The organism is Pseudomonas sp. NPDC089396 (assembly GCF_044749545.1).
Taxonomy (GTDB): domain Bacteria; phylum Pseudomonadota; class Gammaproteobacteria; order Pseudomonadales; family Pseudomonadaceae; genus Aquipseudomonas.
In genome coordinates this window covers 57,672-112,731 of record NZ_JBIVIC010000003.1, presented here as the reverse complement: position 1 = coordinate 112,731, position 55,060 = coordinate 57,672, and the positions used below count along the sequence as shown (strand labels likewise).

Here is a 55,060-nt window from a genome sequence, read left to right as displayed (position 1 = left end):
GGAATGGCTGAAGCCGGCGAGCCGCTGCTCAGGCAAGCGCTTGACGCTATCCGAGCTCAGAACGACGCTCTCGCTCATGGGCTGCCAGCAGAAGAAATCGAACGCCTCCGACTGGAGGCTCATCATCTCTACCAGACAGTTATCGACTACCAATTGCACAGCGCCGGCACACTGGGTGAGTCAGTTCATTGATTGAGGCGAAAAGTGTGACAATTCGCCAAATCCGTGACGACATCCAGTTGGTTCCCCGGCTCCCCACTGAGCAAGCGTGACGGTATGCAAGGGGTTGAGCGAGGCCGATCTTTTAGTCCGCGAATGCTAGTTCCGCCTGCCTAGACTCCCTCATGCCTAAGTGAGTCGTCTTAGGAGCGTTCATGCGAGGGCGGCGAGCAGCGTCGAGTCCTTCCACTTTGATACGAAGGCCTGGAAGCCCACCATCGCGCTGCAGCTCTGAAAGCTCTTCCGTTAGCTTTGACATCAGGTCTACTGGCGTTCGACCTGTGTCTTCACTGAGTGTCAGGGTAAGGAGCGTCAACGGGCTGAGTTCTAGCCGGTTACTGATCTGTCCGAGCTTATCCAGGGTGATGCTGGATTTGCCTAGCTCGAGTTTCGAAAGGTACGTACGGCTTGTTGTGTCGGCGAAGTCACGCTGACTGATGTTGCGCTTGTTGCGGAGCGCGCGGAGTACGCTGGCGAAGGAGGTCTTTAGAGTCATGACGCTTGCTCATCGGCTCGGGCGTAAATGTGCATTTCCTTTTGCTCCGTTCAATGAAGAGGCGGCCACCTGGAAGGCGCTTTCGATAGCAGGCTATCTATGGTTTCAGAGCCTACCATGATTGGTAACTAGGACAAACGACGCGTAGACCTAGATCTGGGACGCCACAATGGTGCCTACGCTTCCTCCACTCAAGGAGCGTATTTTGAACGTTGGTGCGCTGATAGTAGCGCTGCCAAAATACGACCCGGCGCTATCAGTGCTGAACACAGTTCACCGGAGTGATCACGAGGAAGAAGGATCTCAGTAAGGTTTTGCTACCCGACCATCCGATGTACACCGATGCAGTGGATGCTTTGAAACGCTACCACCAGGCTCAAGCCGACGGTGTTACGGGGACTGAGCTTGAGCGCCTTCGTCTCATGGCGGAGCACCAGTTTCAAGCAGTCACCGACTACCAACTGCACGCGCTCGGTGGGCCAGCAGAGCTGAGCACTAGAAGCTCCTGCTACACGCCGTACCGCTTGTTCCCTCCAGAGGTGATGCAGTAGCGACCCCCTCTTGGGCCTATACAGATTCGACCAGAGGAGCAGGGACACGATGAGCCAATTTCGGGCGTGTTGATGCGCGCTGGTTGGGGAGCCGGGCGGTCACTTTTAGGCCGCGGGGTGGCAAAGCAGTTGGAACCGCTGCAGAGGTTTCTGGAAGAAATCCATCGTTGCGGTTGGCCATCGAGACTGATGCGCGCCCATTCCTCTTTCTGCTCATAGACCTGCACCTTTTCCCCACGCTTCAGGCTGGATATCACTTTACCTCCTGGTTGAGCGCGCAGATTCAGCTTATCCGCGTTGACGAAATGCTCAGGTGCTGACGCTTGTGTCGGTTGTGGTGCTGGTGATGAGGTTGATGCCAAAGTGCTTACCGGTGCCTGGCTGACTGACGGCTCAGTTTTGGGCGTGTCCTTCTTGCCAACAGCCCAGCCCACCACGAAGAGAACCAGCAGCATCAGAAACCATGACTGACCATTTTTGCGCATATCCTTTGCACCCTCGAAGTGAGATCTGTCCTTTACAAGCAGTAGTCGGCGGGATCGCCGCACCACCGAACGGCTCAGTTCGGCAATGTACGCCTGCAGAGCGATTTTCCATCCGCCATCGCTGAAGATATTCAGCTTAGCCGAGCGGCACGGATGGGAAGGGCAAGCCGTCTAGGCGGTCTCGATCAGTCTCGTAGATATCACCAGATGAGAGACAACAAGCGGAGCGCGCCGGCGTGACGGATGGACGCCCGAAGCGACGAGACGTCGCGTACGACGATCGCTCGGTTCACGACAGCCGGCTCCGAAAGGACACGCCCACGCCCTCGCGGCTACCTGTCGTAGTAGAATCCTCCGAGCTGACGTTCGGATCGTCTTTGTCGCCGGCACATGAAGCATTTTAAGGAGCAACACCTGTGTTCAGGACGTTCATGGATTTGATCTTCGTGGTGAGCGTGGCTTTGACTGTACTCGCGCTCATCCTTATACCGTGTGTGATCCTGTGCCTCGGAGTGCTGCTCGTGCTCGGCATCGATGACAGGTTTGTGAGCCCCATTGTGGCTTACATTGCGTTTCCACAGGCCGTCATCATCAGCGGGTATTTGCTGCTTCACTACTGGAGGCAAATCACCGAAATTATCAAGTCGATGACACCATGGTGATGTAGGAATGCGTGGGGGAAGCGAGTGATTTGGTTTCTGGGTGACGTACACGGACGCTTTGATCATGTCATCAGGTTGGTGAAGCGTGATCGTCCTGAGGCAGTGGTATTCCTGGGTGACCTCGAATGCAGTTTGCCCTTGGACATGATCCTGCGCCCGATCTTGGAGCTGACAGAAATCTGGTTCATTCACGGCAACCATGACACGGATCGTCCGGCCTACTGGCATAACCTCCATGGCTGCGGCCTCTCTGATCGCAGCCTGCATCGCCGGGTAGTGGAGATTGCTGGCCATCGTATAGCAGGCCTGGGTGGCACCTTCGAGTCGCAAATTTGGTTACCAGGTAGCCCCGATACCGGCATCCAAAATTACGGGGACTTCCTTCAGCACCTAGCGCTCAGGCCACAGCAGGCAGACATACTCGCGACGAAAAGGCAGCACGCGCTGTCAGCAATTTACCCGGATGATTACTTCTCGCTCGCAATGGAGAAGGCGGATATCTTGGTCTGTCATGAGGCCCCTAGCTGTCATCCATACGGACACTCGGAGATCAATGAGCTTGCCCACGCCATGGGGGTTAAAATGGTCGTTCATGGCCATCATCACGACTGTCTGGATTACAGGTTGGATTGGCCGAATCTGGGGTTTGAGGCTTACGGCGTTGCGTTCAGGTCGGTCATGGCTGTAAACGGCCAGGTCATCCTCTGACCGATATCAATAAGCTGTGGGCGCAAGCGGAGCGCGCCGGCGTGACGGATGGAAGCCCGAAGGGTCGAGACGTCGTCGACGACGGCTTGATTCACGACAGCCGGCCCTGGCAGGGCACGCCCTCATCGCTCTACAGGTCTTTCAACATCCGCTCCAATGTCTGATGCTCCCAAGTCGACAGCAAAGCAACCGGATCTGTTCGATCACCTGGGTCGAATTCCCAGCGCTGCCCATCGGGACTCACACATCTCTCGCAGTAGTCCAGCTCATCACAGTCGTTGTAGATCGTGATTCGCCATCCCTCTACATCGACCTCGAAATGGCAGGCGTATAGCTGTTCCCAGGACTCGTTACCGACCTTGGCCATTGTCCGGCGTCCAAGCACGACCTCTCGCAGCACCTGGCAGACTTCCCGAGCAGTCAGCGTGCCTAATGGCGTGTCGTTGTAGTTTTCTGTATGGTGTTTTTGCGTCGGCTTCTGCTCATAAAAGGTCAGCGTTGATGAAGCACGCAGGTTCGCGTGCTTGCTCTGAACTGCAGAACAGATCAGGTTAACACGAGAAGCCTCAGATCCCCCATCGAGCGGCTGCCCGGGCGGTGCATGGCCGTGAGGAGTACAAATGTACTCGCCATCTAGCTGCAGTCTTCGAAGCGTTTTGAATGTCGGTCATGTAACCACACACGAGATCTGCCCCTATGCATCCAACAACGCCGGACGGTCGCTACCTCGTAGTCAATGGTCAGCTCTGGCGCTGCAGCAACCCCGCGTTGCCTGATGAGGAGCGTCAGCACCTGGTGCACGACTTGATGGAAGCCCGGCGAGCCGTGAAGGAAGCCAAAGCACTGGGTGATGGCGACAAGCTACATGCCGCTCGAGCAGCGGTGGACTTGGCGAAAGTGGCACTAGGGGAGAGGGGCCCGGTGTGGTGGGATGACGGTAGCCCGGACTACAACCGCCACAAGGCGATCAACACGCCCTACGCTGAATGGTACCGCTCACTGTCCGAGCCATAGCGATCATATGCTCGGAGTTGATTTATGGCGTCATGGCACACAGACACTAAGATGGCACCTGACGAAGCGCCATCTACCTTTCTTCATCGAGTTCAAGGCGCCCGTCAGCGGAGAAGATTGCGTCTGCGCAGCCGTGGACGCAATTCCTTAGTGACGATCTCCCCCGACAGCGAAACGGAATCTGCTGTCCAGAGAGATTATTGCTAGGAGATAATTATTGCTTAACCATAATTTCAAATAATTATTCGCCCCCTAATCGGCCCGACCACTGCGCTCGCACCACGATCACCAACCAATCTCGCTAGCTCTTCGACCGCGGCACGCAGTGCGTCCTGGTTGTGGCTTAAGCGCTCAAGGACTTCAGCGGATGTCCATAGCTCTTTCATGAATAACGTGTCTTGGTGAGATTGGCGGTAGACCTTTAATCACGGCTTCCCTCTCATCTGAGGCGAGGGTTGGTATAGTCATCGACACTTCGGGCTCGAAGAGGCCGGCTGAATCGTTGCGAGGTTTTCTTAATGAGTTTGTATAACGAGCCTTACGAATGTGGCTTGGAGGTGGGTAGGAAATCACGGACGATTCAGTCAAAGATTGACTAGCTAGATTTGCGTGCTAAACCTCAAACTACTAGCAAAAAATAATAGCAGAGGCTATGCATGTCCAATGATAACCGACCCAAGCTAAGGCTCATCAAGACAGGCTCCAAGTTAAGCATGCCTTTGTTTCGCAATCCGGCGAAGGTCGAACTTGCGCCTATGGCATTGTGCGAGCCAGCGGATGCTTGCCAGTCCACATCTGCTAGTCCTTGGCCGCACAAAATTTCATTCGACCTGCAGTCCATTGATGCCGGCTCACTGCGCGGAATCATAGACGTCGCCCATGAGCCATCAATGCTTCATCCGGAGGCTGAGATGATCGTAGAATGGGCTTTCCGCTCGGGCTGTCTCGACCAAAGCATCAGTAAGCGGGCCGTGTGGGAAAACGTAAGGGCTAAGTGCCGGGAGGCGGGCATTAAGTCTCCGCCCTACCAGGCTGTGGCCAAGCGCATTGATTGCTTGTTTTCGCTTGAGGTGTTGCGTTTCCACCCGCTGACCCGCGAGAAATACGCGCGAAACTCTGGCGATGAATCTGTGGATTAACCCGAACCTGTCTTTGCCGTCTCCACATTGCGAATGGCTGATTTCATGTCGCTCCACCCCACGTACTCCATGAGCGTTTTGATGCCCCAGCCTGAGCTTGAGGCCCACGTGGCAAATCACTCCTGGATACTTGAGCAGACTGAAGGGAGACAGCGCTGTCGTCCGCAGTAAACGAGCTTTTGACTGGGATCGCTTTCATTCCAAGAGCTGCCAGGCGGCGATCTTCCTGTTCCTTAGCTTCACGATCCTTGACCATCTTTTGCAAGAGGACACTCCCGGTCGCGGCTTCGGGTGAGCCTGGGTAGCGGGAGGTTAACGCTTCCAAAGCGGCTTTTGCTGCTGTTTCGTTCCCGGTATCGACCGCTTTTCTCACCTGCGCCAAGGACACTGGCGGTGTCTCTTTGAGAACCTTATTTTCCTGTTCAAGCTGGCTGATCCTACTGTTCGCAGCTGCGATCTGTGTCTGAAGAGATTTGACGTCTCCACGAAGACTCTCCGCCTGCTTTTTATAGGCTTCGCCCCCATCCCCACATCCGGTAAGAGAGAGTACCAAGCAGGCCACCACCAGATCATTTCTCACATCGAACTCCTTGAGCTACCAGCTTCCACGTAGATGGCAATTTACCATCATGCCGCTATTGTCGGAATGGGATTCGCAGTCGAATCAGGGGATCAGCCCGTTTCTTGGCGCGGCTTGCGCCTCCGGTGCGAAGCTGTGCTAGGAGTGCTCGTAGCATACAGTGCAACCATATTGGAACTCCTCTTGCCGAGCTGAGATCTTGGACTACATTAACAAGAGGCTGCCTCGCCTAAGCTCTGGTCGACTTGAAGAGGTTATCCGCCAAACACATCCTCCCAGCATCTTATGACTCACCTGTCTTGCGACAGATAAAACGACCAGCAGCAAAACAGGGCTTGAGGATCATGAGATGGCCAACATTCTCACCCACGCTGCTCGTCATGCTAAAGCGGCACTCCTTGCTGCAGGCATTGAACTGGGGCATGCGAAAATTCAGGAAGTCCTGGCTGCGCTCCTTGGCTACCACACCTACAGTGCACTGAAACAGGAAGAGGATGATCAAGAGCTCGAGCATCATCTGTCCGATGCAGAGTTCGTCATTCTCCATCAAGAGTTAGGCGTATGCCGTGCTGCTGACGTCTCCGAGCTTCCGGGTGAGGTGGTACCCAGGTGCATCGCGGCGCTGGAGGAATGCCTGGCAGTTCGGGTTCTCCCAAACACGGACGCTTACCTTGAGCGTCATGGAACGGCGGCAGCAGTCGCAGCTTTGACAAACCTCTCGACGCAGGGATTGCACCTTGGGGCAGATTGGAGCTCGAGCGTTAAGCCGAGTACTGGCCTACGTTTCTCAGTTCAGCAGCCTGTCTGGGAATCGCGTCATTTATGGCACGTGCATGCCCATGTCTCATTGCAGAGCATCGCTCCTGTAGCGGAGCCTCTGAAAATCGATGTAGTACTGCTATATGCGAAAGCGGGCCGCTCTGGCTTGATCTTGAAGGGGGTTAAGCCAGTAGTGGATACCACCGCGACGATTGGGTTCATGCGAGTGGATCTGTCGGTTCAAAGGGATGACGCTTCACTTGTTCGACCTTGGGTCGCTATCGTCCTCGATACCTACTCCGATACTGTCTTGGGAAGCGCTGTTTCATTGACCGATGATCTAGCTCTGCTAGGGGTCAACGATTTGACCAACGCAATTAATTCGACTGCGCCTGGTGATAATGAAGAAGGAAATGGAAGCAAAGTTTACCGCATTACCAAGCTCGAGATCGATCACTCCTATGCTTCTGCGAGGGTGAAAGAAACGGCCCAGTTAGCTGGGATTGAAATCATTGACCGCAATAATCGCATTCAGTGGAGGGGACGAGCAGAAGCCATCATGCGCAGTATTTATATGCCCACAGCGAAGAACCCGCCGAGCCTACTTAGAGTGAGTTCTCTTTCCGATATTGAAACGGTGACGGAAGAGCAATTTGTGCAGCTTTTCCAAATAAGCTGCAAGCACACGCCACGTCGGCCGGTGTAGGCGGGTTACACCTGTACAGCGTTCTAAGTGCAACGCGGTCATACGCAGCTACCTGTGTGGGAGCCATGTTGCAAGTCAGCAGCTTAGCCGGTCATGAGGGAAGGGCGCCGAGATCTCGAATCTATCGGAAATTCGGGCTCGAAGAGACCGGCTCATAGCGAAGGGCACTGAGAAGAAGTGGTCGCATAGGTCTGGAGCACCAAGCCGGGCGCCCATCCTGGTTGCGATCAAAACCTCGGCCTTAAGTGATTTCGCTTCCACACACAGACTGTGAGCCTGCCTCTTGTGCTTTCACCACCTCACCAATAGGCCACCGGCCTGTGCGAGCCACGCAGACGCGGGCAAACGCCGTAATCTCGAAGAAGAGATTAAACATAAATTGCCAGCGTCAGGATAAGCATGGCGAAGGCCAGTGCTATGGATGCATCAATCTAGGGCGCCGCGCTCTTGCTGAGGATGACTTCGTATCAACAAACGCTATTAATTGACGCGTGTGCCGCAAAAAAAAAATCCTAGGGATATTTTCTGTCAACAAATAGCTAGTGATGCCAGAAACTCGATTCTTATCGATTAGGATGCAGCTCATCAATAAGCCTAAAATGTCACCTTCCCGCCGGAACGGCGGCTCGATGCCCGTCAATAAACGATTTTATGCGGACTGTTACCGATTCTGAGATGATGACAGCCGACTCAATGCCAGGTGATTTCCTTGCCTACCCACATGATTAATCTTACCTATCGTGACGGCGCCAGATCAGACAGGCGGCACGGGTTGCCCGCTCTGTACGCTACAATTCGAGAAGGAGACCGTGGAGCCAAGCCCCTTATGAACGCCCCAAACCGCCACGAGGCCATACGCCTCGCTCAACAGCGCATATGTGAGCTGGAGCAGGAGATTAGCGTCCTTCAGGAAGGGGAGGAGACGCCAGATGCCGATTTCTCACAGAAGCTCAGCAAGCTGATGAGGAAATACCGGCTCAGCGCAGATGAGGTGATAGCGCTCTTGCTTGTCAGAGGTGATGTGGATCAAAAATCCGTGAGCCTTGAGACCGTGTTGAAGCTTCGGTACATCCTGGGGCTCAAAGACGTCCAAGCATCACACAGTTCTGAAAAACCTTTTCGGGTGAGAGGCTGGGTCAATGTCGATGTCGAGTAAGCGCAACAGAGCACTGGATGGGCTTGTCAAAGAGGGCTTTTTCGATGTCGAGAGTGTCGCGCGCCTCTTCGAAATTAACAGTGTCATCGGTCAAAAATACGCAGAGGCATGCGCAGAACTAGAGGTACCCAGGGTAGCAAGCATGGTGCGCTTCTTGGCTGAGTTAGATAGCCTAGCGAAACAGCATTCTGTCTCACCTCAACAGGTCATAGCTTTGCTAGATCCTGATCATTTTCAGCGGAAGGGTAAACATCCGAAGGGCGCCGAGCATCAAGAATGTTGAAATAACTCGACTAAATATTCATTTAGTTGAGTTGGAATCGAGCACGCATAAAAAAGAAGGGGAGTCTGGCGTTTATTGCTTATGAATGCAACGAATCTAGGAAGTATTCCTAAGCTTTAGAGCTCCGGCCTCTGTTCTCGATGGTTCACAGCGTGGGCTAACTAGCAGCCTGGCGGTTGAAGTGGCTAGACATCCTATCAGCAATCTGGCGTGGACGCCTCAGCGTCAACTGGCGTTGATTACCTGCATTTGCATAGTGAGCCACAGGCCTCGTTGCTAGCTGCCTGTCATACACAGGTGCCGTAGCGCCTAAATTTCTTCTTGAGGCATTAAGGTAAAAATTGCTTCTTATCAAAGATCTCGGCCATTGGTCAGAAAAAGTGCAGCTCTCAACGGTGCTGTGATTTCATCGATAATTGATCGTGGTTTACCAACGCAAGTCGACTGGTGCGGCTGAGGCTCTGCTAAGCACGATTGAGGTTGCATGTGCGCAGTGGAAACGTACAAAACCTTCTAGATGCGAGGAAGATGTAGCCGAGAAGCAAGATTGCACCCATGGCATCACTGGACAGAACTTAGAAACCGGTCTACCAGGTGCGCACCCAATCTGATCAGCAAATGGGATCAGAATGTGGTTGAAAATGGGCTTAGGCCGATTTACTTCCGCGATTGGGGTCAGAAAGGCTTCCGTGTACTACGTCCTTGAATTGAAAATGGCCATGCTGGAAGGATTGCGTGTGGTGAAATGTACCCTGGGTGTGGCTCACGTGGAATATACGAAGGTTCGCATAATGCATATTATGTTAAATCAAATACTACGATACACAACTCCAACTCTTTCCTTCGTTGCTTCGCCCGGGCGCCGCAGATGTGAGGATCGAGGGAAAGATGGAAAGCGCTTTGAATCGCCCCTGGTTTCCTAGACACTCTCCAAGCTCAGAAAATAGCGTTTCTCATACTCTACTGGCGACAGCTGCATAGCACTGCTGTGTCGGCGTTTAGGGTTATAGAACATCTCGATGTAATCGAAAATATCACTTCGGGCTTCGTCACGCGTTCCGTAGATCTTTCGCCGGATTCGTTCCCGCTTCAAAAGCTGGAAAAAGCTCTCGGCCACGGCGTTGTCATGGCAGTTTCCTCGGCGACTCATGCTGCTATCGTGATATCGCCCTGCTCACAATCGGTTTCTGGAGGGGTTTCCGCGGAGACGAACTAGCTAGGCTCACGATCGAGAACACGCATGCGGAGCGATACGTCGGGATTAGGTTCTACCTAGGATCGAGCAAAGGAGACCGGCAGAACATCGGGCGGGAGTACAAGACACCTTCGTTGAGCAAACTCTGCCCCGTGGAGGCGTATCTCAACTGGATCGAAGCTGCCGGCCTAACCCGCGGCGGTGTGTTCAGGGGCATAGACCGATGGGGCAACATCAGTGATCGCCCGCTTGCGGCCCATAGCTTGATCCCCCTCCTTCGCGACATCTTGGATCGATGTGGCTTGCCGTCCGAGATCTACAGCGCTCACTCGATCCGACGCGGGTTTGCTACCCGGGCTGCTAGCTCAGGTTGGGACATTAAAACGCTTATGGAATACGTAGGCTGGAACGACATGAAATCAGCTCTTCGCTATGTCGAGCCGGCGCAGCAGTTTGGTGGCCTAATCAGGAAGCTGGAGGGATGAGCCAGGGCAGCACCTTTCAGGGACGGTAAGTGACCGTTAGCAAGCGGAAGATGTTTGAAAATCTTCCCCTCTCTTCTCAGGCCGAGCAGTACCACTCAATCCACTTCTTGCATAGACCTTGCCCGCCTAGCAGCGGGCATTCTGTTGCCCGCAATTTCTTTATCGACCAAACCCTCAGTGCAGCACTGGACGTGCAGAGATCAAGTGTGAAATGCACCAAATACGCGAATATGTGGCGTCGCGCACCTGTGCGTGGCCTCAACTCAAAGCATATGCCCTGCCCAAATGCCTTGCTTTACCAGCTCAGATGCAAGCTCAACGAACGTCTCGCCAACATAGCGCGTCGCGGGTGTGACATGGCGGTCGGCAGGCGACACCATCACCAGTTTGCGCATGGGTATCGGGTCCACTAAAGGTGCGGCGCACAACGTGCCGTTTTGCAGGTGACCATAGATGGATGCCAATGGCAGTGCTGTCAGTCCAAAGCCGTGGCGAACCAGGTCAATCATTGCGCCAAAAGAATCAGCCTCCACGTTGGCATTGAGCTTTATGCCGACTTCTGCAGCGCACTGGTTCATGATCTTGCGTAAGCCGTGACGGCCACTCGGCAGAATCATCTGTTGTTCGGCGAGGCTTGCGAAACGCACTGACTCGTCAAGCTTGAGTCCGGCAGCCGGTGGCCCGACGAGCACGAGGTTTTCCATCATCACGGGGGCTATGTGCAACGTGTGAAGCGGCTCCAGGTCATACGATATGGCCAGCTCCAGTTCGCCACGCTGTAGCCAGTCAAGCAGATAGCCACTAAAAGCCGAAGAGAATCGTATCGAGAGGTCCGGGTGCGCCTCACGAATGCGCTTGACCAGGCGAACGGTGACAATTTCAGCAATCGTCGGCGTGGTACCAATCGCCACTGCCCCACGGAATGTACCCTGCACCCCGGCGACAGCGGTGCGGATGGCTTCCAGCTCATTCATGATTCTGGTGGCGTGCTCCAGCACATCACTGCCAGCTTCGGTGATCACCATGCCACGGCCATGCCGCTCGAACAGGTAGACGCCCAACTCCTTTTCCAATTGACGAATCTGTCTGCTGAGTGCCGGCTGAGCGATGTGCAAGCGATCCGAGGCTTTGCTGAGGCTCCCCAGCTCGGCAACATGGATGAGGGTTTTTAGCTGAACGACGTCCATTCACAGACCAACTTTAGATAATTCAGGTGAATCAAAGTCTAAACAGCCCGCCCCTGCACAGCTATAGAATTTCGGCATAACAGTTAGTTGTCCCAGCCCCTTATTGAAGGGCGAGAACTGGCGTAGCTTGAAGTGAAAGTCGGTGCTTGCCACGCCCGACTCACTACAAGAATAAAACCAGAGGGCTAAACCATGTCATCTATCGCCTCTCCTCCCCTGGCAAGACTGAGTCGCGCCGCGACCTTCTCTTACCGGACCCAGCGTCACCGCTGAGATACCCACCTCGTTCATGTCACCTCGCCCGGAGCCCGTTTCTGTGCTCCGTGGGGACTTGCGCCTTGCCAGAGGGTTTCGCCATGCCTGCAACATCTTCAGTCACCAGCACCGGTGCTCCATCCACCTCTCAACCACCAAATCGGGTGCGCGCCATCCTCGGGGCCTGTTCGGGCAACCTGGTCGAGTGGTATGACTTTTTCATCTATGCCTACACCGCAATCTATTTCGCCGCTTCGTTCTTCCCCAAAGGCGACACGACGACCCAACTGTTAGCCACTGCCGGTGTTTTCGCCGTTGGCTTCTTCATGCGCCCACTGGGGGGCTGGATCTTCGGTTGGCTGGCGGACACCCGCGGCCGTAAGGTATCCATGATCATCTCGGTGTTCATGATGTGCGGCGGCTCGTTGCTGATCGCCGTGATGCCGACCTATGAAACCGTCGGCATCGCGGCGCCGATCATGCTGCTGGTAGCCCGGCTGATCCAAGGGCTTTCGGTAGGTGCCGAATACGGGACCGGCGCCACTTACATCAGTGAAATTGCCACTCCGGGACGCCGCTGCTTCTACGGGTCATTTCAGTACTTCACGATTATTGCCGGGCAATTGCTGGCACTGTTCACCGTGGTTGTGCTGCAGCAGACGCTGACCGATGAGCAATTGCGCGAATGGGGCTGGCGCATTCCGTTCTTCATCGGTGCGGTCAGCGCGGTAGTGGTCGTGTACCTCCGTCGCTCGATGCACGAAACCGCCTCGAAGAAGGAGATGCATAAAGAAGGTGCAGGTTCGCTGCGCGGGATGTTCAAGCACAAGCGCGCCGTTGGCCTGGTCGTTGCCTTCACGATTGGTGGTTCACTGTATTTCTATACCTTCACCACTTACATGCAGAAGTTTCTGGTGATCTCGGCCGGCTTTGACGCCGAGACCGTCAGCTTCATCATGACCTCGGCGCTGATCGGCTTCATGTTGTGCCAGCCCCTGTTCGGCTTGTTGGCCGATCGGGTCGGGATCAAGACGCATATGCTGCTGTTCTCTGGGCTGGGCATCCTGATGGTCATCCCGCTGCTGTTCGCGATTCAGAGCACCAATAACCCAATCGTTGCATTTGCGCTGGTGTTTGGCGGCCTGGTCATCGCTTCGCTGTACACACCCATTGCAGGCATCGTGAAGGCAGAGCTGTTCCCGCCGGCAGTTCGGGCGCTTGGGGTCGGTTTCCCCTATGCAATCGGCAATGCTGCGTTTGGCGGCACCGCCGAATACGTCGCGCTGTCGTTCCGTGCAGAGGGCGTGGAGAACTACTTCTTCTTCTACGTCGCAGCAGTGCTTTGCGTCACCTTTATTGCTTCGGTGCTGATGCCTAACCTGACACGGCATGGCTACATCAGTGGTGACGGTAAAGTTGAAGAAAATACCGGCATGCCGGTGAACAAGCCGCAAGTGTCGGAAGCCATTCAGGGGTGAAGCTTGCCCACCGGTGCCTGTCCGATTCGGGCAGACACCGGTGGTTGGCTGGCTAACTGGCCATCGATTTGGCCGCAGGAGCACCCTCGTCAGCTATCTCTGCCTGCGTCTGCGGTTCGGTTGTCAACTCCCCTTCCCACTTCGCCACTACGGCAGTGGCTATCGAGTTGCCAACCGCATTGGTGGCTGATCGTCCCATATCGAGGAAGGTATCGATGCCCAGGATCAACAGCAGGCCTGCCTCGGGAATGTCGAACTGCACCAGCGTCGCGGCAATGACGACCAGCGACGCACGGGGCACCCCCGCCAGTCCTTTGGAGGTCAGCATCAGGGTCAGCAGCATCAGAATCTGCGTGCCGATGGACATCTCAATGCCATACGCCTGGGCAATGAATAACACGGCGAACGTGCAGTACATCATCGAACCGTCCAGGTTGAATGAGTAACCCATCGGCATGACAAAGCTGGATATCTTGCGCTTGACGCCAAAGTGGTCCAGTGCAGCCAGCAGCTTCGGGTAGGCCGATTCAGAGCTGGCCGTCGCGAATGCCAGCAGGAATGCCTCCTTGATCAGATGCAGCAGGCTGAACACGCGGCGCCCCAGGAATAGAGTGCCTGCCAGCACCAACAATACCCACAACACGCCCAGTCCCAGGTAGAAATCGCGCATGAACACCGCGAACGTCGCCAGGATCGACAGGCCGTTGATGGCCACCGTGGATGCCATGGCGGCCATTACGGCCAGTGGTGCCAGCTTCATCACGTAGCCGGTGATCAACAGCATCGCCTGGGCCAGTTCGTCGGTCAGGCGAATCAGCCCTTGGGCCTTCTCCCCAAGGGCTGCCAAGGCAACCCCCAAGAACATCGAGAAAACAACGATCTGCAGGATCTCGTTGTTTGCCAACGCCTCGGCAAAGGATCGCGGCACCAGATGGGTCACGAACCCTTTGAGTGTGAATGCCGACGTCTGCAGGGAGGTGGTCGCGTCTACCGGAGGTAGCGGCAGCGCCAGGTGCTGACCTGGCTGCAGGACGTTGGCCATGATCAGGCCAACCGCCAGTGACAACAACGAAGCCGTCATGAACCACAGCATGGCCTTGCCAAACACACGTCCCACTGCACCTGCATCGCCCATATGGGCAATACCGACGACCAAGGTGGAGAACACCAAGGGCCCGATCAGCATCTTGATCAGCCGCAGGAACACGTCCGACACAATCGAGATATGGCCGGCAATCTCCGTTGCTGAAGCTTTGTCTGGGGCACTCAAAAAGATCGTGTAACCGATGAGCACGCCCAAGCCCATTGCCAGCAGGATCCACCCTGCCAAAGGAAGTCGGAATTTCATGAACCACCTGTAATCAAGTAATGAAGATCGCTTACGCGCTCGCGGCGCATTACGGAATGAGGTAGGCAAGAGAAAGGAGCCCTGTCGGGCAAGCCGAGGTGGGCTGCGAAACGTTGGAAAGTACCGCGAATGCGCGCCAGCGCAAGAAGCGTACGAACATGGTGTTGCCCTCGGACTTTATTGTTGTGGGTACAGCCAAGCGTTCGGAGCGAACGCCGCCGGGCAACCTAGCGCAGTTGCATGCCTTGAATAAGTGCGGTTTGGGCCTATCAGATATCCAGGCTCGTTATAGCTACAGGGGGGATGGTCAAGGTATGCCCGTTCGGCATATCTCAAAGTGAAAAAAGGTAGTCGTCGTCGACACAGGTTCACTCCATGATGAGGCAAAACAAAAGCAGCACGGGAGACACCCATGTCATCGCAAGAAGCTGAACAAAACTGGCAAGAAGACGTGTTCCGCGTCCTTAAGGCCCACGATGTAAAACACGTCGTGTTCGTACCGGATGCCGGCCACAGCGCAGCCATCCGCATGTCCTATGAAGACCCTGATATCAAAGCCGTGGTCCTCACCACCGAGGAAGAAGGCATCGGCTACCTGGCCGGCGCCTGGCTCGGCGGCGAGCGCGGGGCACTCCTCATGCAATCCAGCGGCGTCGGCAACTGCATCAACACCCTGGCCCTGCAGAACTGCGCTGGTTTCCCGCTGCTGATGGTGGTGACCATGCGCGGCGACTGGGCCGAGTTCAATGCCTGGCAGAACCCCATGGGCCAAGCCACCGAAGCCTCGCTGAACTTGATGAAGGTGTTGACTTGGCGCGCCGACAAGCCCGAAGACGTCGCCCCGCTGCTGCACGGCGCCGCCACCATGGCGTTCAACGGTGATTCCGCCACTGCCCTGCTGCTTGGCCAGCGCCTGATCGGAGAAAAGAAATGGGTCAAGTAAGCGCCAACCACACCCTTTGCCGCCGTGAAGTGGTGCGCACCCTGCTCGCAGATCGTCAGGATCTGCTGGTGGTCACCGGTTTGGGTTCAGCCTCGTACGACGTGATGGCCGCAGGCGACCACGACAACAACTACTACCTGTGGGCCGCCATGGGCAGCGCGATCACCGTCGGCCTCGGCCTAGCCAACGCCCAGCCAGACAAATCGGTGGTGGTGATTACTGGCGATGGCGAACTGCTGATGGGCTTTGGCGCGCTGGCCACCGTGTCGCTGCAAAAACCGAAGAACCTGACCATCGTGGTGCTGGACAACGGCCACTTCGGTGAGACCGGCATGCAAGTCAGCCACGCAGGTTTCGGCATCCAGCTCGACCAAGTGGCGAATACCTGTGGCTTCAGCTGGACCAACGAGATCCGCGAGATCGAAGGCGTGCACGACCTGCGTGAACGCTTCGCTACTCGCGAGGGTGTAAAGCTGGCGACCGTCAAGATCAAGGCCGAAAACCCACCGCGCGTGCTGCCGCCGCGTGACGGCTTCTACATCAAGAACCGTTTCCGCGCCGCCCTGGGCTTCCAGCCGACCTGACCGTGCAACACGGGCCGGGCCGGCTCACGACCCACGATCAGCGAGCCGGCCTTGCCCAACTGGAGAATAACAATGAGCGACTACTACAGCGAAGAACTCAATGCCATCCGCGAAGGCGTGCGCGCCCTGTGTGGCGACTTCCCCGCCGAATACTGGCGCAAGATTGACGTAGAAAAAGGCTTCCCGGAAGCTTTTGTCAAAGCCATGACCGACGCCGGCTGGCTGTCGGCCATGATCCCCGAGGAATACGGCGGCTCTGGCCTGGGCCTGGCCGAAGCCTCGGTGATCCTCGAGGAAGTGAACCGCTGCGGTGGCAACTCCGGCACTATCCACGGCCAGATGTACAACATGTTCACCCTGCTGCGTAACGGCAGTGATGAACAGAAAAGCTACTACCTGCCCAAGCTGGCCAGCGGCGAACTGCGCCTGCAATCGATGGGCGTGACTGAGCCCACCACCGGCACCGACACCACCAAGATCAAGACCACTGCCGTGCGCAAGGGCGACAAGTACGTGATCAATGGCCAGAAGGTGTGGATCTCGCGTATCCAGCATTCCGACCTGATGATTCTGCTGGCCCGCACCACGCCGCTGGCCGAGGTGAAGAAGAAGTCTGAAGGCATGTCGATTTTCCTGGTCGACCTGCGCGAAGCCATCGGCAACGGCCTGACCGTGCAACCGATCGCCAACATGGTTAACCACGAAACCAACGAGCTGTTCTTCGACAACCTGGAAATTCCCGCCAGCAGCCTGATCGGCGAAGAAGGCAAAGGTTTCCGCTACATTCTCGACGGCCTTAACGCCGAGCGCACGCTGATCGCCGCCGAATGCATCGGCGACGGCCGCTGGTTCATCGAAAAGTCCGCGCAGTATGCCCGCGACCGCGTGGTGTTCGGCCGCCCGATCGGGCAAAACCAGGGGGTGCAGTTCCCCATCGCCGAAGCCCATATCGAAATCGAAGCCGCCGACCTGATGCGCTGGCAGGCATGCGAGCAGTATGACAGCGGCAAGAACGCCGGCGCCGCCGCCAACATGGCCAAGTACCTCGCCGCCAAGGCGTCGTGGGAGGCTGCCAACGCCTGCCTGCAGACCCACGGCGGTTTCGGTTTTGCCACTGAATACGACGTGGAGCGCAAGTTCCGCGAAACCCGGCTTTATCAGGTGGCGCCGATCTCCACCAACCTGATCCTGTCCTACGTGGCCGAGCACCTGCTGGAACTGCCGCGTTCGTTCTAACACCTGATCCACGTGAAGCTGAAGAGAGAGACAACAACATGACCCAGCCCACCGGACCTCGCCCGCTCGACGGCATCACCGTCATCAGCCTGGAACATGCCATTGCCGCGCCCTTCTGCACCCGCCAACTGGCCGATCTGGGGGCACGGGTCATCAAAGTCGAGCGCCCAGGCGTTGGCGACTTCGCTCGCGGCTACGACCAGCGCGTCGACGGCCTGGCCTCGCACTTCGTCTGGACCAACCGCTCCAAGGAAAGCCTGACCCTGGACCTGAAACAGGATATTGCTGGCGATATCCTGGACCAATTGCTGGAGCAGGCCGATGTACTGGTGCAGAACCTCGCACCCGGCGCCGCCGCGCGCCTCGGCCTATCCTTCGACGATTTGCACACGCGCTTTCCGCGTCTGGTCGTCTGCGACATTTCCGGCTACGGCGCCGGCGGGCCTTACGAGCAAAAGAAGGCCTATGACCTGCTGATTCAAAGCGAGGGCGGGTTCTTGTCGGTCACGGGCGGCCCCGGCGAAGAACAGATGGCCAAAGCCGGTAACTCTATTGCCGATATTGCCGCCGGCATGTACGCCTACACCGGCGTGCTTTCTGCCTTGATGCTGCGGGAAAAGACCGGCGAAGGCAGCCACGTCGACGTTTCCATGCTTGAAAGCCTGGTCGAGTGGATGAACTATCCGCTCTATTACGCCTATCAGGGCGCCACGCCTCCCCCACGGGCAGGCGCTGCCCACGCCACCATCTACCCTTACGGGCCCTTCCCCACAGGCGACGGCAATACCGTCATGCTGGGGTTGCAGAACGAACGCGAATGGCGGCTGTTCTGTGAAAAGGTGCTGTTGCAGCCAACCCTGGCCGATGATGAGCGCTTCAGCGCCAATTACCTGCGCGTGGAAAACCGCGAGGCTCTGCGCACGCTGATCGTTGAGGCCTTTGCCAGCCTGGAGCTCGACACGGTCATCCAGCGCCTGGATACGGCTAGCATCGCCAATGCACGGGTCAACGACATGCAAGGCGTCTGGAGCCATCCACAACTTCAAGCCCGTGACCGTTGGCGCCAGGTTGGCAGCGCAATCGGAAACATTCCGAGCCTGCTGCCACCGGCGTCGAGCAACGCTTTTACGCCACGTATGGACCCTGTTCCAGCACTGGGCGAACACAGTGCCCACATTCTTGCCGAACTGGGCCTGCCTTCCGAACGCATTGATCAACTGCGCACTTCAGGGGTCATCTGACCCCTCTTTTTTCGCTGTTGGTACGCAACGATTCAAGGAGTCATTCCGTCCATGAAAGTGCTCGTCGCAATCAAGCGTGTGGTCGACTACAACGTGAAAGTCCGGGTCAAGCCGGACAACTCCGGCGTCGACCTTGCAAACGTCAAGATGTCCCTGAACCCCTTTTGCGAAATTGCCGTCGAGGAAGCCGTGCGCCTGAAGGAAAAAGGCGTTGCAAGCGAGGTCGTCGTGGTTTCCGTTGGTCCGGCTACTGCTCAGGAGCAGTTGCGCACTGCCCTGGCCCTGGGCGCTGACCGCGCCATTTTGGTCGAAGCCGCTGACCAGCTGAACTCTCTGGCCGTAGCCAAAGTGCTGAAAGCCGTTGTCGACAAAGAGCAACCACAACTGGTGATCCTGGGCAAGCAGGCCATCGACAGCGACAACAACCAGACCGGCCAGATGCTGGCCGCTCTGACCGGCTTCGCCCAGGGCACCTTCGCCTCCAAGGTTGAAGTGGCTGGCAACACGTTGAACGTTACCCGTGAAATCGATGGCGGCCTGCAGACCGTCTCCCTGAACCTGCCGGCCATCGTCACCACCGACCTGCGGCTGAACGAACCGCGCTATGCATCGCTGCCGAATATCATGAAAGCCAAGAAGAAGCCGCTGGAGTCCGTTACTCCAGGCGCGCTGGGCGTATCGCTGACCTGCACCAACAAAACCCTGAAAGTCGAAGCGCCTGCTGCACGAAGCGCTGGTATCAAGGTCAAAACGGTGGCCGAACTGGTCGAGAAACTGAAGAACGAAGCGAAGGTGATCTGATGGCCATCCTTGTAGTAGCAGAACATGACAATCGCGCCCTGGCTGGCGCAACCCTCAACACTTTGGCGGCAGCGCAGCAGATTGGTGAGGAGATTGTCATACTGGTGGCCGGCCATGACGTGTCCGGCGTGGCGTTTGCAGCGGCAGAGATCGCTGGCGTGACTAAGGTATTGATCGCGGATGATGCGGCCTTCGCCAATCAGCTACCCGAGAACGTTGCGCCTCTGGTTGCTAACCTGGGGCCAGATTTCTCCCACGTGCTCGCGCCGGCGACCAGCAACGGCAAGAACATCTTGCCACGTGTCGCCGCCTTGCTGGACGTCGACCAGATCTCCGAAATCATTGCGGTGGAATCGGCTGATACGTTCAAACGCCCGATCTACGCTGGCAATGCGATTGCTTCTGTGCAGTCGAGTGCTGCGGTAAAAGTCATCACCGTGCGTACCACGTGTTTTGAAGCGGTGGCGGCAACAGGCGGCGGAGCAATCATCGAGCAGCTCGACGGCGCACGGGATGCCGGACTGTCGGCTTTCGTCTGCGAGCAGTTGGCCACCTCCGACCGACCTGAACTGACTGCCGCGAGCATCGTCGTATCCGGCGGTCGCGGCTTGGGTAACGGTGACAACTTCAAGCACCTGTACAGCCTGGCCGACAAGCTCGGCGCTGCCGTCGGTGCCTCGCGCGCTGCAGTTGACGCCGGCTTCGTGCCGAACGACATGCAGGTCGGCCAGACCGGCAAGATCGTCGCGCCACAGCTGTACATCGCCGTCGGTATCTCCGGCGCGATCCAGCACCTGGCCGGCATGAAAGACTCCAAGGTGATCGTCGCGATCAACAAGGATGAAGAAGCCCCCATCTTCCAAGTGGCCGACTATGGCCTGGTTGCCGACCTGTTCGAGGCAGTGCCCGAACTCGCCAACCAGCTTTGAACACAAGGACAATAACAATGACCAGCGAAAACCTCAGCGCCTGGATTGGCCGAAGTGAAATCAGCCACGACCGCCTCACTCACAATCTGGTAAAGCGTATCGCCGCCACCCTGAGCGAGCCTGCACCGGGCCCGGGTGATGCCTTGCCCCTGCTGTGGCATTGGGCGTTCTTCCAGGACCCTGTTGAAGAAGCGGGTTTGGGGAGCGACGGCCACCCGGCGCGCGGTGGGTTCCTGCCGCCGGCAGACAACCGCAATCGTATGTGGGCCGGGAGCCGATTGGAGTTCCTTCATCCGTTGAAGGTCGAGGCCCAGGTCTCGCGCCGCTCGACCATTCTCAAAGTCGAGGAAAAACACGGGCGCACGGGCTCATTGCTGTTCGTCACGGTCAAACATGAATATTTGCAGGATGGCCGCAACGCGCTGGTCGAAGAGCACGACATCGTCTACCGCGAGCCTACCCCGCCGAAACTCGGTGGCACCGACGCCGCGCCTGCGGGAGACTGGCAGGAGGTCGTCGAGCCAAACGCCACCCTGCTGTTCCGCTATTCGGCGGTAACGTTTAATGGCCACCGTATTCACTATGACTGGCCTTATGTGACGGAAACCGAAGGCTACCCCGGCTTGGTGGTGCATGGCCCGTTGATAGCTACCCTCAATCTAAGGGCGTTCCAGCGTGCCAACCCTGCTGCGCGCATCCGGCGCTTTGCCTTCCGGGGCCTACGCCCGTTGATCTCCCCTACCCCATTCGAACTGGGCGGTCGGATGCTGGATCACGGCAAGGCACAGCTCTGGGCAACTAACGACGCGGGGATGGCACAGTCGGGTGAAGTTGAGTTCACTGAGGAGCGCACGCAATGAGCCAGGCTAACGTAAGGTCCGCATTGTTCGTTCCTGCCAGCCGACCTGAGCGCATTCCCAAAGCGCTCGCCAGTGGTGCCGACTGCGTGATCGTCGATCTTGAGGATGCCGTCGAGGAGTCCGCCAAGGAGCAGGCGCGCGATCATCTGGAGGCATTTCTGAGTGAAAACCCTGATGCCCGTGTGTTGGTGCGCGTGAATGCGCCTGGGCATTGGGCGCACGACGCTGACTTACGACTGTGCATGCGTCACGCCGGGGTCAAAGCCATCTTGTTGCCCAAGGCAGAGACAGAAGCTCAGATCAGGCAGGCGCATGGCACAGGCAAACCGATCTGGCCCATCATCGAAAGTGCCCGCGGTTTGGTCGCGCTGCCACAAATTGCGGCAGCTGACGGTGTGGAACGCCTGTCGTTCGGCAGCCTTGACCTGGGGCTGGACCTGAACCTCAAGACCGACAGCGAAGCTGCCAACCAGGTGCTCGGCCAGGCACGCTATGCCGTGATCCTGCATAGCCGCGCGGCCGGCCTGGCGGCACCTTTGGATGGTGTCTACCCCGCCATCCAGGACGTTTCGGGACTGCACAAACACGTTCAATACGCGCGCGACATGGGTTTTGGAGGTGCACTGTGCATTCACCCAAGTCAGATCAGCATCATTCACCGGGCACTGCAGCCTTCAGAGGCTGAGCTGAACTGGGCGCAGCGCGTTGTGGCTCAAGCGCAGTCTGGGGCAGGTGTGTTCACACTCGATGGGCAGATGGTCGACGCACCGGTGATTCTGCGCGCACGCGCTCTGCTAGAGCTGGCTGGTCAACAGCCGTAACTTGTTTTCCCGGGCGGGCCGGATGCACGGGTTCTGACGGACCGCACTCGGCCCGCCTCGGGTTTTTCAATCGCTGAATGCTTGAGGTTTTTGCCATGCACAGCCTGATGCCACGGTTGAGTTGCCGACGCACGCTTTGCCGAATATTACGCGCGTTGTCCAGGCTGCCAGTCTATGCCTGAAGTCGCCCGATCAAGTTCTGATTTCCTGCTGTGCGCTGCACGCGAGCTAATGGCGGAAGTTGGCTACAGCGCCATGAGCATGCGGCAGCTCGCCACTCGCGTGGGGCTGCAGCCAGGAAGCCTTTACCATCATGTTGCGAGTAAACAGGACCTGCTGTTGGATGTGCTGCTCGACATCGTCGAGCGTCGCATTGAAGCCTGGCGCCGCGGTACCTTTTGCCGGGACCTGCAAGGTTACTTGCGCTTCGCCCTGATGTGCCAACGCACGCACCCTGGTGACGAACTATTGCTTCGCCATGACTCCCGCCATTTGCAGCCCGTTCAACGCAACTGGCTGGACCAGCGCTTGAAAGTGCTGCGTCAGCCTTTACTTGTGGCAGTAGAGGCCGACATCAATCAAGGGCGGTTCAACGTTCAGGACGCCGGCAGTGTGAGCGAAGCCATCCTGGCATTGATCGACAGCGCCGATACCCTGCGCCGGCGTGCGATACCGGTCGATGAGGCCTGGATCGAGTCGTGGCTCATGCGCATGAGCCTTGCCTTGTAGTTTTAGCCCTGCCCGCCGGTCGAGGTATCATGGCCCGACCAGTTTCAGGGGCCATGTATGTTCGATTGGGAAGACCTCCGCCATTTCTCTGCGTTCGTAACGTCAGGCTCATTGTCTGCGGCCGCCAAAAAACTCGGCGTCGATCACGTCACGGTTGCCCGGCGCATTGCGTCGCTGGAAGCGTCGCTGCAACTCAAGCTCGTCGATCGTCGGCCGCGAGCCTACGTGTTGACCAATGAGGGGCTGCGTGCGGGTGAATTCGCTGAGCAAATGTTGCTGTCCGCATTTGCGCTGGAACACTTCGCCAGCGCCGGGCAACAGGAAATAGACGGCCAGGTGGTAGTGGCGGCCCCTCCTGCGCTACTGGCCAGCATGGTTGCAGCGCGGCTGGGGGAACTGCACCTGCGCCACCCTCGGTTGCGCCTGAAACTGGTCGGCAGCAAATCGCGCACCTCCCTGGCCCGGCGCGAGGCCGACATTGCCATTGCCCTGGCAAGGCCCACCGAGCCCACGCTGGTCACGAGCCTGCTTGGCCATCTGGACTACGGCCTGTACGCAGCGCCCGGCTACCTCGGCTGGGCGCAGCCGGTTTATATTGGCTATGACGAGTCTCAGGCCAAGTCCCCCCAGCAGCGCTGGCTGGTCGAGCAGGCCGCCGGCCGACCGTTCGTGCTGCAAAGCAACGATTTGCGCATACAGGCCCAGGCTGCGGCCAGCGGCATGGGCGTTGCTTGCCTGCCGGTGTTCATGGCGCAGGAATACGGGCTTGAAACGGCAGAGGGCGATGACCGGACCACCTCCATCGCCTTATGGCTTGCCGTGCACGAAGACGTGCGCGCCACGCCCCGTATCAAAGCGGTCTGTGACTTCATCGTGGAACAGGTGCGGCCATTGCTGCGCTTGTGAAAATCTGCACATGAAGGTTTCACATTCCGGGAGTTTGCGCACAGGGCTGCCAGCGCTACCCTTGCTCTGCATATCGATGAAAGAGGAAAAGCAGATGCAATTCGTCAAGCTGGGCAACACAGGCCTGGATGTATCGCGGTTGTGCCTGGGCTGCATGACCTTCGGCGAACCGGACGCAGGCACGCACCCCTGGACCCTGGGCGAAGCCGACAGCCGCCCCATCATCCGCCACGCCGTCGAGCAAGGGATCAACTTCTTCGACACGGCCAACAGCTACTCGGCCGGTACCTCGGAAATCATCCTCGGCAAATTGCTCAAGGAATTCACCCGCCGTGAAGAAACGGTGATTGCCACCAAAGTGTTCTTCCCGGCGAACATGTGGGAAGGCAGTAGCCGCCCCAATGAGCAAGGCCTTTCGCGCAAGGCAATCATGGCCAACATCGACGCGAGCCTTTCCCGTTTGGGCACAGACTATGTCGACCTGTACCAGATACACCGTTGGGACTACCACACGCCGATCGAAGAGACCATGGAGGCCCTGCACGATGTGGTGAAGGCTGGCAAGGCTCGCTACATCGGCGCGTCGTCGATGTACGCCTGGCAGTTCGCCAAAGCTCAACACGTGGCCAGCAGCCATGGCTGGAGCCGATTCGTGTCGATGCAGAACTACCTCAACCTGATCTACCGCGAAGAAGAGCGCGAAATGATCCCCCTGTGCCTCGACCAGGGCGTGGGCCTTATGCCCTGGAGCCCGATGGCCCGCGGCCGACTGACTCGCCCCCATGGCCAGCAGACCCAGCGCACGCGCACGGACATCTCCGGCCAATCGTTCTACGCCAATACCGAAGTGGAAGATGGCCGCGTCATCGATGTGGTCGAGCAAATCGCACTGGAGCGCGGCGTGCCCATGGCCCAGGTAGCGCTGGCCTGGGTACTTGGCCAGCGCGGGGTGTGCGCACCGATTGTCGGGGCTTCCAGACCTGAGCATTTGGATGATGCGGTCGCAGCGTTGCAATTGTCGCTGTCGGAGGATGACGTAGCGCGCCTTCAGGCACCCTACGTGCCCCACGCCGTTACCGGTTTCAAGTAACCCGGGTCGAAGGCGCTGACGATCAACGACTGGCGTGATCCTGCGCCTGCAAACGCTCCAGAAAACGAGGGAACACCTGCGGGTTCACAATGCGTGGGGCTTCCTGGCCGTCAAACAGATCAATGATCTGCCGCGCCGCCCATTCCCCCATGCGTTGCCTGGCCTCACCGGTGACTCCGGCAGTGTGGTAAAGGCCCACCACCGTTGGCAGCGATAATAGCGGGTGGTCCAACGGCGGAGGCTCCTGGTCCCAGACATCGATGCCGGCCCCACCCAGGTGCCCGCTTGCCAAAGCGCTGTACAGCGCCTGTTCGTCGTGCAGGCCACCGCGGGCCGTGTTGATGAATATCGCACCTTCGCGCATTTGCCTGAAGGTCGAGGTGTTCATCAGGTTCATTGTCTGCGCCGACCGGGGGCAATGCAGGGATACCACATGGCTGGCCCTGAGCAGGCTTGGCAGATCGACGGCTTGAGCACCCCTGGCCGCTATTTCTTCGGCTGACAGCCAAGGGTCACAGGCCAGCACGCGCATACCCAACGCCTGTGCTATTCGGGCAACCCGAGCACCGACCTGGCCTATCCCCACCAACCCCAAGGTCTTTTCGTACAGTTCCGCGCCCATCAGGTCTTCGCGGGTAAACCCGCGAGCAGTGCGAAGCCTGCGATCGGACTCGGTCACGCGGCGCGAGCAATCGATCATCAAACCGATCGTTGCTTCTGCCACCGACTGCGCATTGGCCCCGGACTGATTGACAACCAGCACGCCTGCATCGGTGCAGGCAGCGACATCGACTGTGTCATAACCTGCGCCATTGGTGGAGACACACAGCAAGCGCGGCAGCTGCTGAAGCAAGCGTTTGTCTGCCCTCCACTGCTCGGGCAACTCGTCCCTGGCTGACGGGATCTGGTAAGCGTGGCTGGCCTGCAGCGCACGCAGGATCTGCTCCTGCGGTGCGTTACGGGCAATCGTCTGCAGCTCGATGCCAGGTGCTTGCGCGAACACCTGTTCCATCACCGGGTGGTACCAGACATCAAAGCGAAATACGCGTTTTGTTTCCAGTGTCATGGTTGACCTCGCGCCTTCAGGCATTTGGGTTGCCCGGCTGCGTCCGGCGCTGCAGAATCTGGCGCAGGCCGGTGTTCTGCTCAACCTTGCCATCTCCATCCAGATAGCCATGCTTGGTCAGGTCGGGCATCAGCAGTGCAGAAATCCAGGTTATTGCTGCAATGGCCGCCACATACATGTAGAAGTGCTCTTCCATGCCCCAGGAGCGGAACGTCAGCGCTATATATTCGGCCGAACCGCCGAACATCGCCGCCCCCACCGCGTAAGGCAGACCAACACCCAGGGCCCGAACCGTTCCCGGGTACAAATCGGCCTTCAGTACGCCGGTCACTGGGGTGTAGAAAGCGGCGATCAACAGCCCCGCCACTACGAGGCTGAATGCCGTGTAGGGGTCCTGCGCTGACTTGATGGCAGTCAGTAGCGGAATGACCAGGCAAGTGGACAACGTACCGAAGATGATCATGTTGCGGCGCACGCCGATGCGGTCGGCAAGCATGCCGAACAACGGCTGGGCGAGCATGAAGATTACCAGGGCTGCCGCCATCAGCAGGCTGACAGTCGCGGCAGGTATACCCACGCTGACCACCAGGAACTTCTGCATGTAAGCGGTGAAGGTATAAAAGTACAGCGAGCAGCCAATCGTCAGCGTAAAGGTCAGTAGCACTGCACGCTTGTGCTGCATCAGCGCTTTCAGTGAACCCGACTCCTTGCGCTTCATGTCCTTTTCATTCGCTGTTTCGCGCATGGTACGGCGCAGGTAAACCACCACGATCGATGCCAGCGCTCCGATGAAGAACGGAATTCTCCATCCCCATGCTTTCAGGTCCTGCTCGGACAGCACCTGTTGCAACAAGGCAACCGTCAGCAACGCCAGCAACTGTCCGGCGATGATCGTCAGGTACTGGAACGAGCCGTAGAACGAACGCTTGCCGGCCCGGGATACTTCACTGATGTAAGTAGCGCCAGTACCGTACTCAGCGCCGACCGACAAACCCTGCATGAGCCTGGCAACCACCAGCAGAACCGGTGCGGCCATGCCAATGCTGGCGTAGGTAGGCATCACGGCGATCATCAGGGAGCCACCGCACATCATGAACACCGAGATGATCATCGATATCTTGCGACCGCGCGTGTCGGCGATGTAACCGAAAATCCAGCCGCCCAACGGACGCATGAAGAAGCCAACGGCAAAAATGCCCGCCGTGGCCAACAATTGGCTGGTCTGATCGCCAGCCGGAAAGAACAATGACGCGAAGTAGATCGAGGTGTAGGCGTAGATGAAGAAGTCATACCACTCCACCAGGTTGCCAGAACATACACCCACAATGGCCGTTGTGCGCTCTTTGCGCGTCAACGGGCGTGCGTTGCCCATATCTGCATTCATGACTCGTACCCTTGTTGTTATTGTTTTACTGACTCGGGTGCTAGGTTTGCACAGCTTCGTCCAGGCAGCATCAGGGCTCAGGGCCTAACAGATATGCCGGCGTGGCATCGCTTGGCGCATCAGGGAGCGGGGGTCACCGTGGTGAGTTCAAGTGCTTCGCCACAAGCTCGGCGACTTCGGCCAAACATCCTTTGAAAAAGTGGTTGGTTCCCGGGTAAAGGACCACCGGGCGTCGGTCCGGCCGCGCCCAATCCAGGAGGTTCTGCAAAGGTGCCATTTCGTCCAGCTCGCCATGCACCAGCAGGCAGCCCTGCGGTAAGGCAAGCGGCTCATAGTAACGACCGCCGGGTACATGGCCGACAGGCATGCCAAGCAGAGCGACCGCATGCAGCGAGCCCTGCAAGGTGCAGGCGACACGTGCAAACACGTGGGCGCCAAAGGAAAACCCTACCAGGGCGACGGGCAGGTGCGGGTACTTGAGCCTGACGTACTCGACAACCGCCAGGCTATCCTCGCACTCACCAATCCCCTCGTCATGCGGACCTGTGGTTTTGCCTACTCCACGAAAACAGGGGCGTATGGACGTCCAGCCTGCTGCAGTTAGCCTGCGCGCCAAAGTTACCGGGACAATATGCTGAGGGCTGCCACCGAGCAGAGGTTGAGGGTGGCTGATTACCACCACCCCCTTTGAAAGCGCTGTTGGCTCATCGACTATCAGTTGAATGTGGCCAATCGGCCCATCAATCAAAAGCTCGGGGCGTTTAGCGTCAGTCATTATTGCTACCTTGTGCCGTGCTGTCCGAAGCAGCCTGGGGGACGCTTTGCAGCGTTCGAAGCACCAACCCCACCAAGATCACATTGAGCGATGCGAGGCCGCACAGCGCTACCAGTACACCATAGGCACCGAAATGCTGCATCAGGTAGCCACCCACCAAGGGCGTCAGGGCTTGCCCAATCAAGGATGGACGGGACATTTTTCCCATCAGCGTCACGTACTGGGATGCAGGCATCAGTGAGAGCGGCAACAGCCCCCGCACAATCGCCCGCAAGCCATTGCCCAGTCCATAAAGCAACAGGCCCAGGGCGGTAGCGCCAGGCGCTATTGCAACGAGCAACATACCGACCGCCACCAGCACTACGGAAACCAGCGCGGTCCAGATGGGATGGCGCTTGCTGGCAAGCATCTGCAGCACCCGTGAGGCCACCTGGCTGGGGCCCAGCAGCGTAGTCAGCGCAATGGCAGCGGCCAGTGAGTAGCCAAGCCCTTGCAGGACCGCCACCAACTGCACGGAAACCGCAGTCATAATGATCGCGCCTAGGGCGAAGATCCAGACCAGAAGCCGGTACATCCGCTTGTCGACCCCACCTGTGCCCTGCTCTGCAGTGCGCTGACGCGGCGGTAAGCGACCACCGCGCGGGAGTACCCAGAGGTACAAAGGCGCCACAATCACCAATAACACGGCGGCATAAGCAACGCAGGCTTCACGCCAGCCCATTTGCTCGATCGCCAAGGCAACCACGGGCCAGGATAGGGTTGTTGCAAAGCCGGAGATCAGCGTAATGCCGGTGATTGCTTTACCGGCTTGCTCAGCGTAAAGAGCTCCAAGCGTTGAAAACAGCGCTTCGTAGAGGCCTGCTGCCATCCCCACCCCGATCACCACCCAGGCGAACAAAAACACGGTTAGTGTCTGGCTCCACGCCATGACCAGCAGGCCAACAGCGACGATCGCGCCACTGCTCGCCAACTGAGCGCGGCCGCCGTAACGTGCAACCAGTCGGCTGGAGAGCGGTGCGAGCAACGCCGAGACCATCAAGCTCAGGGACAGTGCGCCATATACCCACTGGCTACCCCAGCCGGTGTCACGCATGATCGGCTCGCCCATGACCGCCAACAGGAAGAATGAACCACCCCAGACCAGTATTTGCAGCAGGCCCAGGCAAAAGATACCGGTTGTACCGGGAAGACGAGCATCAACGTGCACGGAATAACCTTCAGCAAAACAGTCGAAAACGATGACGCGGGATTCGCGTAGCGGGGCGCCACGCGGGTCGCGCCCTACGCGAAGGGTTAGTTTAAAGAGCATGAGAAATAGCTGCTATAGAGCGTTGGCATAACAGCTATAACGTTGTATCAGAGCCTGGGTGCAGAGCGCCTTCAGCGCATCAGACATAAGGAAGTTCAGGTTCATGGATTTCGCGGGATCGGGCTGGTGAACCATTTGGCATACAACGGATCGATGGCTCAGGAGCTGTACAGCTCGTTGAAGGTCCGATCGACGATCTTTTTGAAGTGGCAAGCACCGGTTTTACTGGGCCTGGTCAAACCCGGAGAGACCTATCGTGTACCGCTACAAAGCCTGCCACCGCTTGAGGCCAACCAGTTGTTCGAGCTGACATTGGAGAAATCCGCCAATTCGCCTACCGGGCTGCCGACGGGTCCAGTGAAGTTCATTGACCGCGCGGTAAAAGTGATTTGACCAAAAAGGTTTGCAACCACTTACCGCTATGGGTCGATTGCGGTCAGTCACGACCGGCAGCTATCGACCCATATCGGCCTTTCGCGAACACGAATAGGGTCGCCAGGACGCTCAGCAGGGGAACGCTGTAGCGTCTTTTCATCCCTGTTTCTGGAAAATGGGTCAGAGCTAATTGACGGCCGTCCGCAGCACCGCATCAGTCGACTCCACGTCCCACCGCTGGTCGCAAACAGCGAACGACTGGATATGTTGACCCCTCTCCTGTTCTGAGCGCCGCAGAAACGCACTCAAGCCATCAAAGCTTAGTGTCCAAGCCTGTCGCTCGCTGTCCCGCCCGCCTCTCATACGAGCCTTGCTTAATGCTCTAGGGGAAATCGCGCGGTCAAAAAATCGTCTGATCACGCCGGGCATTCCCGCCGGCGTCATTCGAGCGGCCTTGAATCAATAGTCGAGATGCTCTACTGCCTATGGCCTATGGCCAGGAGCGCACCATGAACTTCGAAGAACGCGACAAGTACGGTATGTACAAGGGACGGACCGATTTCACTGTCGAGGGAGACCGCGGCCCGGGGCCGCGGCTGATGGGTGCGGATACCCTCATCGGCAACGACGTGTATAACACGCAAGACGAAGACCTGGGTGACATCAAGGAAATCATGCTGGATACCGCAAGCGGCAAGGTTGCGTACGCTGTACTGTCGTACGGCGGTTTCCTGGGAATGGGGGAAAAGCTGTTTGCCGTGCCGTGGGCTGCTTTGCGCCTGGATACGGTGAACAAGCGCTTCGTCCTTGATGCCGACAAGGACCGACTAAAAAACGCCCCAGGCTTCGATAAGGACAACTGGCCAAACATGAGCGACCCGACTTGGGGCAAAGGTATCCACGACTACTACGGCACCACATGGGAAAATGATCCCCGGCTGTGATGTGCCAGCCTGCTTGGCCGGGCTCCCGGCCAAGCCTATCCTGGCCAGCAGTTCAGCTCCTGCTCAGCCATCCAAAGCTTGAAAGAAGGCTAGATTCGACAGATCGGACAGCGAAGAGGCCTTGACCCACCCCAGCCTGGCAGCCAATCCACCTACGGCAATCAAGGTTGCCACAGGCAGTAATGCGTCCAATGCTGGGGTTGGCATGCATGATCCTTAATCGGGAAAAGACTCGATCTGAAGGACTGAAGGCGTTGACCTCTTGAATCGATATTTGACCGGCATGTTCTCTGTAGGTCTACCCGGTTTAAGTCGTTTCAGCGCCTTCAGCGCAGAGCATCCGGATCAATGAAGATCAGTGCTTTCGCTGCAGAGTATGGTAGCCAAGCTCTTCACGGGCCTGTTTCAGCGTGCGCCCTTGGCCAAGCAATGCGCGGATATCCGCTTCCACCGCCTCGATCTGCCGAGCCACCTGGGCAACTTCACGTGCTCGCTCACGCGGAACTACAACGACACCATTGGCATCGGCCACAACGATATCGCGTGGGCAGACACGCGCCTGGCCAATGGAAACCGGTTGATTGACCGCTTCGACCTGCACACGGTCTTTGCCAGTGCGCATGAAACGGCCTTTGCTGAACACCGCGTAACCATCGCCAAGGGCCTTGTTCACGTCTCGGCATACGCCGTCGATGACCGTAGCTGCAATGTTACGGGAACCTGCATATTGAGTCATGATATCGCCCCACACGGTGCAGTCCGTGCGGCCATCGTTGTCGATTACAACGACGTCACCTTCTGCAACGTCATCAATGAAATCGCCCACAGTGCCAGGCGGAACGCTTGCCGATACGTACTTAACGGTAAAGGCTGGGCCGACGACCACCTGCTTGTAGTTATCCAGCGGCATAACGCCAAAGCAGTGGCCAGGAAGGCCGAGCTTGTCCAAGGCATCCGAAACGCCGGGGGTGTCCAGGCCTTCGAACAGTGCGACCAGCGCTTTATCTTCTGCGTGCATCGTTAACTCCTTTCAAACAGACTGATTGATCACAACAGGTGACGCCATACACCGTGAGGTCACGCCCTATTTGCCTTCGGCACCGGCTCCAGAATCGTCAGCAACAGCACGAAGCTGGCGAACGAACCAATGGCAAGGTAGGTGAACACGTAGTTCCAACCGTAACTGTCAAGCAGCAGACCGGTCAGGAACGGCGTCGCTGCCGCCCCTAGCTGCCCGACCATGTTGACGATCGCGTTGGCCACGGGGAAGGTTTTCTTGGTCGCCAATGCCATGGGATAGACCATGTACGACGAAAACCCGAAGCTCAGCACGACACCGGTCGCCATCAGCAACAGCCCGTACGAGAGCGGGTCGGCAGGTGAATGGATCAACAGGTACATCATCACCGAGGTACCCAGCGCCGACAGCAACATCCCCGGCTTGCGCCGCCCAGCCAACCAGCGGTCCGAACAGTACCCGCCCAACAGGTTGCCCAGCACCGCGCCTACCCACGGCGCTGCCGAGACCAGGCCCATGTTCATCAGCGAGAAGCCTTTGACGGTGATCAGGTAGGTAGGGATCCATGACAACAACACGCTGGAGACACCCAGCTGGAAGCAGTACGCCAGCGCGCTTCCCCAGATCAGCCAAGAGCCAAACACCTGGCGCTTAGTCTCCAGCGCAGACACTTCGCGGCGACGAATAAAGAAGTCCAGGCGCTTGAGGCCGAGTCCTGCCGCCTTTTGCTCAGCGGGTTTTGTGCTGGCGAGCTTGTCGAGCGGCGTTTCGTCGGTGATGTAGTCCAGCTCGGCCTGATTGACGAATCGGCTTTTCGACGGGTGATCGGCAATCATGAAATACCAAGCGATCGACAACAAGATGCCGGGTATTGCAAAGAAGTAGAACACCTCGCGCCAGCCCCAGACCGCGATGATCACGGCGCATAGCGGCGGCACGATGACCGGGCCGAACTTGACCGCAGACAGGAAGATGCCTGAAGCAATGCCCTTTTCCCTCGGTGGGAACCAGTTGTTGATGGTGGTGGTCATGCTGATCGGCAGCGGCCCTTCGGCCAGGCCCAGGCCAAACCGATAGATTTTCAACGCAAGCAGTGAGCCAGCCGTGCCCACCAAACCGGTCAACACCGACGTCATGACCATGGCAGTCGGCAGGATCCGGCACACGCCCATGCGGCTGAACGCCAGGCCCGCCGGGATTTGCGCCAACGCATAGGCGAGCAGGAAGAGGCTCATCAGCCCACCCGCTTCAGCGTTGCTCATCTCGAACTCTTTGCGAATGAACGGCAGTGCAACGCCGAGATTGGCGCGGTCGGCAGCAGCGATGGTGTAGATCGAAAAAATCATTCCAGCCACTATCCACCGGTAACTGCTGCGCCCTTTGGCCTGGGCAACTTCAGCGATCGACATACTTCAAACCCTTGTTTTTGTAATTCGGCGGTAATCTAGGCGCGGCAAAGGTAGAAAAAAAGCGACAAATACTCACCACTTATCATCGCTTTTGGTGGACAATCAGATCACTCTTAGCGCCATCTAAATTTGGCCAAGCCGCTCTAATACGGCCCTCTCGACCTTAGGGAAAGCGATGATCACGTTGAAGCAAATCGAGGCTATCTACTGGATTGTCGAGTTGGGAAGCTTTGAAGCGGCGGCGGCCAAACTGAACATGTCCCAATCGGCGATCTCCAAACGGGTACAAGAGCTGGAAGACGCCTTTGGTGTCGCGATTTTCGATCGCTCCAAGCGCAGCGCCCGCCTCACCCAGAAAGGCCTGGAGCTGCATGGCTGCGCGGTCGAAATGTTGCGCCAGCGGGATAACCTACTGGAGCGCGTCAGCTCGAAGGAAACGCTGGTCCGACGCTTCAGACTCGGCGTCACCGAGCTCACGGCGCTCACCTGGCTACCTACCCTGGTCGAACAGATCCACCAGACCTATCCCAAGGTCGACCTGGAACCATCGATTGAATTAAGTACCGACCTGCTGCGCCGGCTGGAGGCAGACGAACTCGACTTAATCATCGTGCCCGACATTTTCCGCGATCCCCGTTTCATCAGCACCCCACTGGCCGCTGTCGAAAATGCGTGGATGTGCTCCCCCTCCCTGTACCCCGGGAACGCGCCGATGAGCCTGCAGTCCCTGTCGTCGTTTACTGTCCTGACACAGGGTGGCAGTTCAGGCACCGGACAAACCTACGACCGTTGGCTGGCGGAACACGATGTGCGGTTGACCAGGACCCTCACCAGCAACTACCTGGTCGCCCAGGTCGGGTTGGCGATTTCCGGCGTAGGGCTCAGCTACCTGCCCAGGCAATGCATGAGTACGTTGATCGAGCAGGGCCGATTGAAGGTTATTCAAACCGACTTGCCGCTGCCGCCGATCAGCTATGTCTGCGTGCATCGGGCCGATCGCTACCAAGGCCTCAGCGGCGAAGTCGCCCGACTGGCACAACAGGCTTGCGACTTCACCAGCCTTATCATCACTTAAAGCGATGGTTTTGAATCGATAAATATCGCTAAAAGTAACTGCAGTTCTCTCCTACCATCGGCGTCTACCCCGCTGGTTCAAGTCATTCAGGAGATTGTCATGCTGTTACCCGGGTCTCGTATCCTGCCGTCGCCAACCCTCGCCCCTGCGCACATGATCGAATCGTTCCAATCGGTCGTAACCCCGCACATCAGCGACAACCTCGGTCGACACATTGGCGCGCGAGGGCTTACCCGTTACAACACCTCGGGCAAAATTGTCGGCACCGCGCTGACCGTGAAGACCCGCCCGGGCGACAATCTGTTCATCTACAAGGCGCTGACGCTGATCGAGCCAGGTCACGTACTGGTCATCGACGCTCAGGGTGACACCAATAACGCGGTCATCGGCGAACTGATCAAGCTCTACGCAGAGCAGCGCGGCTGCGTGGGTTTCATCGTCGACGGGGCGATTCGCGATGTCGAAAGCTTCAAGTCCACCCCTTGCTATGCCCGGGCGGTGGTTCACTGCGGCCCGTACAAGAGCGGTCCGGGCGAAATCAACGTGCCGGTTTCGGTTGGCGGCATGATCGTTTCGCCCGGCGACATCATCGTGGCGGATGAAGACGGCATCGTTGCTTTCCCTCAGGAACTGGCCGAACAGGTGCTGGGCAAGGCACGCGAGCACGAGGCTCACGAAGAAGCGGTCAAGGCAGAGATCGCCACCGGTGCGCTGGACCAGTCATGGCTCGACAAAGTCCTGGAAAAAGCAGGCCTGGCGAACTGAAGCGAACACGCTCGGTCGTCTGCAATCATCCTGATCGATCGTTGTTGAACGAGGGCAGATTCCTCTGCCCTCGTGCTCGATCAAGCGCTGCCACCCACTGTCATGTTGTCAATCTGCAAGGTGGACTGCCCTACCCCGACCGGCACACTCTGGCCATCCTTGCCACAGGTCGCCGTGCCTTCATCCAACGCCAGGTCGTTGCCGATCATGCTCACATGCTTGAGCGACTCAGGCCCGTTGCCGATCAATGTCTCGCCCTTGACCGGTGCGGTGATCTTGCCGTCTTCGATCAGATACGCCTGAGTCGCGGCAAAGGTGAAGCGCCCGCTGGTGATGTCCACCTGCCCCCCGCTGAAGTTTGCCGCATAGATACCACGCTTGACCGAACGAATGATCTCCTCCGGCTCGTGCTCGCCGCTGACCATGTAGGTATAGGTTATGCTCGGTAGCGGCTCGTGCGCATAGCTCTGGCGCCGGCCGCTGCGCCCGTCGAGGCAGCCCAACGTCTATGGGTTACACTGGGCGCAGTTGGGCAACAGATTCGTCGTCTGGAGCAGTGGCTGGGTGCTTACCAGTCCTTGGCTTTTGGGAGGATGAACTTGATACAGGCGTGCTCTTAGACGAAACCATGCTCTCACCTGTTGTGCGACCTGTACGGCATTGGTTGCTGCAGGCCGTGAGCCACTTAGGAATGCCAGGAACAGACTGATTACCAGCTCGACACGCTAAGGTATCGTGGACTAGCGCTTCGAGCCTCAAAGCGCCAGTTGAAGATGTCGCTCACTCCCCGAGTCTGGCAACCGCCTCATCAATAAAGCGCTGCAGCTTGACGCTGCGCTGCTTTTCGGCGGGATAGATCAGGTGAACAGGTTTGTAGGGGGCTCGATACTCAGGCAGCACTTGCACCAGCTCGCCAGCCGCCAGCGATCTCTCCACCAGATCTTCGGCCCCAAGCAAAATGCCCAGCCCTGCGCGCGCAGCATTGAGTTGAGCCACGGCGTCGTTCACCTGAAGTCGTCCGCCAACACGCACGCAGAACTGCTCGTCAGCACGGGTGAAAAGCCATTCATCGTAGACAATACGGTCCCAGAACACGTAACCCAGACACTGGTGCCGGTGCAGATCACTTGGGTGAACTGGAACACCATGGCGTTCCAGATAGTCTGGCGCGGCGCAAACAAGCATCTGGTAGTACCCCAAAGGACGCGCTACCAAACTGCTGCTTTCGCCAACCGCAGGCTCACCAATACGCACTACTGCCTCAAAGCCCTCTTCGATAATGTTCACCGCACGGTCAGAAAGGTGCAGGTCTATTTCGATGTTCGGATAGCGCTGCATGAACTCCCCGACAAAGCCCATCAGACTATGTGAGCCGAGCTGCTGCGGCGCACTGATACGCAAGCGGCCATGGGGCTGTTCGTGTGCTTCCATCGCCAAAACGTCGGCGGCATCGACGGCCGCGAGGGCATCTCTGCAGCGTACCAGGTACAGGTGACCAATTTCGGTAAGGCTTTGCTTGCGGGTCGTGCGGTTGATCAACCGCACCTGCAGGCGGTCTTCCAAGGTCTGCACATGGCGCGCCACCATCTGTGCGGACATGCCCAACTGAGCCGCCGCAGCGGCAAACGAACCGGTGTTGGCAGCAGCAACGAATACTTCCATGGAGCGAAGTCGATCAAGCATGTCGTATACACATTCAGGAGGCAGACGGGGTTACGTGGCTGCGTACGGGGGCTCAAGGGCGCGTACATACTGGTCGCATTCAACGCACGCGAGTTCAGCTACCAGGCGGATGGCTTCGGATGAGTGCGCCTGGGTATAGCTTACAACCAATGGCTGGTTAGGAATCGCCAGCCCGCATTCTACCAGCCTTACTCGACCAGACTCGATGGCATAACGCACGGGTGCAAGGGGCACGAACGCGTTGCCAAACCCCGCCTCAACCAGTTGTACCAGTGCGGAGATGGAGCTGACGTGATGCGTTTTGCCGACTGGAAGACTAAACCTGCGATAGAGCTCCTTGAGGACCAGATGCGGCTGTGAGTTCTGGCTCATGGTGATGGTCGGCTGCCCCAGCAAATCAAGTATGGGCTGCTGGGTGCTTATCATCGCCTGATTGCTGACTATCCACCCTGTGGCAATCGACAGGCAGGGAATGCTGGTGATCCCATCACTTTCGATGGGATGCGTCTGCAGGGCGATATCGATCACGCCATCACGCAGCGCTTTGTACACGCCAGCGCTGGTTTCCGAAGTTAGCTGAACCTCGATACCTGGGTAAGTTGACTGCAGACGCTTTAGAAAGGCGATCAACCAGGTATGCACCACGCTGTCTACTGCGCCAATGCGCACCAGCCCCAGGACCTCGTGGCCAGGCCGGCCCAGGTGGCGGATTTCCTGCTCGAGATCAAGCATGCGCTCGCCATAGTCCACCAACCTTGAACCGACCGCTGTCAGTTTGAGCTCCCGGGTCTCCCGCTCAAATAGCCGAGCGCCGATCTCTTCCTCTAGCGAAGCAATCCGGTTGGAGATGGCAGCCTGGGTCAAGTGCAGGTGTTCTGCGGCGGCTCTGAAACTCTTCAGCCTGGCAATCTGGAGGAATGCCTCGATGAAACGTGTATTCATTGGTTCCCCACGAGTTCGACCCAGCAGAACGCCCCGCCGCGAAGCAGGGCATATGATCCGGGATCAATGATCCATCAGAACAGACTCAGTGGGTAGCTGATCACGAGGCGGTTTTCATCGATATCGTTACCGAAGGTTGAGCGGACTGTGGCGTTGCGCCATTTGAACGAGGCGTTTTTCCATGAGCCAGCCTGGATGACATAAGTGAGCTCACTATTGCGCTCCCACTCGCGACCTTCACCCCCACTGGAAAGTTGAACCTGGTCGCCTTGGACATATCTGCTCATAAAGCTCAGCCCTGGAATACCCCAGCCAGCCAGGTCCAGATCGTAGCGTACCTGCCACGAGCGCTCCCCAGCGTTGGAGAACTGCAGGATCTGAACGAAGTTGACCAGGTAGGGGTCGGTGCCGTTCACGTATGGATATGCATCACGTCCGCTCATCTTCTGGTAACCCACGCTCACCGTATGATTCTTTTGGCGATAGCCTATCAAGGCGCCAAATGCCCTGTTATCGATGTCGCGAAAGTCCTCTACTTCCGCGGCCTTCGCCCAGCGCAAATCGAAGGAGAGATGTCGATCAGCGGAGAAGTCGAGACGGCCAATGTAATTGGCGAGCGTATGTTGGTAGATACCATCCAGCTTTCCGTAATATGCCCGGATCTGGCTTTTTTCAGTCAGTACATAGTCTGCTCCGTACAAGGTGAATTCGTCACTGCGACCACCATATCGGCTGGTCAGCCGCCCCCAGTCCGAAGAATCCAAACCCATCGTCTGGGTCACGCGCGCAGCCTGGAGCGTCAGGCCCTCCAATTCGCTGGATTCCAGCGTGGTAGCTTTGAACAACCCGGGTAGCAGGCGAGAATCGGCGCTCTGTAGGACGGGTTTACGAAAGGCCATCACACCTGAGCGGACGAGGGTCTTGGAGTACTTCAACTTGACGCTTGCGCCCAGCCGACTGAATTCGTCCACCGAGCTGCCGTCGTGTTCAGCGGGGAACATGCCGGTGCCCGCTCGATCTGTGCTGGAGTCGAGCTTGAGCCCGGTCATGGCGATGACATCGACTCCCAGCCCTAGTGCGCCTGGCGTAAATCCGGACTGGAGTGTCAGGACGGCGGCTTGGCCCCATTCCCGAGCCTGGCTTTGCCCATTTGCCTGATTACCTCCAGGCTGGCGAAAGTCACGATCGAAATACAGGTTTCTGAAATCGACGTTTGCCCGGCTGTCTTCGAGAAAGCCAGCGGCTCTCAGATCCGTTGCAAAGGTCAAACAAAAGACAACAGGCACCACGGGCCAATGTGCACGCATGCAGCGACCTCTTCTTCTGGAATGGTTGAATATCAATGGAGAGAACGCGCACGACAAAGTCGTGCGCTTGTAAACTGCTATCTAGGACGGGATCAGCCTGGCGATTGGCGCGCCATAACCGACGAGCTCGCCGTCGGCTGGGCAATAACCAACCATTACGCCACCGGCTTTCACTTTGACGGGTTCGAGTACTTCCCCAACCTGAATGAAACCAATGATTGCGCCTGCATCGACGGGCTCGCCCACCGCCGCGAGCGAGATGCCCTGTAACGGATGAGTGGCCAAGAAGTAACCGGCCTTTGGGGACTCAACCAAACTTGCCTGGCTATACGAAGTTGACAACTGCTCCGTTTCCGCCACAGAGGCGGCGGCATCTGCCGCGAAGACCAGAACCACTGACCCCTGCTCGGTTTCGTACTCACAGCGTGCGATACCCCGACCCTGCAACTGCTCGATCAGTACCTCGAGTTCTTCAACGCTCATAAGGGGTCTCCGCAAACTGACCGAAGCCTTGTTCGAACAAATGTTCCAGGTGATGGATGTTGTAACCGCCAGCTAGGAAGCCAGGCTCATCCATCAGCCGGCTGTGCAGTGCAATGGTGGATGAAATGCCTTCCAGCACGGTTTCCCCCAACGCCTGCCGCATCCTGTGGACGGCCTCCTCACGGGTGTTGCCATACGTGAGCAGCTTGGCCACCAGTGAATCGTAATGGGCGGGTACCCGATACCCGGAGTACAGGTGTGACTCGACACGAACCCCAGGCCCCCCAGGCGCAAGCCATTGGCTGACCATTCCCGGCGCCGGCGTGAACTTCCATGGGTCTTCGGCATTGATGCGACATTCAATTGCGTGCCCGGTCACGGTCACATCCTTCTGGCCGAACGACAGAGGTTGGCCGCGCGCAATGCGCAGTTGCTCAACCACCAAGTCGATGCCGGTCACCAACTCGGTCACAGGATGTTCGACCTGAATTCGCGTATTCATCTCGATGAAGTAAAAGCCGCCTTCTTCGTAGAGAAACTCGAACGTACCGGCTCCCCGATAGCCGATATGCACGCAGGCTTCGACACAACGTTGGCCGATTTCGGCAATCGCCTCACGCGAAATACCTTGGGCTGGCGACTCCTCAATAACCTTCTGGTGCCTCCGTTGCATTGAGCAGTCACGCTCACCCAGCCACACCGCGTTGCCGAACCCGTCCGCCAGAACCTGAATCTCGATATGCCGCGGTTTCTCAAGGAAGCGCTCGATGTACAGGGCCGGGTTACCAAACGCACGATTGGCTTCCTCGCGCGTGGTGGCCACCGCCTGCGCCAACTGGCCAGGCTCGCGGACGATGCGCATGCCCCGGCCGCCCCCTCCTCCTGCTGCCTTCACGATTAGCGGATAACCCACATCACGGGCAATGTCGGCTACCGCTTGTGGGTCAGCGGGCAGAGCACCGTCCGAACCGGGTACGCATGGCACACCGGCTTCAAGCATGGCCTTTTTTGCACTGACCTTATCGCCCATCAGGCGTATAGCTGCGGCAGTGGGGCCGATGTAAATCCGCCCGGCACGCTCTACGGCCTCGGCAAAATCGGCGCGCTCGGACAAAAAACCGTAGCCGGGATGGATGGCGCCCGCACCGGTCAACTCTGCAGCTTCCAGTAGGCGATCAATGTCCAGATAGCTTTGCGCCGAGGCCGCAGGCCCGATACACAGCGCCTGATCAGCCAGTTTCACATGGCGAAGGTCAGCATCGGCTGCAGAATGCACGGCGATGGTTCGCAGTTGCAGAGCCCGGCAGGCACGCAGGATTCTCAAAGCGATCTCGCCTCGGTTGGCGATCAGCACAGAGTCAAACATGGTTGTCCTCCAGCGGCTGCAGTTCGAACAACGGCATTCCTGCCTCGATTGAAGCGCCATCATCTGCCAAGATGCGCACCACACGCCCACCGCGCTGGCTTTCAAGCACGTTGAGCATCTTCATTGCCTCAATGATCCCGACCTGCTGGCCTTCCCGGATAACGGTGCCAACCTCGACAAATGCGGGCTCGTCCGGTGAAGGTGCGCGGTAGAAAACACCCGTCAATCCGGCATCAATGGTCCAACTCGACTGGGGTCTTGGGCTTGCGGCGGGTGCCTGCGCTTTAGGGAGCTGCAGCTGATCAGTCAGCACCGGCGCCGACGCTTTCACCAAACGGATACGCGTGCCGCCCGCTGAATACTCGATCTCGCTCAACGCGCCATTTTCGAGCAGACTGACAAGCCGCTCGACAAGAGGTTTGTCCATCAGCGAGCGCCTCCACCGAATGCACTAACCAGGACACCGGCCGCCTCCAGGGTGTTGCGCAGCAACCGCGCCATGCTGATCGCGCCTGGCGTATCGCTGTGCACACAAATGGTATCGATATGGACCGGAAGCATGCGCCCGCTCACCGTTTCGATCCCGCCTGCCTGGACCATGCGCAACATTCGCTGGGCGGCAAAATCTACGTCATGGAGCACCGCACCAGCTTCTTTACGATGGACCAGATGACCGGCCTCGGTATAGGCGCGGTCAGCGAACACCTCCGCACGGGTTTCCAGGCCCATGTCATTGGCAATCGGTATCATCAGACCACCTGCGAATGTGACGCAGACGAGTTTGGGGTCCACAGCCTTGACGGCTTTGGCGATCGCCTTGGCAACGTCGGGGTCCGTTTGGGTGAGGTTACCGAGCGCACCATGGGCTTTGACAAAGGTGATCGGGTGGCCGGCGTAGCTGGACAGCGCCACAGCCGCACCAACCTGGTACGCGACGAAGCGCTCGATTTCACCGGTGGTGTGCGGGATCACCCGGCGACCAAACCCCCATAGGTCCGGAAAACCAGGGTGAGCCCCCACCGCCACACCCTTGGCTTTGGCCTGTGCGAATGTGCTAGCCATGATTTCCGGGTCGCCGGCATGCAGCCCGCAGGCAACGTTGGCTGAGGTGACGATATCGAGAATCGCCTCATCGTCGCCCATTTTCCAAGGGCCGAAGCCTTCACCCATGTCCGAGTTGATGTCGATGCGTAAGGTTTTGTCGTTCATTCTATTGATCCTCGAATCAGGCCGATGGGCCGACGCCCAGTTGTCGCTTAATGTTTGCTAGCGCCGCACGGTATTGGGTAAGGGCTTCGATGCCTTCTGTCACACTGACTGGTTTGAAATGAATGCTGCAGCCAACGCCTGCCTGGGCGAGGCGCCAGAGGTCACACTCAATCACGGTGGCAATTTTCGGATAGCCGCCACAGGTATTGGCCTCTGCCAATTGCACGATGGGTTGTCCTGCTGGCGGAACCTGGACCGTGCCTGGCGCAATGCCGTGAGAAAGCAACTCGATGGGTTCAAGGGGTCGCAGGGGTTGGCCCTGAAGGCGGTAACCAACGCGGTTGGACTGCGGGGTGACTTCGTAGGGGCTGGAGTAAAACGTACCTAACGAAGCAGAGCCAAACGCTTCGGCCTGTGCAGCAGCAATCGCCCGCACTGTCACTTGCTGCCGGTGCATGGCCTCTGCGTGCTGTACACGCTCAAGCGGCAGGACTGCGCGATATGCCGACGCAAGACGCTGTGGAAGCAGAGCCAGACGGTCGCCGCGAATGAGCCCACGCCCTTCATGGCCGCCGAACCCCGCCTTCAAATCTGTCGCACGAGAGCCCAGGTGCACAGGCGAGTCAATGCCACCTGAAAACCCGAGATATGCCCGGACACCCAAGCTTGGGCGCTCAATCACCACCTGTTGGCCGGCCTTGATGTGCAGGCAGCTCCAACTGGGTACGGGGCGTCCGTCCACGCTCAATGCGCAGTGCGCACCGGTGCAACTGACAAGCAACTCGCGTTCGGCCTTAAAACGGAACGGGAAGATGTTTACCTCAAGCCCCGCTGCGTTTTCATCATTGCCAACCAACCAGTTAGCAATCATCAGCGCAGGGGCATCCATGGCGCCACTGCGGCTGACACCCATCGACATGCACCCTGAACGCCCGAGATCCTGAACCAGGTTGAGCGCACCACTGCTCAGTACTTCGATCATGACGCGTCCTCCCGGATCAGGAACCGGACGTGGTCGCCGGGTCTCAACAGGCATGGCTGTTGCCTTTGAATGTCGAACAGATCGACGTCGGTATGCCCCACCGCGTGCCAGCCTGACGGTGCCGTGCATGGCATGACTCCGGCCTGCGTGCCACCAATGATTACAGTGCCTTTGGCAAGCTGCGCTCGCGGCGAAGCTCTTCTGGGTTTGGTCAGCTCCGCAGGCAATCCGGTCATGTAGGCGAACCCGGGCATCGAGCCGACGCACGCGACCTCGTAGGTCGCATTGCTGTGACATTTGATCCACTGATCAATACTGATCCCCGCGTGCTCGGCAAGCATGGCGAGGTCTTCACCAGCCTTACCGCCGTAGCTCACTGGGATTTCCAGAAGCCTGGGGGTGGCAGGATGCGCATCGGGATTCAACCATTGGCTCTGGATCAATTGCTCAATTGCTGATGGCGAACTCACGACTGGATCGAACATGACCAACAAGTTATTCACCCCAAGCACCACTTCGCTGATCGCTTGATCAGTTTCAAGTGCGCGGGCTAATGAAAAGAACCTATTTTGCACAAGTTTAGAAAACACCGAATTACGACTATCAACCAGCAGTGCGCCACAACCCGATGGGCTGATCGATAGTTCGGCAGCAGAAGTTGTGATGCTATCAAATTCTCGCATGGTCTTATTCCACGGCGACAGTTCAATAGGCAACTCCCAACTTCTCAGATGAAAGCTGCCTATACTGATCAATTTATTCTTCTAACGGCTTCTTGGCAGTTTCACGCGCAAATGCAAGTGCAATCAACGTGATGATCAACCCGCCGGCAATATAGAGGCTGACTGCGAACGAAGACTCGTAGACCTTGAATATCCCTGTGATAACCAGGGGCGCCATTCCACTTCCGACAATCCCGGCCAGGGTGTAGGCCAAAGACGATCCGGCGTACCTCACACGGGTAGGGAATTGCTCGGTGACAAAGGCTGCTTGAGGACCAAACATCATTGCCTGGAAGATCATGCCGACTATGACTGCCAGGCAGATGAGCACGGGGGATGCGGTATCCAGCAGAACAAAGAACACGAACCCCCAACCAAGTGAAAGGACTGCTCCCAGCGCGTAAACCGGCCGGCGACCCAATCGGTCAGAGAGCATGCCGAACAGCGGGACGCTGAGGGCATGAAACACCGAACCAATAATCGTGGCGGTCAGGGCGGTAGAGCGAGGTAAATGCAGCACGTTGGTCACATAGGCAAGTGTGAACACCACCAGCAGCGCGTAGACGATGTCCGAACCGATTCGCGCACCACCTGCTATCAGCAAACGGCGCCAGTGACCAACGAACACCTCTCGTACGGGTGCGTCGACTTTCGCTTCCTTGGCCTCGATCGATTTGAAGACAGGGGTTTCATCTACACCACGACGCAGCCAGAAGCCGAGCATTACCAGCAGCACGCTGGACAGGAACGGAATCCGCCAGCCCCATTCCTGGAACGTCTCCGGCGTCATGACGAACGTGATCAGGGCAATGAAGCCGGCGCCTAACAGAGTCCCGCAGGCTGGCCCTACCTGTGTGAAGGAAGCATTCCGGCCACGGTGGCGATCCTCGCCATGCTCCATGGACAACAGAACCGATCCAGCCCACTCCCCTCCTATGGCTGCGCCTTGCAGGAAGCGCAACAGCACCAGAAGGATTGGGCTCCATATCCCCCATGTCTCATAAGTGGGCAACAAACCCATCAACCCGGTTACCGTACCCATGAGGATCAGTGTCGCCACCAGTACCCAGCGCCGCCCCAGCTTGTCGCCCAGGCTGCCAAAGACGATGCCGCCAAGTGGACGCGAGATGTAGCCCACCGCATAGGTGGAGAAAGCGATGACGGTACCGGCCAACGGGTCGAACGAAGGGAAGAAAATGACGTTGAAAACCAACGCCGCCATCAGGTTGTAAACCGTGAAGTCATACCATTCGAGGGTTGTACCGATCGAGCTGGCAGCGGCAAGGCGCCTGATGTCGGCACGCTTGCCCGGATTCTCGGTGCTGACTGACTCTGGCTGGTCCAGGGATGCGACCGAAGTGTTCATCAGCGCACCTCCCCTACCGAGCCCTTGCCCAGGCTCTGATACACACCGAAAAGGCGGCTACCGGCTGGCAAATAGACCAGACTGGTTTCGACTGCTTGTCGTGCTGCCCTTTCGTCCAGGCACTCTACGATGAGCATCGGGGTCATTGGCCGGGGGTTTTCGGCTTCTTGGGGTAACGGCAGGCTCAGCGATGGCACGGGGCTCACTAAGTAGCTCTGGACATACCCAGGAATCTCGGAAAAGGCCGGTTGCAGCGTTTTCAGCGAGCCAGGGGCGGTTGCTTCGGCGGTTGCTTCGGCCGCTGCGACGACTGCCACCCATTCACCCTCAGGCTGATCGAATTGCCCAATTGCCTCGCCGATACGACGGGTGGGGTTTTGCATGAGCGGGAGGATCTTCTTGGACCAGACGGACTGATACTTGAATGCATGGGCGTATTCCGGGCAATCAAAAGCGTTGATACCTTCCGCCCAATAGAGAGCGAGATATTTTGGGGAGTCGCAAGGCGATCTGAAACGGGTTGCCTTGATCACCCCGGCCATGGATGCGCGGTCTGGAAGATGCTCTTCGTCGTACCAACGATTGAATTCTAGTTCGTGCGTCGCATCAATGTCTGATGCAACAAATAACATACCAAAGGGTGAGCCGTTCATTGTTATTTTCCTCAGGATGGCTTGACCGTGAGGCTATGTTCAATGATAGAAAAAACTTAGGCAAACGAGTTTTTTTACAGCTGTTTGATAGGAAAAACTGTTCAACCACGGGGGTACTGCTGCCCCTTTTTGAGTCCCCGAATATCGTATAAGCACCACTGCAGAGCAGTTTCCAAACAAAAGGCTGCACTACCTTAATCGCAGTCCTGCAATTGAGGTGGTGCAGCCTTCTGGCGCTCTACTTCAGTAAAGCGGTGGTCGTGAGACTATCGTGCGTCCACACAAAAATCGTGGATGGCCTGACAAGCCGCACGCAGCGATTCGTCATCAAGTGCGTAGGCAATGCGCAGGTAGCCTGCAAGGCCAAATGCGCTACCTTGCACAACCGCAACGTTGGCCTCCTCGAGCAAAGCCAAGGCGACTGCCTCATCGTCTACCAGCTCTCGACCAGCTGGAGAGCGCTTGCCGATCAGACCAGAACAGTCGGCAAAAGCGTAGAAGGCTCCACCCGGAACTTCGCAGCGGATACCCGGCGCCTGATTAAGCAGCTCGACCATGAAATCGCGGCGTCGCTGGAATACTTCGCGGCTGTGAGCGATGAAGTCTTTCGGACCGTCCAGGGCAGCGATTGCAGCGTGCTGCGAAATGGAACAGGCGCCAGAGGTCTGCTGGCCCTGGAGCTTTTCCATCGCATCGAGCAACCAGCGAGGACCGGTGGCAAAGCCGATCCGCCAGCCGGTCATGGCGTAGGCCTTGGATACACCGTTCATGGTCAGCGTTCGCGCTGCCAGTCGCGGCTCAACCTGAGCGAGCGTGAGGAAGTCACGACCGTCGAAGATCAGGTGCTCATAGATGTCGTCGGCCAGAATCAGCACCTGCGGATGGGCCAGCAGCACCTCTGCCAAAGCCTGCAACTCGTCGCGCTGATACACGGCACCCGTAGGGTTGGAAGGCGAATTCAGGATCAGCCAACGTGTCTTCGGCCCGATGGCTTCGCTCAGAGTTTGCGGCGTGAGTTTGAAGCCCGACTCGGCGCCACAGGCAACGATCCGCGACTTGCCACCGCACAGCTCAACCATTTCCGGATAGCTGACCCAGTACGGCGCTGGAATCACCACTTCATCACCATCGTTGAGGGTCGCGGCTAGGGCATTGAAGATGACCTGTTTGCCACCGCTACAAACCAGCGTGTCCTGCCAACTGACGTCGAGGCCGTTCTCGCGCTGGTATTTGCGCGCGATGGCTTCACGGAGCAAGCGAAGGCCTGCTACCTGAGTGTAACGGGTGTGGCCATTATTGATCGCACTGACGGCCGCGTCACGAATATGCTGGGGCGTGTCGAAGTCCGGCTCTCCGGCACACAGCGAAATGATCTTCGCCCCCTCGGCGCGGCGCGCAGCAACCCGGTCGATGATCTTGTAGGTCGCCGAAGGCTTGGCAGCCTCCAGGCGACGATTCAGTGTCTCCAGACTCACGCGTGCTCCTCCGGGTGGGAAAGACCCATCAGGTCCATGGTGGTTTTGCCTTCGCGCAATTTGTTCATGAACACGGCTTCTTTGTCTGCGCGCTTCTGCCCTTCACGCAGCGTATGCTCGACTTCGTCCGCCGGGATGATGATCACACCGTCCTCGTCCGCGACAACCAGGTCGCCAGCGCTGACTTGCGCGCCACTGAAGTCGAACGACTTGCCTACCGAGGGCGTGGTCGCCTTGACGGTGCCTTTAACCGAGATGCCCCGAGCAAACACAGGGAAGCCATGCGCTTCAAGCGCGGCGATGTCGCGCACGCCACCGTTGATCACCAGGCCAACGATGCCTGCGGCTTCGGCCGCTACCGTTAGCACCTCACCCCAGTAGCCGGCAATGAAGTCGGCGGTATCACAGACCAGAACGCTACCACGCGGCGCCTTGGCCACCGCCAGGTGCAGGCCCAGGTTATCACCTGGCGAGCACTGTAGGGGGTATGCCGGCGCAGCGATGAACGCCCCTTTCCAGACTGCGCGTATCTCGCGGTCTACTGCGCATGGCAGCCCAGAAGCCTCGTACAGGGTGGAACTGCCAAGCACCTTGGCAATGTTCTGAAAATCGTGGGGGAGGCTCATGCTTGTTTGCTCTGCAGCGAGTGGTAACCGAGGGCGGCACGAGCTTCCTTGAGGCTCTTGCCAGTGGCGATCTGTTCGCGGATCTGCGCTTCGACGTGTTCAATCCGACGTGCCGTCTCGGCGACTTCCACAGCACGATTGCGCGGGACGATGACGACGCCATTGGCGTCAGCGACCACGATGTCGCGGGCACACACCCGGGCTTGGCCAACTGACACCGGCTGGTTGACAGCCACGACTTCCACACGGTCCTTGCCGGTACGCATGAAGCGGCCTTTGCTGAACAGCGGGTAGCCTTCGCCCAGGGCTTTGTTCACGTCGCGGCAGACGCCGTCGATGACGGTTGCGGCGATGCCGCGAGCCAAGGCGTACTGGGTCATGATGTCGCCCCACACCGTGCAATCGGTACGGCCTTCGTTTGCGATGACCACAACGTCGCCTGGCGCAACGTCGTCGATGAAGTCACCGACAGTACCGGGTGGCGTGCTCGCACTGACGTACTGAACGGTGAAGGCCGGTCCGACGACGACCTTGTTGTAGTCGGTAAGGGGGGCGATCCCGAAGGCCTGGCCTGGCAGGCCCAGCTTGTCCATGGCGTCGGACACGCCTGGGGTATCCAGGCCCTCGAACAAGGCGACGAGGTCTTTATCGGAAAGGCTCATATCAGTGCTCCACCTTGATGGCTTCGAATTGAGTGTCGTGCATCACTTCCTCGACCGAACGGCCTGCGCGCACGGCATCCACCATGCCGGCCTGGCGGCGGTCGATGCGCTCAGCCAAATCAAGCACCTTGTCGATAGCACTGGCCGGGACAAAAACGGTGCCGCATTCGTCGGCAATCACAAAGTCGCCCTCCTCGACCTCAACGCCAGCCATGCGAACTTTGACGGCCGCATCGATCTGGATAAGTCGGTTGCGCGCGCTGATCATGGTGACCCCGCGACCGAAGACCGGGTAGCCGATATCGGCACTGCCGCGGATATCGCGGCTGAATCCATCAATGATCGAGCCTCGAATACCTTTGCGTTGGGCTGCGTTGGCCAAGATGTCGCCCCAGCTGGAGATACCGTCGACGCCACCTGCGATCACCAGCACGCGGTCATCGGTGGTGATCTGCTCGACTACCGGTGTAATCAGGTGAACGGTGGGCGCCACGTCCTGCTTCGGCCCCAACTGCACAGTGCTGGCTCGGCCAACAATCTTCGGGCAATTCCAGAGCGGCATCAGGCCGTTAGTGGCGCCAGGGAGCTGGAGGAAGTCCAGCGCGTCGGACACCGTATTGGTATCGAGCGCGGCCAGGCGATCAAGCGGGGCTTTCAAGCTCATCGGTTGCAGACCTCTTGTAGGTGAAGCTTGAGTATCTGTGCCGAGGTTTGATACGTATATTACGAAGAAGCTAAGCTTGTCATATCCAAAACCTATGGAAGATTGCCGTGATCAACTTTCGTTTGATACGCCACCTCTGGCTGTTCCTGGCAGTTGCTGAAGACCAGAATTTCAGCCGCGCGGCCAGGCGGCTGGGTATGTCTCAGCCGCCGTTGACCGAACAAATACAGGCGCTGGAACAGTCCCTACGCGTTCAACTGTTCACCCGGTCCCGCCGTGGCGCACAGCTGACCGCCGCCGGGGCCGCAATCCTCCCCGCGGTTCGCAAGTTCGCGGATCAGCTGGAGCGTTTGGAGCTGGCGGTCCACGAGGCCGTAGCCGGCCACGCCGGCGTAGTGACGATAGGGGCGATCACATCAGCCATGATCGACGTGCTACCCCCGCTGATCGAGCGGTTCAAGCAAGACCATCCATTGATCACGGTGTCAGTTCGGGAAATCGATAGCGCCGAGGCAATTCCCGCGCTTGAAGCCGGCGATATCGATATCGCGTTCGCACGCCTGGAGGGCAACCTCGGCCGGCATTTGCAATCCCTGCCATTGTCCGAGGACCGATTGGCAGTCGCGCTACCCAACAATCACCCTCTCGCCGCGTGTGTGTCGATCTCGCTCAAAGCCCTCGCTGACGAAACCTTGGTCATGGCGTCACGAGATGTCAGCCCGGTGTATTTCGACTATCTGGTCGGACAATGCAAAGCCAGCGGATTCGCCCCGCGCATCGTGCACCAGGTCCGCTCGGTGTCATCACAAGTCGCGTTCGTCAGTTGCGGCCAGGGCATAGCGCTGGTCCCCACGTCGATGGACAAACTCGCCCCTGAAAACGTGATCATTCGCCCTCTTCAACCCGAAGTGAGGGTGGTGACCACGGCCATGGCCTGGCATGGCGAGCATAAAAATCCGCTGGTGGAGGCGATGATCGATCAGGCTAAGCAAGCCTTGCTGTCATAGGCCAGGCATATAACAGGGTTCGTGGCTTCGTATTTTACAAATAAAACAGCGCGCTCATCATTGGGGAGTCAGAAATAGGAGCTCCCATCCGTGTCCCATCCAGCTCGTTTCACTCGCGAGAAAATCCCGCTGAACATCGACGGTGTGCAGCTTGACGTGGCGGTGATACACCGCAGCGGGCCGAAAGCGCCGATTCTATTTCTCCACGGATTCGGCTCCACCAAAGAGGACTACGCCGACATCACGCTGCAGCCCCCTTTCGATGGGCACCCCTTCATTGCCTACGATGCGCCAGGCTGTGGTGAGACCGAATGCAGCGACCTCTCGCGCATCGATATCCCGCTTTTGGTCAAAACCGCACAGGCGGTACTCAAGCATTTCGGTATCGACACCTTCCACTTGGTGGGCCACTCCATGGGGGGGCTGACCGGCCTGATGTTGGCCCACGAAGAGCCTGAACGGGTACTGAGTTTTGTCGACATCGAGGGCAACATCGCCCCTGAGGACTGCTTCCTCAGCCGCCAGATCCATGACCACCGCCGTGAAGATGATGCACGCTTCTTCAAAGATTTCATCGAGCGTACTCGACTGGCTTCGGACCCTGCGAGCGCCCTCTATGCCGCCAGCCTCGCGCACAAAGTGCGTACTGGGGCAGTGCGCGGTATTTTCGAATCGATGGTGGATCTGTCCGACAACGGTCAGTTGATGGACAAATTCCTCGCGCTGCCATTCCCGCGCCAATACATGTATGGGGTGACCAACTCACACCTTTCCTACCTTAGCGACATCGCCGCGCAGGGCGTGCACTTAGCGTGCATTCCTGACTGCGGCCATTTCCCGATGTACTCGAACCCCAAGCTGATGTGGCAGCACATCAAGGCCCTGCAAGACCGCGCCTAAGCGGACCGAACCCCTCTGCGCGGCTGTGTAGGCCGCGTGATGCTCGCACTACCCCCAGTAAAAATAATAATGAGGTTGCGCCATGCTCGAAGCCATCAATGGTTTTCTCTCGGGAAAGCTGCTCATCGTCCTGGTCGTTGGATTGGGCGCCTATTTCACAATCAAGACCCGCTTTGTGCAGCTTCGCTACTTCCTGCACATGTTCAAGGTATTCAAGGACAGCCTCACCAGTAGCTCGACGCAAATCAGCTCGTTCCAGGCACTCATGCTCAGCCTGGCCGGGCGAGTTGGTGCGGGAAACATTGCCGGCGTTGGTGTGGCGGTCACGCTCGGCGGCCCAGGCGCCGTGTTCTGGATGTGGGTCACCGCCTTGGTGGGCATGGCGACCACGTTGATGGAGTGCAGCCTGGCCCAGTTGTACAAGCGCAAGGATGCTAAAGGCCAGTTCTATGGCGGACCGGCCTTCTACATTGAGCACGGTCTGAACAAACGCTGGCTCGGCATGCTGATGGCGGCTCTGCTGATCGTTACCTTCGGCTTCTCCTTCAACGGCCTGCAATCCCATGCCGTGACCCATTCTCTGGAAAATGCATTCGGCATCAACCCAGCTTATTCAGGCATTGCGCTGGCCGTGGTGCTGGGCCTGGTTTTCGTCGGCGGCATCAAGCGGATCGCCAAGGTGGCCGACCTGCTGGTACCCGTCAAAACCCTGGCCTACATCGCGGTAACCGCGTACGTCATCGTCTTGCAGTTCGATCATGTGCCGATGATGCTGCTGACCATCATCAAAAGTGCCTTCGGGCTGGACCAAGCCTTCGGCGGTCTTATTGGCAGCGCCATCGTGATGGGGGTCAAGCGGGGTGTATTCGCCAACGAGGCCGGGCTGGGCAGTGCACCGAACGTGGCAGCGGTCGCCGAGGTCAAGCACCCGATCTCGCAGGGTGTGGTGCAGGCGTTCAGCGTGTTCTTCGATACATTCATCATCTGTACCTGCACCGCGCTGCTGATTTTGCTATCGGGCTTTTACACCGCCGGGTTCGCGGGTGACGGCCTGGTACTGACCCAAAACTCGCTGGCTGCGGTGGTAGGCGATTGGGGGCGCGTTTTCATCAGCGTCGCGCTTGCCTTGTTCGTGTTCACCTCGATTCTCTACAACTACTATCTCGGCGAGAACAACCTCAAATTCATCCTTGGTGAAAGCCGCAAGGTGCTGCTGGGCTACCGAGCGCTCGTACTGGCCTTGATCCTGTGGGGATCGGTACAGGACCTTTCGACCGTATTCGCCTTCGCCGACATCACCATGACGCTTTCCGCATTGGTGAACCTCATTGCTCTGACACTGCTGTGCAAGGTAGGTCTGCGGTTGCTCACAGACTACGACAAGCAACGCAAGGCAGGCATTGCCGAACCCATCCTGACGGCCAGTGCGTTCCAGGACGTGAATATCGACAAGAGCATCTGGGCCAACCCGGTTCCAGAGCCCGTAGACAACCCAGCGACAGTACCTAGCCATCGCTGAAACTCGTTGGGCTGATGGGGCCTTTGCTGGCCCCATCATGCTGAACGGCCTTGGAGGTCAGATATGAGCACCACCCCGCTACCAACGCCGCAGATATGCTTTCCGGGAGGCAACTATCTGCACTTCGACGTGACAACCAAGAACTTCAACCTGTCGGCTCAGGCACAGCTCAAGCGGATCAAGACCAAGATCTCGAATAGACTCCAGGGTATCGAGGACATCAACCTCGGGCTCAACTTCATGACGATCCGCTACAACCCGTTCGTCATCTCCCCCATTAGCCTGGCCAAGTATCTACGCAAACAATGGCCCGCCAATTGAGCCGCTGAGCACATGTCGTCTTCGCAGCGTTACCCGTGGAAGGTGACGCTCTGCGAAACCGGAATACGACCAACGGCCATGTCGTTTGCGGCTGCAGCGCGGTCTGCGTAGCCAAATGAGATGCCAAACAGCATCTTCATTTCCGGATCAATTCCCAACACCTCGCGCACGGTATCGGCATACATCCCCAGAAGTGTCTGAGGGATGCCAGCCAAGCCATGGGCGGTCAATGACAGCAGGAATGTCTGGCCGTACATACCCATGTCGCTGGCGACTCGAACACTGTCGCCCAGCGCAGGCATGAACAGCAAGGCCACGTGCGGGGCACCGAAGAAATCCAGATTCTGGCGCATGGCCTTGGCGCGGCCTTCCTGATCATCACGGGTAACCTGAATGGCATCGTAACGAGCCTTGGCGCTGGATCGAGCACGCTCGGCATAAATCTCGGGGTACTGCGCCATATCGAAGTAATAGTCCGGCGTGAAATGGCCGGCATCGTCAGCCGCCATCAGCGCAGCCGCCAACTCATCGCGCTTTGCACCGGATACGACATGGACTTGCCACGGTTGGGTGTTGCAATTGGAAGGAGACTGCTGGGCATCCTCCAGTATCAACTGGAGCATTTCGCAAGGCAGCGGTTTGGGCAGGAACTCACGCATGGAACGGCGGTGGCGCACCACATGGCTAAAATTCGAGTTAATAGCATTCATCGTATAAATTTTCTAAATCAAAACGGGTGGGTAGCCTAAATCGCTACCAGGAGAGGGATAAATGCTCGAGGAGTGAGTACTTTAACTACTCACAGTTGTGAATTCATGATTGTCGAAACTCGGCACGCGCTTGTACTCGAAACACTAGAAAGAATCTGCCTCTTCTCTGCTCAGGTGAACAAGCGGTGATGTCACGGACATTCGTAGCATCCTGAAATACATCAATGGTCAACGATTGTCCTCCGCGGTAATCATTTCCTTGCAAGATTGCCCTGACCACAGCCTTTCCAGGAGGACCACTGCATGGCAATTGACCGTCGGACATTGCTGCAACTCGGTACACTCGCGGGGGCCAGCCTTGCCCTTCCCTCCTTTGCCAATACAGCTGCTCCACAGCAGCAACGCATATTGGTTCGCAACGCCACGCTGATCACCATGGATCCGCAGTCAAAGGAACTCTACAACGCCGATGTGATGATCGAGCAGGGCGTGATTCGCCAGATCGGCAAGGCATTGCCAGATGGCGCGGCAGAGGTGATCGACGCCACGGACATGATCGTCATACCCGGCCTTGTTGACAGCCACTGGCATCTGTGGAACAGCCTGTTGCGCAGCAGTGCGCCAGTGCCTGGCGGCCCAGCATTCTTCGTTACGCAACAGGCCACCAGCAAGCGGTTCTCTGCCGCCCTGTACGGGCTAAGCGTGCGCCTGGGCCTGGCTGAAGCGGTTAACGCCGGCTTTACCACGGTAAATAGCTGGTCGCACAACCTGCGTAGTCCCGAATACGCGCAAGCAGAGCTACAAGCATTGACGAACAGTGGCCTGCGTGCACGCCTTTGGTATGGCTATGCTCAAGACCTCGCTGCATCGTCCGCCATGGATTATCAGGATATCCAAAAGGTACAAGCCCAATTCAAGGGTGCTGCGTACCATCGCATTGATCTTGGCCTGGCCATCCGTGGTCCGGAACGTACCGAGGCAGCGATATGGCAGGAGGAATTTGCGTTTGCCAAGACTGAATCGCCCCTGGTTTCCTAGACACTCTCCAAGCTCAGAAAATAGCGTTTCCCCAGTCGAATCAACCAATCCACCTCAACCCTCACGAAGCTAACCTGACTAGAGCTTTCCGCTTCCGCTGGCGTGACCGACTTCGCCGCCGGCGATGTTGTCAGCGTTGTTCCTGCCTTCTCATTCGCTGGATAGATTGTGCGATCCGGCTGGGTGTGAGTGTTCATTGAATGGGTGGGTAAAATGCTCCGGGACTAAGGCGCCTACGGTTTCTGCTGTTCCGAGAGGCTTGCCTGAGCTAGTCGATGCTGAAAAGTCTCCAGGAACACCGCCTCCGCCACGGTCATCTTCTGCTCGCGGTTCCACAGCAGGTGCAAATTAACATCGACGATGCCTTCCTCCGGCGGCAACCGCCACAGAAGGCCTTTTTCCACATCCTCACGAAGCAAATGCTCGGGTAGGCACCCTACACCAAACCCTGCGCAAACC

The 55,060-nt window shown here is 57.9% G+C and carries 58 protein-coding genes and 3 pseudogenes (1 of these 61 running past the window's edge); 30 read left to right on the top strand and 31 right to left on the bottom strand.

From position 1 onward, the window contains the following. Positions 1–3: 3 nt before the first annotated feature. Positions 4–192 (top strand): hypothetical protein, encoded by a 189-nt coding sequence (locus ACIPZB_RS06505; RefSeq protein ID WP_400639763.1) that lies wholly within the window; start codon positions 4–6, stop codon positions 190–192. A 112-nt stretch (positions 193–304) separates the two neighbouring features. Here ACIPZB_RS06505 and ACIPZB_RS06500 read toward each other — a convergent pair whose 3' ends face one another. After that, a complete protein-coding gene (locus tag ACIPZB_RS06500) occupies positions 305–715 on the bottom strand; it encodes a helix-turn-helix domain-containing protein (RefSeq protein ID WP_400639476.1) in 411 nt (136 codons plus the stop codon). 332 nt (positions 716–1,047) lie between these two features. Here ACIPZB_RS06500 and ACIPZB_RS06495 point away from each other — a divergent pair, with 332 nt between their 5' ends. Continuing rightward, complete coding sequence (locus ACIPZB_RS06495) at positions 1,048–1,266, top strand: hypothetical protein (RefSeq protein ID WP_400639475.1); 219 nt, start codon at positions 1,048–1,050, stop codon at positions 1,264–1,266. On the opposite strand, the gene ACIPZB_RS06490 is transcribed toward ACIPZB_RS06495, so the two are convergent. Further along, a complete protein-coding gene (locus ACIPZB_RS06490) occupies positions 1,224–1,721 on the bottom strand; it encodes an SH3 domain-containing protein (RefSeq protein ID WP_400639762.1) in 498 nt (165 codons plus the stop codon). The genes ACIPZB_RS06495 and ACIPZB_RS06490 overlap by 43 nt on opposite strands. A gap of 461 nt (positions 1,722–2,182) precedes the next feature. Between ACIPZB_RS06490 and ACIPZB_RS06485 the strand changes: the two genes are divergently transcribed. Both ACIPZB_RS06485 and ACIPZB_RS06480 read left to right on the top strand, forming a co-directional pair. After that, positions 2,183–2,413 (top strand): hypothetical protein, encoded by a 231-nt coding sequence (locus tag ACIPZB_RS06485; RefSeq protein WP_400639473.1) that lies wholly within the window; start codon positions 2,183–2,185, stop codon positions 2,411–2,413. Positions 2,414–2,437: 24 nt separating this feature from the next. Further along, positions 2,438–3,121 (top strand): metallophosphoesterase, encoded by a 684-nt coding sequence (locus ACIPZB_RS06480; protein WP_400639472.1) that lies wholly within the window; start codon positions 2,438–2,440, stop codon positions 3,119–3,121. A gap of 130 nt (positions 3,122–3,251) precedes the next feature. Here ACIPZB_RS06480 and ACIPZB_RS06475 read toward each other — a convergent pair whose 3' ends face one another. Then, the gene (locus ACIPZB_RS06475; RefSeq protein ID WP_400639471.1) at positions 3,252–3,488 is read right to left on the bottom strand and encodes a hypothetical protein; all 237 of its coding nucleotides are present in this window, start codon (positions 3,486–3,488) and stop codon (positions 3,252–3,254) included. Between the two features lie 329 nt (positions 3,489–3,817). On the opposite strand from ACIPZB_RS06475, the gene ACIPZB_RS06470 reads away from it, so the two are divergent. After that, entirely contained in the window at positions 3,818–4,135 is a 318-nt protein-coding gene (locus ACIPZB_RS06470; RefSeq protein ID WP_400639470.1) for a hypothetical protein, read from the top strand. Between the two features lie 656 nt (positions 4,136–4,791). Next, a complete protein-coding gene (locus ACIPZB_RS06465) occupies positions 4,792–5,274 on the top strand; it encodes a hypothetical protein (RefSeq protein ID WP_400639469.1) in 483 nt (160 codons plus the stop codon). Positions 5,275–5,317: 43 nt separating this feature from the next. On the opposite strand, the gene ACIPZB_RS06460 is transcribed toward ACIPZB_RS06465, so the two are convergent. Beyond that, on the bottom strand, positions 5,318–5,854 hold the full coding sequence (locus ACIPZB_RS06460) for a hypothetical protein (protein WP_400639468.1): 537 nt from the start codon (positions 5,852–5,854) through the stop codon (positions 5,318–5,320). Positions 5,855–6,203: 349 nt separating this feature from the next. Here ACIPZB_RS06460 and ACIPZB_RS06455 point away from each other — a divergent pair, with 349 nt between their 5' ends. Further along, a complete protein-coding gene (locus tag ACIPZB_RS06455; RefSeq protein ID WP_400639467.1) occupies positions 6,204–7,319 on the top strand; it encodes a hypothetical protein in 1,116 nt (371 codons plus the stop codon). Between the two features lie 826 nt (positions 7,320–8,145). Beyond that, on the top strand, positions 8,146–8,475 hold the full coding sequence (locus ACIPZB_RS06450) for a hypothetical protein (protein WP_400639466.1): 330 nt from the start codon (positions 8,146–8,148) through the stop codon (positions 8,473–8,475). 1,202 nt (positions 8,476–9,677) lie between these two features. Here the strand turns inward: ACIPZB_RS06450 and ACIPZB_RS06445 are convergent. Beyond that, positions 9,678–9,914 (bottom strand): annotated as a pseudogene (locus ACIPZB_RS06445) (IS3 family transposase); the annotation flags it as partial. Positions 9,915–9,922: 8 nt separating this feature from the next. On the opposite strand from ACIPZB_RS06445, the gene ACIPZB_RS06440 reads away from it, so the two are divergent. After that, positions 9,923–10,438, top strand: coding sequence for a tyrosine-type recombinase/integrase (locus tag ACIPZB_RS06440; protein WP_400639761.1), 516 nt, complete (start codon positions 9,923–9,925; stop codon positions 10,436–10,438). Positions 10,439–10,701: 263 nt separating this feature from the next. Here the strand turns inward: ACIPZB_RS06440 and ACIPZB_RS06435 are convergent, their stop codons facing one another. Further along, positions 10,702–11,625 (bottom strand): LysR family transcriptional regulator, encoded by a 924-nt coding sequence (locus ACIPZB_RS06435; protein WP_400639465.1) that lies wholly within the window; start codon positions 11,623–11,625, stop codon positions 10,702–10,704. Positions 11,626–11,981: 356 nt separating this feature from the next. Between ACIPZB_RS06435 and ACIPZB_RS06430 the strand changes: the two genes are divergently transcribed. Further along, positions 11,982–13,358 (top strand): MFS family transporter, encoded by a 1,377-nt coding sequence (locus tag ACIPZB_RS06430; RefSeq protein ID WP_400639464.1) that lies wholly within the window; start codon positions 11,982–11,984, stop codon positions 13,356–13,358. Between the two features lie 52 nt (positions 13,359–13,410). On the opposite strand, the gene ACIPZB_RS06425 is transcribed toward ACIPZB_RS06430, so the two are convergent. Then, complete coding sequence (locus tag ACIPZB_RS06425; protein ID WP_400639462.1) at positions 13,411–14,706, bottom strand: dicarboxylate/amino acid:cation symporter; 1,296 nt, start codon at positions 14,704–14,706, stop codon at positions 13,411–13,413. Between the two features lie 412 nt (positions 14,707–15,118). Between ACIPZB_RS06425 and ACIPZB_RS06420 the strand changes: the two genes are divergently transcribed. From ACIPZB_RS06420 to ACIPZB_RS06370, 11 genes are all read left to right on the top strand, one after another. Further along, positions 15,119–15,649, top strand: a complete 531-nt coding sequence (locus tag ACIPZB_RS06420) for a thiamine pyrophosphate-binding protein (RefSeq protein ID WP_400639461.1) — start codon at positions 15,119–15,121, stop codon at positions 15,647–15,649. Next, positions 15,637–16,233, top strand: a complete 597-nt coding sequence (locus ACIPZB_RS06415; protein WP_400639460.1) for a thiamine pyrophosphate-dependent enzyme — start codon at positions 15,637–15,639, stop codon at positions 16,231–16,233. The genes ACIPZB_RS06420 and ACIPZB_RS06415 overlap by 13 nt, the downstream gene beginning before the upstream one ends. Before the next feature lie 72 nt (positions 16,234–16,305). Further along, a complete protein-coding gene (locus tag ACIPZB_RS06410) occupies positions 16,306–17,469 on the top strand; it encodes an acyl-CoA dehydrogenase family protein (protein ID WP_400639459.1) in 1,164 nt (387 codons plus the stop codon). A gap of 38 nt (positions 17,470–17,507) precedes the next feature. Next, positions 17,508–18,710 (top strand): CaiB/BaiF CoA transferase family protein, encoded by a 1,203-nt coding sequence (locus tag ACIPZB_RS06405; RefSeq protein ID WP_400639458.1) that lies wholly within the window; start codon positions 17,508–17,510, stop codon positions 18,708–18,710. 51 nt (positions 18,711–18,761) lie between these two features. Beyond that, positions 18,762–19,511: an electron transfer flavoprotein subunit beta/FixA family protein gene (locus ACIPZB_RS06400; RefSeq protein ID WP_400639457.1), complete on the top strand. Its 750-nt coding sequence runs from the start codon at positions 18,762–18,764 to the stop codon at positions 19,509–19,511. Continuing rightward, on the top strand, positions 19,511–20,440 hold the full coding sequence (locus tag ACIPZB_RS06395) for an electron transfer flavoprotein subunit alpha/FixB family protein (protein ID WP_400639456.1): 930 nt from the start codon (positions 19,511–19,513) through the stop codon (positions 20,438–20,440). The genes ACIPZB_RS06400 and ACIPZB_RS06395 overlap by 1 nt, the downstream gene beginning before the upstream one ends. Before the next feature lie 17 nt (positions 20,441–20,457). Further along, positions 20,458–21,300 (top strand): MaoC family dehydratase N-terminal domain-containing protein, encoded by an 843-nt coding sequence (locus ACIPZB_RS06390; protein WP_400639454.1) that lies wholly within the window; start codon positions 20,458–20,460, stop codon positions 21,298–21,300. Then, a complete protein-coding gene (locus ACIPZB_RS06385) occupies positions 21,297–22,121 on the top strand; it encodes an HpcH/HpaI aldolase/citrate lyase family protein (RefSeq protein ID WP_400639453.1) in 825 nt (274 codons plus the stop codon). Before ACIPZB_RS06390 ends, ACIPZB_RS06385 begins: the two co-directional genes overlap by 4 nt. Before the next feature lie 174 nt (positions 22,122–22,295). Next, the gene (locus tag ACIPZB_RS06380) at positions 22,296–22,850 is read left to right on the top strand and encodes a TetR/AcrR family transcriptional regulator (RefSeq protein ID WP_400639452.1); all 555 of its coding nucleotides are present in this window, start codon (positions 22,296–22,298) and stop codon (positions 22,848–22,850) included. Between the two features lie 57 nt (positions 22,851–22,907). Then, entirely contained in the window at positions 22,908–23,756 is an 849-nt protein-coding gene (locus ACIPZB_RS06375; RefSeq protein ID WP_400639451.1) for a LysR family transcriptional regulator, read from the top strand. Positions 23,757–23,850: 94 nt separating this feature from the next. Then, positions 23,851–24,846 (top strand): aldo/keto reductase, encoded by a 996-nt coding sequence (locus ACIPZB_RS06370; RefSeq protein WP_400639450.1) that lies wholly within the window; start codon positions 23,851–23,853, stop codon positions 24,844–24,846. Positions 24,847–24,868: 22 nt separating this feature from the next. Here the strand turns inward: ACIPZB_RS06370 and ACIPZB_RS06365 are convergent, their stop codons facing one another. The 4 genes from ACIPZB_RS06365 to ACIPZB_RS06350 all read right to left on the bottom strand — a co-directional run bounded on the left by ACIPZB_RS06365 (position 24,869) and on the right by ACIPZB_RS06350 (position 29,227). Then, on the bottom strand, positions 24,869–25,936 hold the full coding sequence (locus ACIPZB_RS06365; RefSeq protein ID WP_400639449.1) for a hydroxyacid dehydrogenase: 1,068 nt from the start codon (positions 25,934–25,936) through the stop codon (positions 24,869–24,871). Further along, positions 25,929–27,284, bottom strand: coding sequence for an MFS family transporter (locus tag ACIPZB_RS06360; protein WP_400639760.1), 1,356 nt, complete (start codon positions 27,282–27,284; stop codon positions 25,929–25,931). The genes ACIPZB_RS06365 and ACIPZB_RS06360 overlap by 8 nt, the downstream gene beginning before the upstream one ends. 145 nt (positions 27,285–27,429) lie before the next feature. Next, positions 27,430–28,071, bottom strand: a complete 642-nt coding sequence (locus ACIPZB_RS06355; RefSeq protein ID WP_400639448.1) for an alpha/beta hydrolase — start codon at positions 28,069–28,071, stop codon at positions 27,430–27,432. After that, complete coding sequence (locus ACIPZB_RS06350) at positions 28,064–29,227, bottom strand: MFS transporter (RefSeq protein ID WP_400639759.1); 1,164 nt, start codon at positions 29,225–29,227, stop codon at positions 28,064–28,066. Before ACIPZB_RS06350 ends, ACIPZB_RS06355 begins: the two co-directional genes overlap by 8 nt. A 357-nt stretch (positions 29,228–29,584) precedes the next feature. On the opposite strand from ACIPZB_RS06350, the pseudogene ACIPZB_RS06345 reads away from it, so the two are divergent. Then, positions 29,585–29,773, top strand: a pseudogene (locus ACIPZB_RS06345) (anti-sigma factor domain-containing protein); the annotation flags it as partial. 491 nt (positions 29,774–30,264) lie between these two features. After that, positions 30,265–30,699: a PRC-barrel domain-containing protein gene (locus ACIPZB_RS06340; RefSeq protein WP_400639447.1), complete on the top strand. Its 435-nt coding sequence runs from the start codon at positions 30,265–30,267 to the stop codon at positions 30,697–30,699. Between the two features lie 355 nt (positions 30,700–31,054). Here ACIPZB_RS06340 and ACIPZB_RS06335 read toward each other — a convergent pair whose 3' ends face one another. Beyond that, positions 31,055–31,717: an RraA family protein gene (locus ACIPZB_RS06335; RefSeq protein WP_400639446.1), complete on the bottom strand. Its 663-nt coding sequence runs from the start codon at positions 31,715–31,717 to the stop codon at positions 31,055–31,057. Between the two features lie 59 nt (positions 31,718–31,776). Next, positions 31,777–33,063 carry an MFS transporter gene (locus ACIPZB_RS06330; RefSeq protein ID WP_400639445.1) on the bottom strand — a complete coding sequence of 429 codons (1,287 nt, stop codon included), beginning with the start codon at positions 33,061–33,063 and terminating at the stop codon, positions 31,777–31,779. Between the two features lie 238 nt (positions 33,064–33,301). On the opposite strand from ACIPZB_RS06330, the gene ACIPZB_RS06325 reads away from it, so the two are divergent. After that, positions 33,302–34,201 (top strand): LysR family transcriptional regulator, encoded by a 900-nt coding sequence (locus tag ACIPZB_RS06325; RefSeq protein WP_400639443.1) that lies wholly within the window; start codon positions 33,302–33,304, stop codon positions 34,199–34,201. A 99-nt stretch (positions 34,202–34,300) separates the two neighbouring features. Beyond that, positions 34,301–34,966, top strand: a complete 666-nt coding sequence (locus ACIPZB_RS06320; RefSeq protein ID WP_400639442.1) for an RraA family protein — start codon at positions 34,301–34,303, stop codon at positions 34,964–34,966. Positions 34,967–35,046: 80 nt separating this feature from the next. Here the strand turns inward: ACIPZB_RS06320 and ACIPZB_RS06315 are convergent. The 16 genes and pseudogenes from ACIPZB_RS06315 to ACIPZB_RS06240 all read right to left on the bottom strand — a co-directional run. Beyond that, a pseudogene (locus ACIPZB_RS06315) lies at positions 35,047–35,448 on the bottom strand (metallopeptidase TldD-related protein); the annotation flags it as partial. Between the two features lie 298 nt (positions 35,449–35,746). Next, on the bottom strand, positions 35,747–36,628 hold the full coding sequence (locus ACIPZB_RS06310; RefSeq protein WP_400639441.1) for a LysR family transcriptional regulator: 882 nt from the start codon (positions 36,626–36,628) through the stop codon (positions 35,747–35,749). Positions 36,629–36,679: 51 nt separating this feature from the next. Beyond that, positions 36,680–37,591 carry a LysR family transcriptional regulator gene (locus tag ACIPZB_RS06305; protein WP_400639440.1) on the bottom strand — a complete coding sequence of 304 codons (912 nt, stop codon included), beginning with the start codon at positions 37,589–37,591 and terminating at the stop codon, positions 36,680–36,682. A gap of 74 nt (positions 37,592–37,665) precedes the next feature. After that, positions 37,666–38,898 carry an OprD family porin gene (locus ACIPZB_RS06300; protein WP_400639439.1) on the bottom strand — a complete coding sequence of 411 codons (1,233 nt, stop codon included), beginning with the start codon at positions 38,896–38,898 and terminating at the stop codon, positions 37,666–37,668. Positions 38,899–38,979: 81 nt separating this feature from the next. Next, entirely contained in the window at positions 38,980–39,381 is a 402-nt protein-coding gene (locus ACIPZB_RS06295) for a hypothetical protein (protein ID WP_400639438.1), read from the bottom strand. Next, complete coding sequence (accC, locus tag ACIPZB_RS06290; RefSeq protein WP_400639437.1) at positions 39,371–40,747, bottom strand: acetyl-CoA carboxylase biotin carboxylase subunit; 1,377 nt, start codon at positions 40,745–40,747, stop codon at positions 39,371–39,373. The genes ACIPZB_RS06295 and accC overlap by 11 nt, the downstream gene beginning before the upstream one ends. Continuing rightward, positions 40,740–41,174: an acetyl-CoA carboxylase biotin carboxyl carrier protein gene (locus tag ACIPZB_RS06285; RefSeq protein ID WP_400639436.1), complete on the bottom strand. Its 435-nt coding sequence runs from the start codon at positions 41,172–41,174 to the stop codon at positions 40,740–40,742. Before ACIPZB_RS06285 ends, accC begins: the two co-directional genes overlap by 8 nt. Then, complete coding sequence (locus ACIPZB_RS06280; protein WP_400639435.1) at positions 41,174–41,956, bottom strand: LamB/YcsF family protein; 783 nt, start codon at positions 41,954–41,956, stop codon at positions 41,174–41,176. Before ACIPZB_RS06280 ends, ACIPZB_RS06285 begins: the two co-directional genes overlap by 1 nt. Positions 41,957–41,972: 16 nt before the next feature. Then, complete coding sequence (locus ACIPZB_RS06275; protein WP_400639434.1) at positions 41,973–42,938, bottom strand: biotin-dependent carboxyltransferase family protein; 966 nt, start codon at positions 42,936–42,938, stop codon at positions 41,973–41,975. Beyond that, positions 42,935–43,654, bottom strand: a complete 720-nt coding sequence (gene pxpB / locus ACIPZB_RS06270) for a 5-oxoprolinase subunit PxpB (protein ID WP_400639433.1) — start codon at positions 43,652–43,654, stop codon at positions 42,935–42,937. The genes ACIPZB_RS06275 and pxpB overlap by 4 nt, the downstream gene beginning before the upstream one ends. Positions 43,655–43,694: 40 nt before the next feature. Continuing rightward, the gene (locus ACIPZB_RS06265; protein ID WP_400639431.1) at positions 43,695–45,026 is read right to left on the bottom strand and encodes an MFS transporter; all 1,332 of its coding nucleotides are present in this window, start codon (positions 45,024–45,026) and stop codon (positions 43,695–43,697) included. Next, on the bottom strand, positions 45,026–45,679 hold the full coding sequence (locus ACIPZB_RS06260) for a hypothetical protein (protein ID WP_400639430.1): 654 nt from the start codon (positions 45,677–45,679) through the stop codon (positions 45,026–45,028). Before ACIPZB_RS06260 ends, ACIPZB_RS06265 begins: the two co-directional genes overlap by 1 nt. Positions 45,680–45,945: 266 nt before the next feature. Then, on the bottom strand, positions 45,946–47,154 hold the full coding sequence (locus tag ACIPZB_RS06255; RefSeq protein ID WP_400639429.1) for a pyridoxal phosphate-dependent aminotransferase: 1,209 nt from the start codon (positions 47,152–47,154) through the stop codon (positions 45,946–45,948). Further along, positions 47,151–47,780 carry an RraA family protein gene (locus tag ACIPZB_RS06250; RefSeq protein WP_400639428.1) on the bottom strand — a complete coding sequence of 210 codons (630 nt, stop codon included), beginning with the start codon at positions 47,778–47,780 and terminating at the stop codon, positions 47,151–47,153. The genes ACIPZB_RS06255 and ACIPZB_RS06250 overlap by 4 nt, the downstream gene beginning before the upstream one ends. Next, on the bottom strand, positions 47,777–48,442 hold the full coding sequence (locus tag ACIPZB_RS06245; RefSeq protein WP_400639426.1) for an RraA family protein: 666 nt from the start codon (positions 48,440–48,442) through the stop codon (positions 47,777–47,779). Before ACIPZB_RS06245 ends, ACIPZB_RS06250 begins: the two co-directional genes overlap by 4 nt. Position 48,443: 1 nt before the next feature. Next, positions 48,444–49,106, bottom strand: a complete 663-nt coding sequence (locus ACIPZB_RS06240) for an RraA family protein (protein ID WP_400639425.1) — start codon at positions 49,104–49,106, stop codon at positions 48,444–48,446. 107 nt (positions 49,107–49,213) lie between these two features. On the opposite strand from ACIPZB_RS06240, the gene ACIPZB_RS06235 reads away from it, so the two are divergent. The 4 genes from ACIPZB_RS06235 to ACIPZB_RS06220 all read left to right on the top strand — a co-directional run bounded on the left by ACIPZB_RS06235 (position 49,214) and on the right by ACIPZB_RS06220 (position 52,853). Beyond that, positions 49,214–50,113, top strand: a complete 900-nt coding sequence (locus ACIPZB_RS06235) for a LysR substrate-binding domain-containing protein (RefSeq protein WP_400639424.1) — start codon at positions 49,214–49,216, stop codon at positions 50,111–50,113. A gap of 90 nt (positions 50,114–50,203) precedes the next feature. Further along, complete coding sequence (locus tag ACIPZB_RS06230) at positions 50,204–51,013, top strand: alpha/beta fold hydrolase (RefSeq protein ID WP_400639423.1); 810 nt, start codon at positions 50,204–50,206, stop codon at positions 51,011–51,013. Positions 51,014–51,095: 82 nt separating this feature from the next. Continuing rightward, positions 51,096–52,532 (top strand): alanine/glycine:cation symporter family protein, encoded by a 1,437-nt coding sequence (locus ACIPZB_RS06225; protein ID WP_400639422.1) that lies wholly within the window; start codon positions 51,096–51,098, stop codon positions 52,530–52,532. Between the two features lie 63 nt (positions 52,533–52,595). Continuing rightward, positions 52,596–52,853 carry a hypothetical protein gene (locus tag ACIPZB_RS06220; protein ID WP_400639421.1) on the top strand — a complete coding sequence of 86 codons (258 nt, stop codon included), beginning with the start codon at positions 52,596–52,598 and terminating at the stop codon, positions 52,851–52,853. Between the two features lie 29 nt (positions 52,854–52,882). Here ACIPZB_RS06220 and ACIPZB_RS06215 read toward each other — a convergent pair whose 3' ends face one another. Next, positions 52,883–53,563, bottom strand: coding sequence for a nitroreductase (locus tag ACIPZB_RS06215; protein ID WP_400639420.1), 681 nt, complete (start codon positions 53,561–53,563; stop codon positions 52,883–52,885). A gap of 303 nt (positions 53,564–53,866) precedes the next feature. On the opposite strand from ACIPZB_RS06215, the gene ACIPZB_RS06210 reads away from it, so the two are divergent. Then, positions 53,867–54,601 (top strand): hypothetical protein, encoded by a 735-nt coding sequence (locus ACIPZB_RS06210; protein ID WP_400639419.1) that lies wholly within the window; start codon positions 53,867–53,869, stop codon positions 54,599–54,601. A gap of 233 nt (positions 54,602–54,834) precedes the next feature. On the opposite strand, the gene ACIPZB_RS06205 is transcribed toward ACIPZB_RS06210, so the two are convergent. Further along, positions 54,835–55,060 carry the 3' end of a LysR family transcriptional regulator gene (locus tag ACIPZB_RS06205; protein ID WP_400639418.1) on the bottom strand. Its footprint extends 767 nt past the window's final position, so the window shows 226 of its 993 coding nt (coding positions 768–993); the start codon falls outside the window, past its right edge; its stop codon occupies positions 54,835–54,837.

Coding starts and splice junctions, on each gene's coding strand:
- ACIPZB_RS06265 (WP_400639431.1), bottom strand. CDS start 45,026: ATGAACACTTCGGTCGCATCCCTGGACCAGCCAGAGTCAGTCAGCACC.
- ACIPZB_RS06240 (WP_400639425.1), bottom strand. CDS start 49,106: ATGAGCTTGAAAGCCCCGCTTGATCGCCTGGCCGCGCTCGATACCAAT.
- ACIPZB_RS06285 (WP_400639436.1), bottom strand. CDS start 41,174: ATGGACAAACCTCTTGTCGAGCGGCTTGTCAGTCTGCTCGAAAATGGC.
- accC (WP_400639437.1), bottom strand. CDS start 40,747: ATGTTTGACTCTGTGCTGATCGCCAACCGAGGCGAGATCGCTTTGAGA.
- ACIPZB_RS06280 (WP_400639435.1), bottom strand. CDS start 41,956: ATGAACGACAAAACCTTACGCATCGACATCAACTCGGACATGGGTGAA.
- ACIPZB_RS06245 (WP_400639426.1), bottom strand. CDS start 48,442: ATGAGCCTTTCCGATAAAGACCTCGTCGCCTTGTTCGAGGGCCTGGAT.
- ACIPZB_RS06210 (WP_400639419.1), top strand. CDS start 53,867: ATGGCAATTGACCGTCGGACATTGCTGCAACTCGGTACACTCGCGGGG.
- ACIPZB_RS06435 (WP_400639465.1), bottom strand. CDS start 11,625: ATGGACGTCGTTCAGCTAAAAACCCTCATCCATGTTGCCGAGCTGGGG.
- ACIPZB_RS06495 (WP_400639475.1), top strand. CDS start 1,048: ATGTACACCGATGCAGTGGATGCTTTGAAACGCTACCACCAGGCTCAA.
- ACIPZB_RS06260 (WP_400639430.1), bottom strand. CDS start 45,679: ATGAACGGCTCACCCTTTGGTATGTTATTTGTTGCATCAGACATTGAT.
- ACIPZB_RS06275 (WP_400639434.1), bottom strand. CDS start 42,938: ATGATCGAAGTACTGAGCAGTGGTGCGCTCAACCTGGTTCAGGATCTC.
- ACIPZB_RS06505 (WP_400639763.1), top strand. CDS start 4: ATGGCTGAAGCCGGCGAGCCGCTGCTCAGGCAAGCGCTTGACGCTATC.
- ACIPZB_RS06220 (WP_400639421.1), top strand. CDS start 52,596: ATGAGCACCACCCCGCTACCAACGCCGCAGATATGCTTTCCGGGAGGC.
- ACIPZB_RS06425 (WP_400639462.1), bottom strand. CDS start 14,706: ATGAAATTCCGACTTCCTTTGGCAGGGTGGATCCTGCTGGCAATGGGC.
- ACIPZB_RS06365 (WP_400639449.1), bottom strand. CDS start 25,936: ATGCCTGAAGGCGCGAGGTCAACCATGACACTGGAAACAAAACGCGTA.
- ACIPZB_RS06360 (WP_400639760.1), bottom strand. CDS start 27,284: ATGGGCAACGCACGCCCGTTGACGCGCAAAGAGCGCACAACGGCCATT.
- ACIPZB_RS06410 (WP_400639459.1), top strand. CDS start 16,306: ATGAGCGACTACTACAGCGAAGAACTCAATGCCATCCGCGAAGGCGTG.
- ACIPZB_RS06400 (WP_400639457.1), top strand. CDS start 18,762: ATGAAAGTGCTCGTCGCAATCAAGCGTGTGGTCGACTACAACGTGAAA.
- ACIPZB_RS06395 (WP_400639456.1), top strand. CDS start 19,511: ATGGCCATCCTTGTAGTAGCAGAACATGACAATCGCGCCCTGGCTGGC.
- ACIPZB_RS06225 (WP_400639422.1), top strand. CDS start 51,096: ATGCTCGAAGCCATCAATGGTTTTCTCTCGGGAAAGCTGCTCATCGTC.
- ACIPZB_RS06405 (WP_400639458.1), top strand. CDS start 17,508: ATGACCCAGCCCACCGGACCTCGCCCGCTCGACGGCATCACCGTCATC.
- ACIPZB_RS06340 (WP_400639447.1), top strand. CDS start 30,265: ATGAACTTCGAAGAACGCGACAAGTACGGTATGTACAAGGGACGGACC.
- ACIPZB_RS06310 (WP_400639441.1), bottom strand. CDS start 36,628: ATGGAAGTATTCGTTGCTGCTGCCAACACCGGTTCGTTTGCCGCTGCG.
- ACIPZB_RS06500 (WP_400639476.1), bottom strand. CDS start 715: ATGACTCTAAAGACCTCCTTCGCCAGCGTACTCCGCGCGCTCCGCAAC.
- ACIPZB_RS06465 (WP_400639469.1), top strand. CDS start 4,792: ATGTCCAATGATAACCGACCCAAGCTAAGGCTCATCAAGACAGGCTCC.
- ACIPZB_RS06355 (WP_400639448.1), bottom strand. CDS start 28,071: ATGACTGACGCTAAACGCCCCGAGCTTTTGATTGATGGGCCGATTGGC.
- ACIPZB_RS06370 (WP_400639450.1), top strand. CDS start 23,851: ATGCAATTCGTCAAGCTGGGCAACACAGGCCTGGATGTATCGCGGTTG.
- ACIPZB_RS06415 (WP_400639460.1), top strand. CDS start 15,637: ATGGGTCAAGTAAGCGCCAACCACACCCTTTGCCGCCGTGAAGTGGTG.
- ACIPZB_RS06380 (WP_400639452.1), top strand. CDS start 22,296: ATGCCTGAAGTCGCCCGATCAAGTTCTGATTTCCTGCTGTGCGCTGCA.
- ACIPZB_RS06470 (WP_400639470.1), top strand. CDS start 3,818: ATGCATCCAACAACGCCGGACGGTCGCTACCTCGTAGTCAATGGTCAG.
- ACIPZB_RS06430 (WP_400639464.1), top strand. CDS start 11,982: ATGCCTGCAACATCTTCAGTCACCAGCACCGGTGCTCCATCCACCTCT.
- ACIPZB_RS06420 (WP_400639461.1), top strand. CDS start 15,119: ATGTCATCGCAAGAAGCTGAACAAAACTGGCAAGAAGACGTGTTCCGC.
- ACIPZB_RS06305 (WP_400639440.1), bottom strand. CDS start 37,591: ATGAATACACGTTTCATCGAGGCATTCCTCCAGATTGCCAGGCTGAAG.
- ACIPZB_RS06215 (WP_400639420.1), bottom strand. CDS start 53,563: ATGAATGCTATTAACTCGAATTTTAGCCATGTGGTGCGCCACCGCCGT.
- ACIPZB_RS06325 (WP_400639443.1), top strand. CDS start 33,302: ATGATCACGTTGAAGCAAATCGAGGCTATCTACTGGATTGTCGAGTTG.
- ACIPZB_RS06250 (WP_400639428.1), bottom strand. CDS start 47,780: ATGAGCCTCCCCCACGATTTTCAGAACATTGCCAAGGTGCTTGGCAGT.
- ACIPZB_RS06390 (WP_400639454.1), top strand. CDS start 20,458: ATGACCAGCGAAAACCTCAGCGCCTGGATTGGCCGAAGTGAAATCAGC.
- ACIPZB_RS06375 (WP_400639451.1), top strand. CDS start 22,908: ATGTTCGATTGGGAAGACCTCCGCCATTTCTCTGCGTTCGTAACGTCA.
- ACIPZB_RS06490 (WP_400639762.1), bottom strand. CDS start 1,721: ATGCTGCTGGTTCTCTTCGTGGTGGGCTGGGCTGTTGGCAAGAAGGAC.
- ACIPZB_RS06385 (WP_400639453.1), top strand. CDS start 21,297: ATGAGCCAGGCTAACGTAAGGTCCGCATTGTTCGTTCCTGCCAGCCGA.
- ACIPZB_RS06475 (WP_400639471.1), bottom strand. CDS start 3,488: ATGGCCAAGGTCGGTAACGAGTCCTGGGAACAGCTATACGCCTGCCAT.
- ACIPZB_RS06485 (WP_400639473.1), top strand. CDS start 2,183: ATGGATTTGATCTTCGTGGTGAGCGTGGCTTTGACTGTACTCGCGCTC.
- ACIPZB_RS06450 (WP_400639466.1), top strand. CDS start 8,146: ATGAACGCCCCAAACCGCCACGAGGCCATACGCCTCGCTCAACAGCGC.
- ACIPZB_RS06455 (WP_400639467.1), top strand. CDS start 6,204: ATGGCCAACATTCTCACCCACGCTGCTCGTCATGCTAAAGCGGCACTC.
- ACIPZB_RS06300 (WP_400639439.1), bottom strand. CDS start 38,898: ATGCGTGCACATTGGCCCGTGGTGCCTGTTGTCTTTTGTTTGACCTTT.
- ACIPZB_RS06330 (WP_400639445.1), bottom strand. CDS start 33,063: ATGATTTTTTCGATCTACACCATCGCTGCTGCCGACCGCGCCAATCTC.
- ACIPZB_RS06295 (WP_400639438.1), bottom strand. CDS start 39,381: ATGAGCGTTGAAGAACTCGAGGTACTGATCGAGCAGTTGCAGGGTCGG.
- ACIPZB_RS06320 (WP_400639442.1), top strand. CDS start 34,301: ATGCTGTTACCCGGGTCTCGTATCCTGCCGTCGCCAACCCTCGCCCCT.
- ACIPZB_RS06335 (WP_400639446.1), bottom strand. CDS start 31,717: ATGCACGCAGAAGATAAAGCGCTGGTCGCACTGTTCGAAGGCCTGGAC.